This window comes from Nocardiopsis trehalosi NBRC 14201 (assembly GCF_001552555.1).
GTDB classification, from domain to species: Bacteria; Actinomycetota; Actinomycetes; order Streptosporangiales; family Streptosporangiaceae; genus Nocardiopsis_B; species Nocardiopsis_B trehalosi.
In genome coordinates this window covers 1-57,671 of record NZ_BCRK01000005.1, presented here as the reverse complement: position 1 = coordinate 57,671, position 57,671 = coordinate 1, and the positions used below count along the sequence as shown (strand labels likewise).

48 protein-coding genes (1 of these 48 running past the window's edge) are annotated in these 57,671 nt (G+C 75.2%); 23 read left to right on the top strand and 25 right to left on the bottom strand.

The genetic code is table 11. The features are described 5' to 3' along the window. The 3 genes from NT8_RS01925 to NT8_RS01915 form a co-directional block, all read right to left on the bottom strand. Positions 1–47 carry the 5' portion of a PTS sugar transporter subunit IIA gene (locus tag NT8_RS01925; RefSeq protein WP_067963464.1) on the bottom strand. Its footprint begins 409 nt before the window's first position, so 47 of the gene's 456 nt are visible here — the first part of the coding sequence; it begins with the start codon at positions 45–47; its stop codon lies off the left edge, out of view. A 49-nt stretch (positions 48–96) separates the two neighbouring features. After that, positions 97–339 carry a glucose PTS transporter subunit EIIB gene (locus NT8_RS01920; RefSeq protein ID WP_067963461.1) on the bottom strand — a complete coding sequence of 81 codons (243 nt, stop codon included), beginning with the start codon at positions 337–339 and terminating at the stop codon, positions 97–99. A 123-nt stretch (positions 340–462) separates the two neighbouring features. Then, entirely contained in the window at positions 463–1,485 is a 1,023-nt protein-coding gene (locus tag NT8_RS01915) for an SIS domain-containing protein (RefSeq protein WP_067963459.1), read from the bottom strand. Between the two features lie 204 nt (positions 1,486–1,689). Here NT8_RS01915 and NT8_RS01910 point away from each other — a divergent pair, with 204 nt between their 5' ends. Next, positions 1,690–2,430, top strand: coding sequence for a GntR family transcriptional regulator (locus tag NT8_RS01910; RefSeq protein ID WP_067963456.1), 741 nt, complete (start codon positions 1,690–1,692; stop codon positions 2,428–2,430). Positions 2,431–2,550: 120 nt separating this feature from the next. After that, positions 2,551–3,951, top strand: coding sequence for a PTS transporter subunit EIIC (locus NT8_RS01905; RefSeq protein ID WP_084468573.1), 1,401 nt, complete (start codon positions 2,551–2,553; stop codon positions 3,949–3,951). 284 nt (positions 3,952–4,235) lie between these two features. Here NT8_RS01905 and secA read toward each other — a convergent pair whose 3' ends face one another. Continuing rightward, positions 4,236–7,079, bottom strand: a complete 2,844-nt coding sequence (gene secA, locus NT8_RS01900; RefSeq protein ID WP_067963451.1) for a preprotein translocase subunit SecA — start codon at positions 7,077–7,079, stop codon at positions 4,236–4,238. A gap of 235 nt (positions 7,080–7,314) precedes the next feature. Between secA and NT8_RS01895 the strand changes: the two genes are divergently transcribed. Then, positions 7,315–7,695, top strand: a complete 381-nt coding sequence (locus NT8_RS01895; protein WP_067963448.1) for an MFS transporter — start codon at positions 7,315–7,317, stop codon at positions 7,693–7,695. A 75-nt stretch (positions 7,696–7,770) separates the two neighbouring features. On the opposite strand, the gene hpf is transcribed toward NT8_RS01895, so the two are convergent. The 5 genes from hpf to mtrA form a co-directional block, all read right to left on the bottom strand. Then, the gene (hpf, locus tag NT8_RS01890) at positions 7,771–8,457 is read right to left on the bottom strand and encodes a ribosome hibernation-promoting factor, HPF/YfiA family (protein ID WP_067963447.1); all 687 of its coding nucleotides are present in this window, start codon (positions 8,455–8,457) and stop codon (positions 7,771–7,773) included. 716 nt (positions 8,458–9,173) lie between these two features. Next, positions 9,174–9,839, bottom strand: coding sequence for a ComF family protein (locus tag NT8_RS01885; protein WP_067963442.1), 666 nt, complete (start codon positions 9,837–9,839; stop codon positions 9,174–9,176). A gap of 230 nt (positions 9,840–10,069) precedes the next feature. Further along, positions 10,070–11,980 (bottom strand): LpqB family beta-propeller domain-containing protein, encoded by a 1,911-nt coding sequence (locus NT8_RS01880; protein ID WP_067963439.1) that lies wholly within the window; start codon positions 11,978–11,980, stop codon positions 10,070–10,072. Next, entirely contained in the window at positions 11,977–13,713 is a 1,737-nt protein-coding gene (gene mtrB, locus NT8_RS01875) for an MtrAB system histidine kinase MtrB (RefSeq protein ID WP_067963436.1), read from the bottom strand. The genes NT8_RS01880 and mtrB overlap by 4 nt, the downstream gene beginning before the upstream one ends. 16 nt (positions 13,714–13,729) lie before the next feature. Beyond that, positions 13,730–14,407 (bottom strand): MtrAB system response regulator MtrA, encoded by a 678-nt coding sequence (gene mtrA, locus NT8_RS01870; RefSeq protein ID WP_067963433.1) that lies wholly within the window; start codon positions 14,405–14,407, stop codon positions 13,730–13,732. A 454-nt stretch (positions 14,408–14,861) separates the two neighbouring features. Here mtrA and NT8_RS01865 point away from each other — a divergent pair, with 454 nt between their 5' ends. The 7 genes from NT8_RS01865 to NT8_RS01835 all read left to right on the top strand — a co-directional run bounded on the left by NT8_RS01865 (position 14,862) and on the right by NT8_RS01835 (position 22,793). Beyond that, positions 14,862–16,217, top strand: a complete 1,356-nt coding sequence (locus tag NT8_RS01865; RefSeq protein ID WP_067963430.1) for a glycerophosphoryl diester phosphodiesterase membrane domain-containing protein — start codon at positions 14,862–14,864, stop codon at positions 16,215–16,217. Next, positions 16,214–16,858 carry a DUF4129 domain-containing protein gene (locus tag NT8_RS01860; RefSeq protein ID WP_067963427.1) on the top strand — a complete coding sequence of 215 codons (645 nt, stop codon included), beginning with the start codon at positions 16,214–16,216 and terminating at the stop codon, positions 16,856–16,858. The genes NT8_RS01865 and NT8_RS01860 overlap by 4 nt, the downstream gene beginning before the upstream one ends. Further along, positions 16,855–18,030 carry a DUF4350 domain-containing protein gene (locus NT8_RS01855; protein WP_067963424.1) on the top strand — a complete coding sequence of 392 codons (1,176 nt, stop codon included), beginning with the start codon at positions 16,855–16,857 and terminating at the stop codon, positions 18,028–18,030. Before NT8_RS01860 ends, NT8_RS01855 begins: the two co-directional genes overlap by 4 nt. A gap of 70 nt (positions 18,031–18,100) precedes the next feature. Beyond that, positions 18,101–19,084: an AAA family ATPase gene (locus tag NT8_RS01850; RefSeq protein WP_067963422.1), complete on the top strand. Its 984-nt coding sequence runs from the start codon at positions 18,101–18,103 to the stop codon at positions 19,082–19,084. A gap of 82 nt (positions 19,085–19,166) precedes the next feature. Then, a complete protein-coding gene (locus NT8_RS01845; protein ID WP_067963420.1) occupies positions 19,167–20,471 on the top strand; it encodes a DUF58 domain-containing protein in 1,305 nt (434 codons plus the stop codon). 437 nt (positions 20,472–20,908) lie between these two features. Then, on the top strand, positions 20,909–22,351 hold the full coding sequence (locus NT8_RS01840) for a DUF4244 domain-containing protein (protein WP_067963416.1): 1,443 nt from the start codon (positions 20,909–20,911) through the stop codon (positions 22,349–22,351). A gap of 40 nt (positions 22,352–22,391) precedes the next feature. Beyond that, positions 22,392–22,793, top strand: coding sequence for a hypothetical protein (locus NT8_RS01835; RefSeq protein ID WP_067963412.1), 402 nt, complete (start codon positions 22,392–22,394; stop codon positions 22,791–22,793). Positions 22,794–22,824: 31 nt separating this feature from the next. Here the strand turns inward: NT8_RS01835 and NT8_RS01830 are convergent, their stop codons facing one another. Next, positions 22,825–23,820, bottom strand: coding sequence for a stage II sporulation protein M (locus tag NT8_RS01830; protein WP_067963409.1), 996 nt, complete (start codon positions 23,818–23,820; stop codon positions 22,825–22,827). 113 nt (positions 23,821–23,933) lie between these two features. On the opposite strand from NT8_RS01830, the gene NT8_RS01825 reads away from it, so the two are divergent. Beyond that, positions 23,934–24,731 (top strand): RDD family protein, encoded by a 798-nt coding sequence (locus NT8_RS01825; RefSeq protein ID WP_067963406.1) that lies wholly within the window; start codon positions 23,934–23,936, stop codon positions 24,729–24,731. A 15-nt stretch (positions 24,732–24,746) separates the two neighbouring features. Here the strand turns inward: NT8_RS01825 and ahcY (NT8_RS01820) are convergent, their stop codons facing one another. Together ahcY (NT8_RS01820) and ahcY (NT8_RS01815) are read right to left on the bottom strand one after the other, a co-directional pair. After that, entirely contained in the window at positions 24,747–26,006 is a 1,260-nt protein-coding gene (gene ahcY / locus NT8_RS01820; RefSeq protein WP_067963402.1) for an adenosylhomocysteinase, read from the bottom strand. Between the two features lie 22 nt (positions 26,007–26,028). Beyond that, positions 26,029–27,465: an adenosylhomocysteinase gene (ahcY, locus tag NT8_RS01815; protein WP_067963400.1), complete on the bottom strand. Its 1,437-nt coding sequence runs from the start codon at positions 27,463–27,465 to the stop codon at positions 26,029–26,031. Between the two features lie 137 nt (positions 27,466–27,602). Between ahcY (NT8_RS01815) and NT8_RS29090 the strand changes: the two genes are divergently transcribed. Both NT8_RS29090 and NT8_RS29085 read left to right on the top strand, forming a co-directional pair. Then, positions 27,603–28,037, top strand: a complete 435-nt coding sequence (locus NT8_RS29090) for a MerR family transcriptional regulator (RefSeq protein WP_157515441.1) — start codon at positions 27,603–27,605, stop codon at positions 28,035–28,037. A gap of 34 nt (positions 28,038–28,071) precedes the next feature. Continuing rightward, positions 28,072–28,575: a GNAT family N-acetyltransferase gene (locus NT8_RS29085; protein ID WP_245645994.1), complete on the top strand. Its 504-nt coding sequence runs from the start codon at positions 28,072–28,074 to the stop codon at positions 28,573–28,575. A gap of 76 nt (positions 28,576–28,651) precedes the next feature. On the opposite strand, the gene NT8_RS01800 is transcribed toward NT8_RS29085, so the two are convergent. Continuing rightward, complete coding sequence (locus NT8_RS01800; protein WP_067963397.1) at positions 28,652–30,721, bottom strand: acyltransferase family protein; 2,070 nt, start codon at positions 30,719–30,721, stop codon at positions 28,652–28,654. 348 nt (positions 30,722–31,069) lie between these two features. Here NT8_RS01800 and NT8_RS01795 point away from each other — a divergent pair, with 348 nt between their 5' ends. Further along, complete coding sequence (locus NT8_RS01795; RefSeq protein ID WP_245645993.1) at positions 31,070–32,260, top strand: hypothetical protein; 1,191 nt, start codon at positions 31,070–31,072, stop codon at positions 32,258–32,260. A gap of 22 nt (positions 32,261–32,282) precedes the next feature. Here NT8_RS01795 and NT8_RS01790 read toward each other — a convergent pair whose 3' ends face one another. The 5 genes from NT8_RS01790 to NT8_RS01775 all read right to left on the bottom strand — a co-directional run bounded on the left by NT8_RS01790 (position 32,283) and on the right by NT8_RS01775 (position 36,881). After that, positions 32,283–33,578 carry a serine/threonine-protein kinase gene (locus NT8_RS01790; RefSeq protein WP_067963394.1) on the bottom strand — a complete coding sequence of 432 codons (1,296 nt, stop codon included), beginning with the start codon at positions 33,576–33,578 and terminating at the stop codon, positions 32,283–32,285. A gap of 65 nt (positions 33,579–33,643) precedes the next feature. Next, complete coding sequence (locus tag NT8_RS01785) at positions 33,644–34,720, bottom strand: SIS domain-containing protein (protein ID WP_067963392.1); 1,077 nt, start codon at positions 34,718–34,720, stop codon at positions 33,644–33,646. 32 nt (positions 34,721–34,752) lie between these two features. Next, positions 34,753–34,929 (bottom strand): Trm112 family protein, encoded by a 177-nt coding sequence (locus NT8_RS28270; RefSeq protein ID WP_084468569.1) that lies wholly within the window; start codon positions 34,927–34,929, stop codon positions 34,753–34,755. Positions 34,930–34,972: 43 nt separating this feature from the next. Further along, entirely contained in the window at positions 34,973–36,349 is a 1,377-nt protein-coding gene (locus NT8_RS01780) for a phosphomannomutase/phosphoglucomutase (RefSeq protein ID WP_067963389.1), read from the bottom strand. A gap of 130 nt (positions 36,350–36,479) precedes the next feature. Further along, positions 36,480–36,881 (bottom strand): DUF3499 domain-containing protein, encoded by a 402-nt coding sequence (locus NT8_RS01775; protein WP_067963502.1) that lies wholly within the window; start codon positions 36,879–36,881, stop codon positions 36,480–36,482. A gap of 155 nt (positions 36,882–37,036) precedes the next feature. Between NT8_RS01775 and NT8_RS01770 the strand changes: the two genes are divergently transcribed. Next, entirely contained in the window at positions 37,037–37,468 is a 432-nt protein-coding gene (locus NT8_RS01770; RefSeq protein WP_067963386.1) for a metallopeptidase family protein, read from the top strand. A 117-nt stretch (positions 37,469–37,585) separates the two neighbouring features. Here NT8_RS01770 and NT8_RS01765 read toward each other — a convergent pair whose 3' ends face one another. From NT8_RS01765 to NT8_RS01750, 4 genes are all read right to left on the bottom strand, one after another. Further along, on the bottom strand, positions 37,586–39,025 hold the full coding sequence (locus NT8_RS01765) for a DUF5719 family protein (RefSeq protein WP_067963384.1): 1,440 nt from the start codon (positions 39,023–39,025) through the stop codon (positions 37,586–37,588). Next, positions 39,022–42,246 carry a glycosyltransferase family 2 protein gene (locus NT8_RS01760; RefSeq protein ID WP_067963381.1) on the bottom strand — a complete coding sequence of 1,075 codons (3,225 nt, stop codon included), beginning with the start codon at positions 42,244–42,246 and terminating at the stop codon, positions 39,022–39,024. Before NT8_RS01760 ends, NT8_RS01765 begins: the two co-directional genes overlap by 4 nt. Positions 42,247–42,443: 197 nt before the next feature. Further along, positions 42,444–42,731 carry a WhiB family transcriptional regulator gene (locus NT8_RS01755; RefSeq protein ID WP_067963378.1) on the bottom strand — a complete coding sequence of 96 codons (288 nt, stop codon included), beginning with the start codon at positions 42,729–42,731 and terminating at the stop codon, positions 42,444–42,446. A gap of 227 nt (positions 42,732–42,958) precedes the next feature. Continuing rightward, positions 42,959–44,275: a hypothetical protein gene (locus tag NT8_RS01750; RefSeq protein ID WP_157515440.1), complete on the bottom strand. Its 1,317-nt coding sequence runs from the start codon at positions 44,273–44,275 to the stop codon at positions 42,959–42,961. A 273-nt stretch (positions 44,276–44,548) separates the two neighbouring features. On the opposite strand from NT8_RS01750, the gene cofD reads away from it, so the two are divergent. The 4 genes from cofD to NT8_RS01730 all read left to right on the top strand — a co-directional run bounded on the left by cofD (position 44,549) and on the right by NT8_RS01730 (position 49,326). Next, positions 44,549–45,523, top strand: coding sequence for a 2-phospho-L-lactate transferase (gene cofD / locus NT8_RS01745; RefSeq protein WP_067963371.1), 975 nt, complete (start codon positions 44,549–44,551; stop codon positions 45,521–45,523). Next, positions 45,520–46,809 carry a coenzyme F420-0:L-glutamate ligase gene (locus NT8_RS01740; protein ID WP_067963369.1) on the top strand — a complete coding sequence of 430 codons (1,290 nt, stop codon included), beginning with the start codon at positions 45,520–45,522 and terminating at the stop codon, positions 46,807–46,809. Before cofD ends, NT8_RS01740 begins: the two co-directional genes overlap by 4 nt. 59 nt (positions 46,810–46,868) lie before the next feature. Continuing rightward, entirely contained in the window at positions 46,869–48,455 is a 1,587-nt protein-coding gene (locus tag NT8_RS01735) for a Na+/H+ antiporter (RefSeq protein WP_067963366.1), read from the top strand. 115 nt (positions 48,456–48,570) lie between these two features. Beyond that, positions 48,571–49,326, top strand: coding sequence for a DUF1266 domain-containing protein (locus tag NT8_RS01730; protein WP_067963363.1), 756 nt, complete (start codon positions 48,571–48,573; stop codon positions 49,324–49,326). A gap of 134 nt (positions 49,327–49,460) precedes the next feature. Here the strand turns inward: NT8_RS01730 and NT8_RS01725 are convergent, their stop codons facing one another. The 3 genes from NT8_RS01725 to NT8_RS01715 all read right to left on the bottom strand — a co-directional run bounded on the left by NT8_RS01725 (position 49,461) and on the right by NT8_RS01715 (position 52,568). Beyond that, positions 49,461–50,366 (bottom strand): citryl-CoA lyase, encoded by a 906-nt coding sequence (locus NT8_RS01725; protein ID WP_084468568.1) that lies wholly within the window; start codon positions 50,364–50,366, stop codon positions 49,461–49,463. Beyond that, the gene (locus NT8_RS01720; protein ID WP_067963361.1) at positions 50,363–51,616 is read right to left on the bottom strand and encodes a CaiB/BaiF CoA transferase family protein; all 1,254 of its coding nucleotides are present in this window, start codon (positions 51,614–51,616) and stop codon (positions 50,363–50,365) included. Before NT8_RS01720 ends, NT8_RS01725 begins: the two co-directional genes overlap by 4 nt. Positions 51,617–51,785: 169 nt before the next feature. Beyond that, positions 51,786–52,568: an IclR family transcriptional regulator gene (locus NT8_RS01715; protein ID WP_067963358.1), complete on the bottom strand. Its 783-nt coding sequence runs from the start codon at positions 52,566–52,568 to the stop codon at positions 51,786–51,788. A gap of 331 nt (positions 52,569–52,899) precedes the next feature. Between NT8_RS01715 and NT8_RS01710 the strand changes: the two genes are divergently transcribed. The 4 genes from NT8_RS01710 (at position 52,900) to NT8_RS01695 (ending at position 57,552) form a co-directional block, all read left to right on the top strand. After that, positions 52,900–53,889 carry a Bug family tripartite tricarboxylate transporter substrate binding protein gene (locus tag NT8_RS01710; RefSeq protein ID WP_067963356.1) on the top strand — a complete coding sequence of 330 codons (990 nt, stop codon included), beginning with the start codon at positions 52,900–52,902 and terminating at the stop codon, positions 53,887–53,889. Next, entirely contained in the window at positions 53,886–54,506 is a 621-nt protein-coding gene (locus tag NT8_RS01705) for a tripartite tricarboxylate transporter TctB family protein (protein WP_067963353.1), read from the top strand. The genes NT8_RS01710 and NT8_RS01705 overlap by 4 nt, the downstream gene beginning before the upstream one ends. Continuing rightward, positions 54,507–56,057 (top strand): tripartite tricarboxylate transporter permease, encoded by a 1,551-nt coding sequence (locus NT8_RS01700; RefSeq protein ID WP_067963349.1) that lies wholly within the window; start codon positions 54,507–54,509, stop codon positions 56,055–56,057. A gap of 274 nt (positions 56,058–56,331) precedes the next feature. Beyond that, positions 56,332–57,552 carry a glycosyl hydrolase family 18 protein gene (locus NT8_RS01695; protein ID WP_084468567.1) on the top strand — a complete coding sequence of 407 codons (1,221 nt, stop codon included), beginning with the start codon at positions 56,332–56,334 and terminating at the stop codon, positions 57,550–57,552. The last annotated feature ends 119 nt before the right edge of the window (positions 57,553–57,671 follow it).

Sequence of the window (57,671 nt, the reverse complement as noted above, 5' to 3'; positions counted from 1 at the left end):
ACGGCGGTGCCGGGGACGGGCGAGAGCACGGGGAGCACGCGGCACATCCTTCCTGGGTGGGCGCGGCCCGGCGGGGGCCGCGCCCGTGGTCGGTGGTCAGTCGCGGTCGAGCAGGTCGTTGATGTCGTCGGTCAGCGCGTCGGCCTCGGGGCCGACGACGACCTGCACGATCGATCCGGAGACCAGGACGCCGTGGGCGCCCGCGGCCTTCAGCGCGGCCTCGTCCACCTTGCCGGGGTCGCCGACCTCGGTGCGCAGCCGGGTGATGCACGCCTCGATGTCCTCGATGTTGCCGGCGCCGCCGAGTCCGGCGACGATCGCGGCTGCCTTGTCGGCCATGTCTGCCTCCAGGTATCGGGCGCGGCGGCCGGGCGGCCCGCGCGGTGGCCGACCGGGCGGCCGCGCCCGGGGAATGCGAACGTGGGTGTCAAGGAGAGCTTAGGTGTCCTGGAGGCGACACCGTTAGGACGTCTGGGTGACCTTGCCCAGGCCGCGGGGCGCGTCGGGGTCGTAGCCCAGGCGCCGGGCGAGCTTCTCGGTGAGGATCTGGGCCGGCACGATGAGGTTGATCGGGGCCAGCCACTCGGGCACGTCGGGCGCCGGGACCGACAGGTCGCAGGCGTCGGCCAGGGCGTCGCCGCCGCCGATGGCGTAGACGGGGGCGCCGGCGGCGGCGACGCGCTCGGCGAGCGCGACCGTGCCGGGCAGGGTCGGCCCGTTGTTGGCGGCGACGAGGATGGCGGGGGTCCCGGAGTCGACCACGGCGATGGGGCCGTGCAGCAGGTCGGCGTAGGACAGGCCCATGGCGTGCAGGTAGCACGCCTCCTTGAGCTTGAGGGCGGCCTCCAGGGCGGTGGAGAACGCCATGCCGCGCCCGGACACCACCGCGCCCTGGACGCCCACGAGGCGGTCCACGATGGCGTCGAGCCGGTCGTCGGACTGGGCCAGAGCCGCCTCGATGGCGTCGGGCGCGCCCAGCAGCTCGCCGCGGTCGAGGCCGGCGCCGAGGCCGAGGGCGAGCACGGCGAGGGCGGCGAGCTGGGTGGTGTAGGTCTTGGTGGCGGGGACGGCGAGTTCGGTGCCGGCCCGGGTGACGAGGGCGACGTCGGCGGACTCGGCCAGCGGGGAGCCCTCGCCGTTGGTGACGGCGACGGTGCGGGCGCCGCAGTCGGCGGCCCACCGCATGGTGTCCACGATCTCCTCGGTCTTCCCGGACTGGGAGATGGCGACCGCGAGCACGTCGGACAGGTCGATCCGGGCGCCGTAGGTGGTGGCGATGGAGGGGGACGCCAGGGTGGCCAGGCGCCCGCTGTGCGCCTGGAGCAGGTAGCCGCCGTAGACCGCGGCGTTGTCGGAGGAGCCGCGGGCGATGAAGAGCACCTGGCGGGTCTCCCGGCCGAGGGCGGCGATGTCGTCGGTGAGCGGCAGGAGCGCGTCCAGGGTGGCGCGCAGGGCGGCCGGCTGCTCCGCGATCTCCGCGCGCATCACACTCGTGGTGGTCATGTGGTGGTCTCTTCCCCTCGGTCTGGTCGCCTCGCGCGAAGGCCCTGAACTGCACGGACAAGCACGAACGGGGTGATCCACGCGGTCGGGCGCCCGGTGTGTTGACACGCCGCGGCGTCCTGTGGTCTAGTCCGGCCTATACCAGTCATATCAGAATGTCCGACGACCGAACAGGCGCGCACCGACATGGCGATCGACCCGACGAGCCCCGTCCCGAAGTACGCGCAGCTCCGGGACCTCCTGCTCGACTGGATCGTCGAGGCCGGGCTGTCCGTGGACGCCCTCGTGCCCTCCGAACGCGAACTGGGCGTCCGCTACGGCCTCTCCCGGATGACCGTCCGGCAGACCATCGACCTCCTCGTGGCCGAGGGCAAGCTCTACCGCGTCCCCGGCAAGGGCACCTTCGTCGCCCGCCCCAAGATCGAGATGGCGCTGGCCCTCGCCTCGTTCACCGAGGACATGCGCGCCCGGGGCTTCACGCCCGGCTCCCGCGACCTGTCCCGGCGCATCGGCCCGGCCAGCGGCGGCACCGCGCGGATGATGGGCATCCCGCAGGGCACCCCGGTGCACCAGATCGAGCGGCTGCGCACCGCCGACGGCGAGCCCATGGCGGTCGAGCGGTCCAGCATCCCGGTCTCGATCGCGCCGCACCTCGACACCTTCTCCTTGTCCGGACGCTCCCTGTACTCGATCCTGGAGGAGGAGTTCGGGATCATCCTCGACTCCGGGGAGCAGACCATCGAGGCCGGCGTCTGCGACCCCGCCGACGCCAAGCTCCTCGGTCTGCCGCTGGGCAGCCCGGTGCTGTCGATGCAGCGCCGCAGCTTCGCCAAGGGCAGATGCGTCGAACTGGCGCGCTCGCTCTACCGCGCCGACCGCTACCAGCTCCACTCGCGCCTTGACCCGCGCCGCACGGCCGGCTCCTGACCGCCCCGTGCGTCCCAGGGGCGCCGGCCCGCACCACCATCCCCCGCAACCGCACCACCTGGGAGGCCCGCGGTGACCACCTCGTCCACGTCCACCGGCAAGAGATCCGGATCGGGCGCCATGTCCGGCGTCCTCGCCGTCCTGCAGCGCATCGGGCGCAGCCTGATGATGCCCATCGCGGTCCTGCCCGCGGCGGCGATCCTGCTCCGGCTCGGCCAGGGCGACATGCTCGGCTCCAACGGGGCCGAACCCGGCGGTCTGGCCGACGTCGCGGGCCTGGGCTGGATGGTGCCCGTCGCCGGCGTCATCGGCACGGCGGGCGACGCGCTGTTCCAGATGCTCCCGCTGCTGTTCGCGGTCGGCGTCGCCATCGGGTTCGCCCGCAAGGCCGACGGCTCCACGGCGCTGGCCGCGGTCGTCGGCTACGCCGTGTTCGACCGCGTCACCAAGTACCTGTTCTTCGACCGCGGCGGCGAACTCGGCACGGCCGTGACCACGTACAACGCCGCGGGCGAGGAGGTCGTCAACTGGGGCGCGAAGAACCCCGTGGACGTGCTCGGCGGCATCATCATCGGCATCGTGGCCGCGCTGCTGTGGCAGCGCTACTACCGGATCAAGCTGCCGACCTGGCTCGGCTTCTTCGGCGGCCGCAGGTTCGTGCCGATCGTCACCGCCCTCGCCGGGCTGGTGCTGGCGGTGGTGTTCGGGTTCGTGTGGCCTACTGTGGGCGGCTGGATCAACGGGCTCGGCGACTGGATCGTCGGCTCCGGCGCGGTCGGCGCCGGCGTGTACGGCGTGGTCAACCGGCTGCTGCTGCCGTTCGGCCTGCACCACGTCGTCAACTCGGTCGTCTGGTTCGTGTTCGGCAGCTACACCGACCCGGCCACCGGCGACGTGTTCAACGGTGAGATCAGCCGCTACCTGGCGGGCGACCCGACGGCGGGCGGCTTCCTGTCCGGGTTCTTCCCGGTGCTGATGTTCGGCCTGCCCGGCGCCGCCCTCGCCATGTGGCGCGCCGCGCACCCCAGCCAGCGGGCGGCGGTCGGCGGCATCATGATCTCGGCGGCGCTGACGGCGTTCGTCACCGGCATCACCGAGCCGATCGAGTTCGCGTTCATCTTCATCGCGCCGGTGCTGTTCGCGGTACATGTGGTGCTGACCGGCGTCTCGCACGCGCTGCTCAACGCGTTCGACGCGCACCTCGGCTTCGGGTTCTCCGCCGGGCTCATCGACCTGCTGATCAACGCGTTCAAGTCGAACACGACCGGGCTGCCGCTCATCATCGGCCTGGGGCTCGTCTACTTCGTCCTGTACTACGCGATCTTCACGTTCCTCATCAAGAAGCTCAACCTGCCCACGCCCGGCCGCGAACCGGTCGAGGAGAAGGCGTCGGTGGCCGTCGACGCCGACGCGGCGGCCGACGCCGCGGCCGACCCGGCGACCGGCACTGGTGGGGGCACGGCGCCCGCCGCCGACCGCCCCGACTCCCCCGGCAAGGGCACCCCGCCGCCGGCCTCCTGACCGTCCGGCGCGCCGCGGCCCCGCCCCCGAACCGTCGGGGGCGGGGCCGTCCGCGTGTACGGGGCGGCCGGCCGCAGCGGGGCCGCGCGCCGACCGGGGCCCGGTCGGCGCTCCCTATGGGCGGACACCGGCGCGCGGGGACCGCGCCGCCGTGCGGACGGCGGCGCACCCGGGGCGCGGGCACGCCCGGTCGGCCGAGGGGGTGTGCCCCGGAGGGGCCGGAGACGCGGACGGCCGCGGCCCGCCGGAGCGGGACCGCGGCCGCCGGAGCGGTGCGCCGGTGGCTAGACCTTGGCCTTGGGGTCGCCGTGGCACTTCTTGAACTTCTTGCCCGAGCCGCAGGGGCACGGGGCGTTGCGCGCCGCGCCCGCGTAGGGGTCGTCGGCGGCCTCGGTGTGCTTCTCGACGCCGCCGCCTTCGCTCGGCCCGGAGAACTGCAGCCGGTCGGGGGTGGTGTCGGCGCCCAGGCCCGCCACCACGACCTCCTCGGCCGGGGCCTCGGTGTCGGGCTCGGCGCCCTCGTCCTCGGCAACCTGGTCCTCGGCGGCCTGGTCCTCGGCGGGCACGGCGGCGACGGTGGCGGCCGTGGCCGCGGCACCGGCCGGGGTCAGGTTCTGCTCGGCCGGGCGGCGCACCTGGAACTCGCCGTTGAACAGGAAGGCGACCGACTCCTCCTTGATGCCTTCGAGCATCTCCTGGAACATGTCGAAGCCCTCGCGCTGATACTCGATCAGCGGGTTGCGCTGCGCCATGGCCCGCAGGCCGATGCCCTGCTGGAGGTAGTCCATCTCGTACAGGTGCTCGCGCCACTTGCGGTCCATGATCCGCAGGATGACCTGGCGCTCGATCTCGCGCATGGCGTCGGGGCCGAACTCGGCCTCGCGGCGCTCATAGGCGCCCTCGGCGTCCTCGCGCACGTGCTGGGAGAGGATCTCGGGGGTGAGCGAACCGAGGTCGCCGCCGATGTCGTCGATCAGCTGGTCGGCCGTGAACCCGATCGGGTACGCCTGCTTGAACGCCCGCCACAGCTTCTCGAGGTCCCAGTCGGTGGCGTCGCCCTCGGCCGTGGCCTGCCGGACGTAGCCGTCGAGGACGTCGTCGATCATGGCGGTGACCTGCTCGCGCAGGTCCTCGCCCTCAAGAACCTTGCGGCGCTCGGCGTAGATGACCTTGCGCTGCCGGTTGAGGACCTCGTCGTACTTCAAGACGTTCTTGCGGATCTCGAAGTTCTGCTGCTCGACCTGGCCCTGCGCCGACTGGATGGCCTTGCTGACCACCCCGGACTCGATGGGCTGGTCGTCGGGGATGTTCAGCCGGTCGTAGATCATCTCGACCCGGGCGCTGTTGAACAGCCGCATCAGGTCGTCCTCGAGGGAGAGGTAGAACCGCGACACGCCGGGGTCGCCCTGGCGGCCGGAGCGGCCGCGGAGCTGGTTGTCGATGCGGCGGGACTCGTGGCGCTCGGTGCCCAGCACGTACAGGCCGCCGGCCTCGACCACCTGCTCGTGCTCGCTCTCGACCTCCTTGCGGGCCTTTTCGAGCGCCTCGGGCCAGGCGGCCTCGTACTCCTCGGGGGTCTCCAGCGGGGTCAGGCCGCGGGCCTGCAGCTCCTCGTCGGCCATGACGTCGGGGTTGCCGCCGAGCATGATGTCGGTACCGCGGCCGGCCATGTTGGTGGCCACCGTGACCGCGCCCAGCTTGCCGGCGCGCGCGATGATCGCGGCCTCGCGGGCGTGGTTCTTCGCGTTCAGCACCTCGTGGTCGATGCCGCGCCGCTTGAGCATCTTCGACAGCAGCTCGGACTTCTCGACGCTGGTGGTGCCCACCAGGACCGGCTGGCCCTCGGCGTTGCGCTCGGCGATGTCGTCGACGACCGCCTCGAACTTGGCGTCCTCGCCCTTGTAGACGATGTCCTTGGCGTCGTCGCGCACCATCGGCTTGTTCGTGGGGATGGGGACCACGCCGATGCCGTAGGTCTGGTGGAACTCGGCGGCCTCGGTGGAGGCCGTACCGGTCATGCCCGCCAGCTTGTCGTACATGCGGAAGTAGTTCTGCAGGGTGACCTTGGCGAGCGTCTGGTTCTCGTCCTTGATCCGCACCTTCTCCTTGGCCTCGATGGCCTGGTGCATGCCCTCGTTGTAGCGGCGGCCCTTCAGCACGCGCCCGGTGAACTCGTCGACGATGAGGACCTCACCGTCCTTGACGATGTACTCCTTGTCGCGCCGGTACAGCTCCTTGGCCTTGAGCGAGTTGTTCAGGAAGCTGATCAGCGGGGTGTTGACGGCCTCGTAGAGGTTGTCGATGCCCAGCCAGTCCTCGACCTTGGCGACGCCGCTCTCGGTGATGCCGACCGTGCGGTTCTTCTCCTCGACCTCGTAGTCGACGTCGCGGCGCAGGCGCGGGGCGATCTTGGCGAACTCGGCGTACCAGCGGGAGTTCTGCTCGGCAGGGCCGCTGATGATCAGCGGCGTGCGGGCCTCGTCGATGAGGATGGAGTCGACCTCGTCGACGATGGCGAAGGTGTGGCCGCGCTGCACGGTGTCGGCCAGCGACTGCGCCATGTTGTCGCGCAGGTAGTCGAAGCCGAACTCGTTGTTGGTGCCGTGCGTGATGTCGGCGAGGTAGGCGGCCCGGCGCGCGGAGCGCGACATGTCGGGCGAGATGACGCCGACCTCCATGCCGAGGAACTGGTAGATGCGCCCCATGTTCTCGGCGTCGCGCTTGGCGAGGTAGTCGTTCACGGTGATGACGTGGACGCCCTTGCCCGCGAGGGCGTTGAGGTACACCGCGAGGGTGGCGGTGAGGGTCTTGCCCTCACCGGTCTTCATCTCGGCGATGTTGCCCAGGTGCAGCGCGGCGCCGCCCATGAGCTGGACGTCGAAGTGCCGCTGGCCGAGGGTGCGCTTGGCGGCCTCGCGCACCGTGGCGAAGGCCTCGGGCAGCAGGTCGTCCAGGGACTCGCCGTCCGTGTGGCGCTGGCGGTACTCGTCGGTGAGTGCGCGCAGCTCGGCGTCGGAGAGGTCGACGTAGTCGTCCTCGATCGAGTTGATCTGGTCCTTGAGCCGCTTGAGCCTGCGCAGGATCTTGCCTTCGCCTGCACGGAGGACCTTGTCGAGTATGCCTGGCACTTCCTATGCGCTCCTCGCAGTACTGGGCCCGCGTCCGGAGGCGGGACGGATGATCCTTGACCCCCAGCGTTCCATCCTAGGCGAGCCTATTGCCTCGGTGACCCGCCGCGCCTCCCCCGCGACCGGCCTGTGGACGGCGGCGCGCGCTGATTCAAGCCGATGCCCTCGGGTAATCCGGGAGGAGAGGCAGGAAATCGACCACCTGACAGACCACCTGACACAGGGGGAGCCGACCATGGCCGAGAAGGAACGCGGCGCCACCGAGCGCGCGGACAACAGCAACGAGGACCGCGACGAGTACATCCGCGGCTACCAGGGCGAGGGCGGCCGGTGGGCGCCCACCAACAGCCACCGCGGGCGCGCGGCGTCCTGGGTGGCCGTGGCGTTCCTGGTGGTGGGGTTCGCGCTGGGCGGGCTGTCGCTGGTGCTCGGCCCGTCGTGGTGGGTGCTCGGGGCGGGCGTGGTGCTCATGGCGATCGGCGCCGTCCTGTGCTTCACCACCGACATCTTCAGCGACGTGGTCCTGGACGACCCGCACCACGGCCAGGAGGAGCGGCACGACACCCCGCTGCACCGCATCAAGAACCGCGACGGCGGGCAGCGCCGCACGGCGTGACCGCCGGGCGAGCCCGGCCGCACATGACGGGTGCCGCGACCGGATCGGTCGCGGCACCCGTCATGTGCGGCCCGGTCAGTCGACCAGGCGGAGCACACCGTAGTCGAAGGCCTTGCGGCGGTAGACCACGCTGGGGGCGTCGCGCTCCTCGTCGTGGAACAGGTAGAAGTCGTGTCCGACCAGCTCCATCTCCATGAGCGCCTGGTCGATGGTCATGGGCTTGGCGGAGTGGAACTTCTCGCGGACGATCAGCGGGGCCTCGCCCTGGGTGGCGAGTTCGACCACGCCGTCGGCGAACTGGTCGTCGACGGCGGCGCCGTCGAACTCCTCGGCCGGGGCCGCGGCCGTGTCGCCGGGCGGAGCGGGGGGCGGCGCCACCGCGCCCAGGCCGGTGCCCGCGCCGTCGACCGCGAGGTCGGCGGTGGCGGCGGCCACCGACACGGGGGCGCGGGTGCCCTTGTGGACCTTGCGCCGGTCGGCGGCCTTGCGCAGCCGCGCCTCGATGCGGACGAGGGCGAGGTCGAGGGCGGCGTAGCGGTCGTCGGCGGACGCCTCGGAGCGGACCACGGGCCCGCTGGAGTGGATGGTCAGCTCGACGCGCTCGCACACGTCCGCGAGCCGCGGGTTGCGTTCCCGGGACACCTCCACATCGACGCTCATGCCCTTCTTCTCCCACTTGGCGAGCTTGGTCAGCTTGTTCTCGACGTGCTGCCGGAACTTGTCGCTGACCCCCGTGCGTCGACCCTTGACGATGATGTCCACAAGACCCCCTTCAACGCGTGGCCGCCGGGGCGGCGGCCGGCTGTATCGCTGCCGTGAATTGGCTGGTGCGCGGGTTGGGTTCGGACCGTGCCTCCCTTCCACCGCCGGGAGCGGCGGTGCGGTTTGGCAGTGCGTATACCCACGAGATCTTGGCTCACCCCTGCGGCGCGGGACGGCGCGGCGGACGGCGGCGCGGGACGGGGCGCGCGCGGAGGGGACGGGGCGCGGCCGGGGCGCACTGCGCGCTCCGGCCGGCTCGCCGTGGACATGTCACCCGCCCGGCCGACCTGGTCTTCGTCCCCACATCCGCCTGCTGAGGGTCTCGCCGCGCTTTGGTGCGACTACTGCCCTTCTCCCGTGACCGAGGGACATCCGGACCCTCTGCGGGGCAGGACTTACCTCTAAGCCGCACCGTGATCGGTCGACGAAAAGTCGCCTTACGTGGGCCGTTTCGCCTGCGGCTGGCATCGGCTTGCCGGACTCGCGCCCCCGCGAGGGGGGCGCCGCCTCCGGCGCAACCACGGACCCGGACGGGTGCCATGTCCTGAACGCTAACCCGAGATGCCGCCGATGTCAGGTGGGGCATCGGCCGGCATCGCGGGAAAAGCGCTCGGTCGCCCCCATAAATCGCCGAAGGAGGAAGAAACCGGACCGTGTGGTAAAGACTTCTTGACGGTCCGGCCGCCATCGGGGGCACCCCCGGCCTGGGATCGAGGTTACCCGCGATCGGCCACCACGGCGGCGCCGGCCACCGGCCACCCGGCCGCGCGCAGCGCCCGGGCGGCCTCGGCGAGCGTGGCGCCGCTAGTCACGACGTCGTCGACGACCACCACCGGGCCCGCCCGCGGCGGCGGGTCCGGCCGCGCCTCCAGCGCCCCGGCGAGGTTGGCCCGGCGCCCGGGCCGGTCGAGCCCGACCTGGTCGGCGACGTGGCGCCGGTGCCGCAGCACCGGGGCCACGCGTGCCGGGCGGCGGCCGCCGTGGTGGCGGGCCGCGGCGCGGGCGAGCAGCAGCACGGGGTCGTAGCCGCGCCGCCGGCGCGCCCCGGGGCGCGCCGGGACGGGGACCAGCACGGGGGCGCCGCGCCCGCCGTGGGCGGCGGCGACCGCCCGCGCCAGCCGGGCCCCGAGCGGGGCGGCGAGGGCCCGCGCCCGGCGCTCCTTGAACTCCAGGAGCACCGCCCGGTGAGGGTCGGCGTAGGGCCCGGCCGCCCACACCGGCGGGCACCCCGGCCGGCCCCGGCACCGGCGCGGGGGCGACCGCAGCGCGGCCGCGCACGGCGGGCAGAGCAGGGGCCCGGGGCGGGCGCAGCCGGCGCAGCGCTCGCCCAGGAGCAGACCGGTGAGGGCGGACAGGGCGGTGGACACGGTCGTCGCGGACACCCCGCCAGCCTGGCCCGCGGCCCCGCCGCCCCGCCACCGCGATCCCGCACCTGTGGAGAACCTCCGCCCGGCCATCGACGCGGGGCGGTTCCGGGCGTGCGGAGGCGCGCCCCGCGGCGGTGGCGGACGGGGCCGTGGTGCCGGGGGGAACCCCTACTTCCAGGCAACCCGCGCGAGGGGCGGTCGCGCCACGGGAACCGCGCGCCTGTGGACGGCGGCCCGGCGGCGGGTCAGCCCGGGTAGACGGGGTTGGTGCCGTCGCCGGCCCGCTGCCAGCTGATGCGGTCGTTGGTCATCCAGATCTGGTCGTCCTCGGAGGAGGAGAGCAGCGGGCGGCCGGGGGCGGCGCTGACGCCGACCATGTCGGCCCCCGACGGGGCGCCCGCACTGCTGGTCTCGGTGCTGCCGTCCAGCGACACCAGGAAGCCCTGGTCGGCGCCGCCCTCCTTGCGGCCCAGGACGACGAGCTGGTCGCCGCCGCGCCACGCGACGTCGGAGACGTCGCTCAGCTCGCGGGCCAGCGGCAGCAGCCCCGAGGCGGACACGCCGCCGTCGGAGAACACGACCCGGCCGACGTACAGCCGGCCGTCGGCGTCCTCCTCCTGCTCGGGGTCCTCGACCACCGCGGCCAGGCGCGTGCCGTCGCGCGACATGCGCAGCCCGGCGACCCGGCGCTCGGCCAGTTCGGGGGCCGCCACCTCGACGGGTTCGGCCCCGTTGCGGACCAGCCACAGGCGGGTCCCGACGCGCTCGGCGTCCTCCCGGTCACCGCCGGGCTCCGGGTCGCTGCCGCGCTCGGTGTCGTCGTCGGCGGACTCGGCGTCCTCGGCCTCCTCGGCGGCGGGGGCGTCCGCGCCGACGTCCTCGGCCACCCACAGGTTGCCGTAGGCGTCCCAGGACAGCGCCGCGTAGTCGCCCCCGCTGAGCACGGCGGTGTAGGCGCTGCCGTCCTCGGCGCGGGCCACGACGACCTCGCCGCCGCCCGCGCGGATTCCGGCGACCCGCTCCTCGTCGAGCGAGACGGCGTGCGCCTCCAGCGGGGTGTCGCCCACCCCGGGCGCGCCCTCGACCCGGGTCTCCTGCGGCCGGCTGTCCTGCCGGCCGGGGTCGAGCGACCACACCTGGGAGTCGCGGACGAAGTAGGCGCTCAGGTCGCCTGCGGCGCCGGAGGGGTTGACGGCGTCCCAGCCGCCCGCGGTCAGCAGGTCCTCGCCGCCGCCGGGCGCGTCGACCTCCTCGCCGTCGATGAGCAGGACCAGCTCCTCGACCTCGGGGAGCTGCCGCAGCGTCCACACCAGCTGGGCGGACATGCCGTAGCGCGCCTCGGCCCCGCCGGGCACCCCGCTGAGGTCGACGGTGACCCGCCCGGACTCGACCGCGACGTCGGCGCGCGCGTCGGCGCCGAAGGCGGTGTCGACGGCCGGGGCCAGCCAGTCGGTCGGCCCGGAGGTGAGCATGGTGACGAGCCGGTCGGCGAGGTCGTCGCCCGACACGGGCAGGAAGACCGGGTCGGGGACCAGGCTGCCGCGGTCGCGGTTGAAGAAGTACAGGTTGAGCGGCCGGTAGGCGAGGTCGACGTCGCGGCGGCTGAGGATGAGCTGGTCGGGCAGCTCGCTGATGCGCCACTCGCCGTCGGCGGCGCGCACCAGCTCGAAAGAGATGTCGATCATCTCGCCGGGGTCGGACGGCAGGTACTGGCCGTCGGCGTCGATGGTGGCCACCCGGGTGCTGCGCATGCGCACGGTGGCGGTGGTGCCGTCGTCGCCGGGTTCGGCGTCGACGGCGACCGCGTCGAGGTTCTCGTAGACCAGGACGCGCCCGTCGGGCTCCCAGTCGGCCTGCCGGTCCGGCACCAGGTACTCGCGGGCGGTGCCGTGGTCGTCCTCGAAGCTGCCCATGCCCTTGAGGAAGCCGCGGACCAGGCCCTCCTCGCCCACACCGGGCTGCGGCCCGGCGGGCAGCATGCGCACGTAGCTGCCGTTGGGGTCGCCGGTGTCGCCGCTGCCCGACCCCTGTGTGACGGCGCCGCCGCTGGGCACGGTCGCGCACGCCGACAGCGTCGCGGCGAGCAGCGCGGCGACGGGCGCGGCCGCGCGGGCCCGCGTCCGGCGCGTGCGGTCCCCGGTGCGTCCCCCGGTCACGGTGCCTCCCCGGTAGTGGTCGCGGTGCCGCCGCTGCGGGCGGGGTCGAGCACGGCGGCGAACCCGGGCCGGGGCCGCCCGATGGCCATCTCCGGCGGGGCGAGCGGCAGCGGCGACCCGCGCAGCTCCCGGCCCGCCGAGCGGGGCAGCGACAGCCGGAACTGGGAGCCCTTGCCGGGCATCCCCCACGCCTGGAGCCAGCCGCCGTGCAGCAGCGCGTCCTCCTTGGCGATGGACAGGCCCAGGCCGGTGCCGCCGGTGGTGCGGGCCCGGGCGGGGTCGGCCCGCCAGAACCGGTCGAAGCAGAGGTGCTCCTCGCCCTCCTTGAGGCCGACGCCGAAGTCGCGGACGGCGACGGCGACCGCGTCGCGGTCGCCCGCCGCGGTGACGATGACGTCCTTGCCCTCGCTGTGCTCGATGGCGTTGACGACGAGGTTGCGCAGGATGCGGTTGATGCGGCGGGCGTCGAACTCGGCCAGGCAGGGGTCGGCGGGCAGCCGGAGCACCACCTTGATGCCGCGCCGCTCGGCGATCTGCTCGGCGTCGCCGACCGCCCGCATGACGGCGTCGCGGATGTCGCCGGACTCCAGCGCGAGGGTGGCGGCGCCGGCGTCGTGCCGGCTGATCTCCAGCAGGTCGGCGAGCAGCTCCTCGAACCGCTCCAGCTGGCTCTGCAGCAGCTCCACCGACCGGCCCATGGTGGGGTCCAGCTCGTCGCGGTCCTCGTAGAGCAGGTCGCCGGCCATGCGGATGGTGGTGAGCGGGGTGCGCAGCTCGTGGGAGACGTCGGAGACGAACTGGCGCTGCACCTTGGACAGCTCCTCCAGTTCGTGGATCTTCTCCTGGAGGTTGCCGGCCATGTCGTTGAAGGACATGGCGAGCCGGGCGAGGTCGTCCTCGCCGCGCACCTTCATCCGCTCGGTGAGGTCGCCGGCCGCCAGCCGCTCCGCCGACCCGGCGGCGAGCCGGACGGGGTTGACGACCTGGCGGGTGACGACGTAGGCGGTGCCGGCCAGCAGCAGGATCAGCGCGGACCCGACGAAGAAGACCGTGTTCTGCACCAGGTCGAGCATCTGCTGCTCGTGGTCCAGGGGGAACAGGTAGTACAGCTCGTAGGCGTGCGACATGCGGGCGCCCACCGCCAGCCCGGGTTCGCGGGTGTCGCCGCGGATGATCTCGGTGTAGGTGACGTACTGCTGCTCCAGCTCCAGGCTCTGCCCCACGTCGTCGCGGAGCCGCCGGGGCACGCTGGCCTCGTCGACGGTGGCGTAGCCGCTGAGCCCGCCGACGTCGGGCAGGATGACCACCTCGTAGAGGCCGGTGGTGCCGCTGCTGTTGCTCAGCTCCTCGGTGATCTGGGCGAGGCGGGCGTCGGGGTCGGTCGACTGCTCGCTGTCCTGGAGGGCGTTGATCGCGGCGGTCAGGCCGGCCTTGTGGTCGTTGAGCGCGGCGGTGCGCTTGGCCTCCAGCAGACCGGTGAGGACCTGCTGGACCAGGAAGAACCCGAGCACGGTGGTGACGAGCGCGGAGATGAGCAGGGTGGAGGCGACCACGCGCAGCTGGAGCGACCGGCGCCAGCGCGTGTGGACGCCGCGCACCAGGCCGCGGGCGGCGCGCTGGGCCGCGAGGTAGCCGGCCAGCAGCAGGCCGACCGCCCGCTGCCAACGCGTCGAGGCGGCGCCCTCGCCCTCGGGAGGGTGCGCCGCCTGCGCCGCCGTGCCGACTCCGGTCACCGCCGCCTCCGCGCGATCAGGCGGTGCCGGCCTTGTACCCGACACCCCGCACGGTCACGACGACCTCGGGGTGCTCGGGGTCCTTCTCGATCTTGGCCCGGAGCCGCTGCACGTGCACGTTGACCAGGCGGGTGTCGGCGGCGTGCCGGTAGCCCCAGACCTGCTCCAGCAGCACCTCGCGGGTGAAGACCTGGCGCGGCTTGCGGGCCAGGGCGACCAGCAGGTCGAACTCCAGCGGGGTCAGGCTGATGGGCTCGCCGTCGCGGCGCACGGAGTGCCCGGCGACGTCGATGGTGATGTCGCCGATCTGCAGCACCTCGGGGGCGGGCTCCTCGGTGCGGCGCAGCCGCACGCGGACGCGGGCCACCAGCTCCTTGGGCTTGAACGGCTTGACGATGTAGTCGTCGGCGCCGGACTCCAGGCCGAGGACGACGTCGACGGTGTCGCTCTTGGCGGTGAGCATGACGATCGGCACCCCGGACTCCGCGCGGATCTGCCGGCAGACGTCGATGCCGTCGGCTCCGGGCAGCATGAGGTCCAGCAGGACGAGGTCGGGTTTGGTCTCGCGGAACGCCTCGAGGGCTTTGTCACCGTCGTGGACGAACGAGGGCTCGAAGCCCTCGCCCCGCAGGACGATGCCCAACATCTCGGCGAGAGCGAGGTCGTCGTCGACGACCAGTACGCGTCCCTTCATGGGTGTATCCGGCGCCGCGCGCATCCCGTACGGGCTGCGGCGCCGCGCCTGCTCCTTTCCGGACACTCAAGCGGCGAAACTACGGACTCTGCTGCCGGGGCCCCGAGAGCGGGGCCGCCCCTCCCCTTACCTTGCCATCTTTCGGCTCGGGGGGTTCCTCGTTCGCCCGGCCGCCCCGAGGGGCGTCCCACCCGGCCCCGCACGGGGCGGGACCGCTTCGGTAGGGCCGGACCCGGGAGCCTCGGCCCCCGGTCCGCCGTCCCGTCCAGGACCGGCCGCCCTCCTCGCGCGCACGCCCCCGAACCGCGGATAACCGAAAGCATACAAAAGGAATGAACGCTACTGGTTGCCTGATAGATGGCCAAATGAGGCGCGAGACGGGATCGCCTGCCAGTAGGTTGATCTGGAGCAGCATGGGTACGGAGACGGCCCAGCCCCCCCGGACGGAGGACCGATGACGCAGGACGACGACGGAGCCCGCGGCCGCCCGGAGACCCCGCCCGGCCCCGGTTCCGCGTCGCCGGCCCCCGCGCCCTGGGCCGCGCCCGGCGGCGCCCCCGGCGGACCGGCGGCCGACTGGGCGGCCCCGGGCGGCGGCACGCCGTCCGCGCCCGGCCACGGCGGAGGGTACCCGCCGCCCCCGCCCGGCGGAAACCCGCCCGGCGGTCCGCAGGGCGGGTACGCGCACCCCGGCCACGCGCCCGGGGGGTACCCGCCGCCCGGCGGCCCGCACGGCCCGTACGGCGGCCCCCCGCCGCACGGCCACCGCCCCGGTGCCCCGTGGGGCGCGCCCCGGCCGGGCATCGTCGCGCTGCGCCCGCTCACCCTCGGCGACATCTTCAACGGGGCGTTCGGCTACGTCCGCGGCAACCCCAAGGCCGCGCTCGGGCTGACCGCGATCATCACCGCCGTGGTCAGCCTGCTGCCCGCCCTGAGCGCCGGGACCATGATCGGCGACCTCACCTCGTGGGAGGAGCGGCTGCTCGCCGACCCCGAGGCCGTCGCCGACTTCCCGCTCTCCCCGGCCACCCTCGCCGCCCAGTTCGGCGGCATGCTCGTCGGCTTCGTCGGCTCGGCCGTCCTGACCGGCCTGCTCGCCACGGTCGTCGGCCTGGCCGTGCTCGGGCGCAAGGTGTCCATCGGCGAGGCGTGGCGCGCGGTCGTCCCCCGGCTGGGCGCCGTGTTCGGCGTCGCCGCGCTGCTGCTGCTCGCCGGCGTCGGCTCCTTCTCGATACTCGGCCTGGTGATCGTGCTCGTCGCGGTGATCGGCACCGCGGGCTCCGTGGGGCTCGCCGTCCTCACCGGGTTCGCGGGCGGCATCGCCTGGGCCGCGGGCAGCGTCTGGGTGTACGTCCGGCTGAGCATGGCCATGCCGGTGACCGTCCTGGAGCGCATCGGCGCCGGCGCGGCCCTGGCCCGGTCCTGGCGGCTCACCCGCGGCAGCTGGTGGCGGGTGTTCGGCATCCTGCTGCTCGCCTCGGTGCTGGGCGGGGTGGTGTCGAGCATGCTGTCCGGCCCGTTCTCGCTGCTCGGCGGCTTCTCCGAGCTGCTCATCGACAACGCCGCGGTGGCGGCCACGGTCTACGGCGCCGCGGTCTTCCTCGGCTCGGTCGTCGGCGGCCTGGTCACCACACCGTTCGTCACCGGCGTCACCACGCTGCTCTACGTCGACCTGCGGATGCGCCGCGAGGGCCTGGACCTGCGGCTCGGCGCCGCCGCGCAGTCCGGCTCCGACCCGGGCCCCGAGATCTACCTGCCCGAGCCCGTCGGCCCGGCCGCGCCCACCGGTCCGTACGGGACGGCCGGGTGAGCCGCGCCGCAGCGGCCGTACCCCCGCTCGCCGGACTCCTGGACGCCGACGAGGGCGCGCGCCTGGCCCTGGAGGAGCTGTCCGACCCGGTCTACCGCGGCGCGCAGCCCGACCTGCTGGACGTCGTCTACCAGCGCGTCATGGAGTTCATCGCCGACCTCGCCGACGCGGCCGCGGGGGCCGTCCCCGGCGGCTGGTGGGTGCTCGGCCCCCTGCTCGCGGTGCTGGCCGCCCTCGCGGTGGCCCTCGTCGTCCGGCTGCGGCCGTCGCGGCACACGGCCCTGCGGCACGCGGCCGTCGACTCCGGCGCGCCGCTGACGGCGGCCGACCACCGCGCCGCCGCCGACCGGCACGCCGCGGCCGGGGAGTTCGCGGCGGCCGTCCGCGAGCGGCTCCGCGCCGTCAGCCGCGACCTGGAGGACCGCGCCGTGATCCCGCCCCGCCCCGGGCGCACCGCCACCGAACTCGCCGCCGAGGCCGGCGCGGCGCTGCCCGAGCGGCGCGACGACCTCGGCCGGGCGGCCCGCGTCTTCAACGACATCGCCTACGGCGAGCGCCCGGCCACCGCGGACGACGACCTGCTGCTGCGCGGCGTCGACGCGCGGCTGGCCGCCGCCCGGACGGCGGTGCCCGCCCCGTGACCGCCCCCGCTGCGGCGCCGGCGTCCGCCGCGTCCGCCCCCTCCTCGCCCGGCCCGCGCGCCCTGTGGCGCCGTGCCCGCGGACCGGTCGCACTGGTGCTGGCCCTGACCGCGCTCGCCGTCGTGGTGTCGATCGGCACCGAGCGGCCGCCCGAGGGCGTCCTCGAACCCGAGGGCCCCAACCCCGAGGGCGCCCGCGCGCTGGTCGCGATCGCCGAGGACCGGGGCGCCGACGTCACCGTGGCCCGCGACGCCGCCACCGCCGCCGACGCCCTCACCGGCGACGCCGTCCTGGTGGTCGCGCTGCCGCACCGCCTCACGCGCGCCGAACTCGACCGGCTCGCCGAGGCCCCCGGCGACCGGCTGCTGGTGCGGCCCACCGGCCCCGCTCTGGAGGCGCTGGCCCCCGGCGTGCGCATGACCGGCCGCGTCGACGACGGCGCCCTCGACCCCCGCTGCGACCTGCCCGAGGCCGCGGCGGCGGGCACCGCCGCCACCGGCGGTGAGCTGTACACCGGGCCGGACGGCACGACCGCCTGCTACCCCGCCGACGGCGGCGCCGCGCTCGTGCGCGTGCCGGTCGGCGGCGGCGCCACCGCCACCGTCCTCGGCACCCGGGACCCTCTGACCAACACCGGGCTGGCGGCGCCCGGCAACGCGGCGCTGGCGCTGAACCTGGTCGGCACCGGCGACGTGGTGTGGCTGCTGCCCGACGTGCCCGCCGAGGGCGGCCGGGCCACGATCTGGGAACTGCTGCCCGCCGGGCTGCGCGCCGCCCCGGCCCCGCTGGCCGCCGCGCTGCTGCTGCTCGCGTTCTGGCAGGGCCGCCGCCTGGGCCCGCTGGTCACCGAGCGGCTGCCGGTGGTCGTGCGCGCCGCCGAGACCACCGAGGGGCGGGCCGCGCTGTACGCCGCCCGCCGCGCCCGCGACCGCGCCGCCGCGGCCCTGCGCGAGGGGTTCTCGGCCCGGGTGCGGCCCGCGCTGGGCCTGGGCCCCGACGCCCCGCCCGACACCGTCGCGGCGGCGGTGGCCGACCGCACCGGGGCCGACCCGGCGCGGGTGCGGGCGCTGCTGTCCGGCCCGCCGGACGGCCCCGACCCGGCCACGGCCGACGACGCGGGCCTGGTGCGGCTCGCCGACGACCTCGACCGCCTCGACGGGCTCCTGCGGTGACGCGCCGCACGCACCTCCCCCTCCCGTCCGTCCCCGTCCACCGCAGAACCCGAAGAGAGGTACCGCCGACGTGACCGCCATCCCCGACCCGGGCCCGCAGCGGGCCGAGCAGGCCCGCGCCGCCCTGACCGCGCTGCGCGACGAGGTCGCCAAGGCCGTCGTGGGCCAGCACGAGACCGTCACCGGGCTGGTGGTGGCGCTGCTGTGCCGCGGCCACGTCCTGATGGAGGGCGTGCCCGGCGTGGCCAAGACGCTGCTCGTGCGGTCGGTCGCCGCGGCCCTCGAACTCGACTCCCGGCGGGTGCAGTTCACCCCCGACCTGATGCCGGGCGACGTCACCGGCTCCCAGGTCTACGACGCGCGGACGGCGCGGTTCGAGTTCCGCGAGGGGCCGGTGTTCACCCAGCTGCTGCTCGCCGACGAGATCAACCGGACCCCTCCGAAGACCCAGGCCGCGCTGCTGGAGGCCATGGAGGAGCGGCAGGTGACCGTCGACGGCCGGCCGATGGCGCTGCCCGACCCGTTCGTGGTGGCCGCCACCCAGAACCCGGTCGAGTACGAGGGCACCTACCCGCTGCCCGAGGCGCAGCTCGACCGGTTCCTGCTCAAGCTCGTGGTGCCGCTGCCGGGGCGCGAGGACGAGGTGGGCATGCTCGCCCGGCACGCCGCCGGGTTCGACCCGGGCGACCTCGCGGCCGCCGGGGTGCGGCCGGTGGCCGGCCCGGACGACCTGCGCGCGGCCCGCGCCGCCGTCGGCGCGACCCGGGTGGCGCCCGAGGTGCTGGCCTACATCGTGGACCTGTGCCGGGCGACCCGGCAGTCCCCGTCGCTGCTGCTGGGGGCGTCGCCGCGCGGCGCGACGGCGCTGCTGCGCACCAGCCGGGCGTGGGCGTGGCTGTCGGGCCGCGACTACGTCGCGCCCGACGACGTGAAGGCGCTGGCCAAGGCGACCCTGCGGCACCGCGTCGCGCTGCGCCCCGAGGCGGAGCTGGAGGGCGCCACGTCCGACGGCGTCCTCGACGGGGTGCTGGCGTCCGTTCCGGTGCCGCGCTAACGCGCGGGCGGCCGGCCCCGGGGGGTGCGGCCGGGTGGGACCCCCGTACAGCGGGGCCGAGTGGAGAGACGGGTGGCGACTCATGGCGGTGACCGGGCGCGCGGTGCTGGCGGCGTTCGCGCTGGTGCCGGTGGTGGTCGTGGTCGGTGCGGCCGGGCCGTGGCCGGTCGCGGCGCTGATCGCCGCGCTGGTGGTGCTGATCGCGGTCGACCTGGCGCTGGCGCCCAGCGCCCGCGCGGTGGCGTTCGAGCGCTCCGGGGACACCTCGATCCGCCTGGGTGAGACCGCGACGGTGGAGCTGGTGGTGGCCAACCCGGCGCGGCGCGTGCTGCGCGCCCGGGTGCGCGACGCGTGGCCGCCGAGCGCGGGCGCCCGGCCGCGCGTCCGCGACCTGCGCGTCCCGCCCGGTGAGCGGCGGCGGATCGGCACCGAGCTGACCCCGCAGCGCCGGGGCGACCACGTCGCGGCGGGGGTGACCGTGCGCAGCACCGGCCCGCTGGGGCTGGCCGCCCGCCAGTGCACGCACACCGTGCCGTGGGCGGTGCGGGCGCTGCCGCCGTTCCACAGCCGCCGCCACCTGCCCGGCAAGCTGTCGCGGCTGCGCGAGCTGGACGGCCGGCACAGCGCGCTGGTACGCGGGCAGGGCAGTGAGTTCGACTCGCTGCGCGAGTACGTGCCGGGCGACGACGTGCGCTCCATCGACTGGCGGGCCACCGCGCGCCGGGAGAACGTGGTGGTGCGCACCTGGCGGCCCGAGCGCGACCGGCGCATCCTGATCGTCCTCGACACCGGCCGCACGTCGGCGGGCCGGGTGGGCGACGTGCCGCGCCTGGACCACGCCATGGACGCGGCGCTGCTGCTCGCCGCGCTCGCCGCCAAGGCGGGCGACCGGGTCGACCTGCTCGCCTACGACCGGCGGGTGCGCGCCCAGGTGCGCGGCCACGGCCGGGGCAGCCGGGTGCCCGCGTTCGTCCAGGCCATGGCGCCGCTGGAGGCCGAACTGGTGGAGTCCGACCCGGCCGGGCTCGTCGCCGCGATCCTGGGCGAGCGGGGCGGCCGCACCCGGCGGCTCGTGGTTCTGCTCACCGACCTCGACCCCGCCGCGCTGGAGGAGGGCCTGCTGCCGGTGCTGCCCGCGCTGACGTCCCGCCACCTGCTGCTGGTCGCCGCCGTCGGCGACCCCCGGGTGGCCGAGATGGCGGCGGGGCGCGGCACCGCCCGCGCCGTCTACGCCGCCGCTGCGGCCGAGCGCACCCTCGCCGGCCGGCGGCGGGTGACCGCGGAGCTGCGCCGCCACGGGGTCGAGGTGGTGGACGCCGGGCCGGAGCACATCGCGCCCGCGCTCGCCGACGCCTACATCGCCCTCAAGGCGCAGGGCCGCCTCTAAGGGGCGCCAAGGGGCACTGAGGACACTGGGGGAACCGGGCGACGCCGGGGGGCGCCGGGGGCACTGAGGGGATCGCGCGGCGCTGATCAACGGGTCCGGCGACCGTCCGGCGGCCGCGCCCGGTTGAACTCTCGGCGAGCATCCGCCGAGCCCGCGGGAACGGCCGGCGGCCCGGCCGGTTGCCGCCGCGTTTCCCGCCGGTGAACCGGCCGCGGGCCGCCGCCACCCGCCCGCCGCCCCGATTCCACGCCCGCCACCGCCCCGACCTGGCCTTTCACCGGCACGGCCGCCGCCCGCACGGCGCCGCTCCCCCGCGACCCGGCCGGTCCCCCGCCCGCCGCCGGACCGGCCGCACGGCCCCGGACCCCCGCTGACCGGCGCCTTAACCTCGGAACCGACTCGGTCCCTGCGACGGGCCCCGTGCCCCGGGAGTAGCGGTGTTCTGCGGCAGGCGTGCGCGCCACGGCGACGACGGCGCATCGGTCACGGAGTACGCGGCGGTGGTCCTGCTCGTCGCCTCCGTCGCCGGTGCGCTGCTGGTGTCGGCCGCCGTCCCCGCGCGGGTCTCCGGCTTCATCGAGTACGCGCTGTGCCGGGTGCTCGGCGGCGACTGCCCGGCCCCCGGCCCGCAGGCCGACGCCCCCCGCGACGAGGACTTTCTGCCGCCCCGGTGCGAGGTCTTCCAGACGCAGGACCGCGCCGGGTACTCGCTCTACGTCGGCATCTTCAAGTTCGGCGACGAGTACGCGTTCATGGAGCAGCAGATGGCCGACGGCACCTACCGGCTGACGCTGCTGCCGCACAACGCCGAACTGGGCGTCGAGGGCAAGCTGTTCGAGATCCGCGGCGAGGGCGGCGACCACGTGCAACTGGGCGCCGAGGCCAAGATCGGCGCCTACCTGCGCGCCGGGGTCGGCGACACCTGGGTGTTCGGCGACCGGGAGCAGGCCGCCGGGTTCAAGGACGCCATCATCGAGAACCAGCAGGCCCTGGAGAGCATGGGCCGCAACCCCGGCGCCGGGCTGTACTACTGGCTGAACCCGCCGCCGGAGATCCCGGACCCGGTGATCACCACCGCCACGCTGCGGCTGGAGGCCGGGGCGACCGCCGAGGCGGGCGCCGGGGTGAAGACCTCGGACAGCGAGCGGTACCTGGACATCGGCACCGGGTTCACCGGCCGGTTCCGGGTCGGCGCCCAAGTGGCCCACCGCGAGGACCGCCGCGACCCCGACAACCCCCTCACCGGCACCACCTACCAGTTCGACGGCACCCTCGCCGGCGGCGGCCAGGCCCTGGGCGGCGGCGCCGAGGCGCAGGGCACCTGGACCGGCGCGATGCGCGTGATGCGCGACGCGAAGGGCGAACCGGTGGAGATCATGTACTCCACCGCCGTCGAGGAGGCGCTGGTCAGCAAGGACCGCCTGGGCGGCCGCGGGGCGGCCGGCAAGGGCGGGGTCAAGCAGAAGGACGGCGGCAGCACCCTCCAGGAGACCCGCACGACCCTGGTGCTGGACACCCCCGAGGAGCGGGCGATCGCCGACGCGTACCTGCGCGAGGTGGGCACCACCGGGCTGCCCGCGCTCGCCTTCAGCCAGGTGTTCGACGACGGCTCCGCCGTGCTCGCCGCGCCGCCGCCGGGCGCGGGGGCGTTCGAGCGGCTGCTCTACGAGCAGGCGACGGTCGCCACCACCACCCAGGAGCGCACCACCGACAGCGACGCGTTCGGCGGCCGCGTCGCCCTGGGCCTCGGCCTGGGCATGAAGCTGCACACCGAGTCGTCGGAGGCCGACACCGTCGAGGCGGAGTACCTCGGCGCGCCGGAGCCCGGCGGCACCCGGACCTTCGAGGAGTTCCCGCAGTGCGTGTCGACCAGGGAGTGACCCGCCCGGTACCGGGTGGCGCGGCGGCCGGGGGCCGGCCGTGAGGCGCGCGGCGTGGGCGGTCGCGGTGGCCGCGGGCGGGTGCGCCGCGGTCCTGGCCGGGTACGCGCTCGTCGGCATGGCGACCGCGGCGACGGCGCCCGACCCCGCGCTGACCCGGCCGGCCGGGGTCGGCGTCGACCAGGTGCTCAACGTGCTGGCGGGGCTGGTCCTGGTGGCCGCCGCGGTGGGGCTGGGGGCGGTGGTCGCCCGCGTCCGGGGCGGGCTGGGCCCGGCCGCGTCGGCGGCGGCGGGCGCCGTCGGCCCGCTGGCGGCGGTCGCGGGCGTGCTGGCGCTGTTCCTGGGGCCGAGCGGGGGCGGGGCGGGGATCGCCGCCGCGCACGCCGGGGCGGCGGTCGCCGGCACCGTTGCGGGCCTGTGGGCGGCCCGCCGGCGCGGCTGAGCGGCCCGCGGCGTCCGGCGCCGAGCACCGGTCAGCCCGCGACGGGCGCCGTCTGCGGGCGGGCGGCGATGTCGCCGGTCTCGCCGTCGAGGACGGCCCGGCGGCCCAGCGTCCACACGTAGCCGAGGAACAGGGCCTCGGCGACGACGCCGATGCCGATGCGCAGCCAGGTGGTGTGCACCCACCCCGTCACGAAGCCCTCGATGAGCCCGGATATGAAGAGCACGAGGACCAGCCCCAGCGCCACCGCGATGGCGGGGCGGGCCTCCTCGCCGAGGGCGCGCGCCCGGGGCCGGGGGCCCGGGGCGATCAGCGTCCAGCCGAGCTTGAGCCCCACCCCGGCGGCCACGAAGACGGCGGTCAGCTCCAGCAGCCCGTGCGGCAGGATCAGCCCGAAGAACACGTCGCCCTTGCCGTGGGCGAACATCATGCCGCCGGCCGCCCCGAGGTTGGCGCCGTTGAGCACCAGCACGTAGACCGTTGGCAGGCAGAGGAACACGCCGAAGATCAGCGCCTGCGCCGCCGCCCACGCGTTGTTCGTCCACACCTGCGCCGCGAAGGACGCGCCGGGGTGCTCGACGTAGTAGTTGGCGAAGTCGTTCTCGACGTAGGCGCGGATCTCGTCGGGGGTGCCCAGGGCGGCCTGCACGGCGGGGTCGACGGCGATCCACCAGCCCAGCGCCGTCGACAGCGCGACCGTGCCCGCGGTGGCGCCGATCCACCACCAGCGCAGCCGGTAGACCACGGCGGGGAAGGTGCGGGTGAAGAAGGTCAGCACGTCGCGCCAGGCGGGCTCGTGCGCCCCGGTGACGGCCGCACGGGCCCGCGCCACCAGCCCGGACAGCCGACCCACCAGAGCGGGGTCCTGGCCGCTGGAGCGCACCACCGACAGTTGGGTGGACACCCGCTGGTACAGGTCGACGAGTTCGTCGGTCTCGGGGCCGGTGAGCCGGCGGCGCCGGCGCACCAGCACCTCCAGGCGCTCCCAGTCGGGGCGGTGCGCTGCGGCGTACACGTCGAGTTCCACGCCTGGACTCTACCGACCCGGCGCCGACCGCGCTCGGCCGCCGGTGCGCACGCCCTCCCGATGCTGACAGACTGGTGGGCAGGCGGATGCGACCGGATCGAGGAGGCGGGGCCGTGGCGTACCCGGGTGGTGTGGAGGCGTTCGGGCAGTCCTCGCTCGTGACGGGTGACGCCGTGGTGCTCGACCTGCGCCCGGCGGGCTTCGCCACGCGCATGGCCGCCCTGGCGATCGACATGCTCGTGCAGGGCGCGGCCGTGCTGGCCATGGTGGTCGCGGCGGCGGTGATCGGCACCGGGCTCGACCCGGCCGCCACAGCGGCGGCCGCCCTCGGCCTGTACGTGCTGATCATGGTGGGCTACCCCACCGCGTTCGAGACCCTGTCGCGCGGCCGGTCGCTGGGCAAGCTGGCGCTGGGGCTGCGGGTGGTGGGCGTCGACGGCTCGCCGGAGCGGTTCCGGCAGGCGCTCGCGCGGGCGCTCACGGGCGCCGTGGAGATCTGGGCGATGCCGGTCGTGGCGCTGGTCACCGCGCTGGTCGACCGCGACGGCCGCCGGGTGGGCGACTTCGTCGCCGGCACCCTGGTGGTGCAGGAGCGCGCCGGGGGCCGGCGCGACGAGGTGATCGAGATGCCGCCCCGCCTCGCGGAGTGGGCGCGCGGCACCGAGCTGTCCGGGCTGTCCCCCGAGACCGCCGCCATGGCGCGGCGGTACCTGCTGCGCCGCGACGAGCTCACCGACCAGGCCCGCTACGAGATGGGGGTGCGGGTCGCCGACCTCGTCGCCCGGTCCATCGCCCCGCCGCCGCCCCCGGGGGTGGCGCCGCCGGAGTACCTGGCGGCGGTCCTCGCCGAGCGGCGGCGCCGCGAGGAGGAGCGGATGGCGCGGCGGCACGGCGGGGCGCCCACCCGCTGACCCCGCGCGGCCGGGTCAGGCCCGCCAGGACGACAGGTACTCCTCCTGGCCCGGGGTGAGCCGGTCGATGGCCACCCCGAGCGCGCCCAGCTCCAGCCGGGCGACCTCGGTGTCGATGGCCTCGGGGACGTCCAGCACGCCGGGGGCGAGCGCGTCCCGGTGCTCGGCCAGCCACGCGACGGTGAGCGCCTGCACGGCGAACGACATGTCCATCACCGCTGCGGGGTGGCCCTCGGCCGCGCCGAGGTTGACCAGCCGCCCCTCGGCGAGCAGCACGACGCGCCGGCCGTCGGCGAGCACGTACTCGTCGGCGTTGGGCCGCACGTCGCGCCGGACCTCCACGGCCAGCGCCTCCAGGGCGGGCAGGTCGATCTCGACGTCGAAGTGGCCGGAGTTGGCCAGCACGGCGCCGTCCTTGAGCGAGGCGATGTGCTCGGCGCGGACGACGTCGCGGTTGCCGGTGACGGTGACCAGGACGTCGCCCGCCGGGGCGGCCTCGTCCATGGGCAGCACGGTGTAGCCCTGCATGACCGCGTCGAGCGCCTTGACCGGGTCGACCTCGGTGACCACGACGCGGGCGCCCATGCCGCGCGCCCGCTCGGCCAGGCCGCGCCCGCAGTAGCCGAACCCGGCGACGACGAGGGTGCGCCCGGCCAGCATGGTGTTGGTGGCGCGCAGGATGCCGTCGATCGTGGACTGGCCGGTGCCGTACCGGTTGTCGAACATCCGCTTGGTGGCGGTGTCGTTGACCGCGACCATGGGCAGCCGCAGGGCGCCCTCGGCGGCCATGCGGCGCAGCCGGATGACCCCGGTGGTGGTCTGCTCGCAGCCGCCGAAGGCGTCGGCGAGCAGGTCGGGGCGGTCGTGGGCGATGTTCACCAGGTCGCAGCCGTCGTCGAGGAGGAGGTGCGGCCGGGTGGACAGCACCGTGACGAGGTTGCGGTCGTAGGTGTCGGGGTCCATGCCCGCGCGGGCGAACACCGCCACCCCGTCCTCGGCGACCAGGGCCGCCGCGGTGTCGTCCTGGGTGGACACCGGGTTGGAGGCGGCCAGGGCCACCTCGGCGCCGCCCGCGCGCAGGGTGCGCAGGATGTTCGCGGTCTCGGCGGTGACGTGCATGCACGCTGCCACCCGCAGGCCGTCGAGCGGGCGCTCGGCGGCGAACCGGGAGCGGACCGCGCGCAGCGCGGGCATGGCGTGCTCGGCCCACGCCACGCGGCGGACCCCGGCCGGGGCGAGGCCGAGGTCCGCGACGTCGTGCTCGGGTACGGGCATGCGGAGGGGGTCTCCCCCGGGCCTAGTACCGGTAGTGGTCGGGCTTGTACGGCCCGGCCACGTCGACACCGATGTAGGCGGCCTGCTCCTTGGTGAGCTCGGTGAGCTTGACACCGAGGGCGTCGAGGTGCAGGCGGGCGACCTTCTCGTCCAGCAGCTTGGGCAGGACGTAGACGTCGGTGGGGTACTCGTCGGTCTTGGTGAACAGCTCGATCTGCGCGATGACCTGGTTGGTGAAGCTGTTGGACATCACGAAGCTCGGGTGGCCGGTGGCGTTGCCCAGGTTGAGCAGCCGGCCCTCGGACAGCACCAGGATGGTGTGGCCGTCGGGGAACCGCCATTCGTGGACCTGCGGCTTGATCTCGGTCCGGACGATGCCGGGGATCTTGGCCAGGCCGGCCATGTCGATCTCGTTGTCGAAGTGGCCGACGTTGCCCACGATGGCCTGGTGCTTCATCCGCGCCATGTGGTCGGCGGTGATGATGTTGAAGTTGCCGGTGGTGGTGATGAAGATGTCCGCGGTCTCGACCACGTCCTCCAGCACCGTCACCTGGTAGCCGTCCATGGCCGCCTGGAGGGCGTTGATGGGGTCGACCTCGGTGACGATGACGCGGGCGCCCTGGCCGCTCAGCGCCTCGGCGGAGCCCTTGCCGACGTCGCCGTAGCCGCAGACCACGGCGACCTTGCCGCCGATGAGGACGTCGGTGCCGCGCATGATGCCGTCCGGCAGCGAGTGGCGGATGCCGTACTTGTTGTCGAACTTGCTCTTGGTGACCGAGTCGTTGACGTTGATCGCCGGGAAGAGCAGCTTGCCGTCGCGGTGCATCTCGTAGAGGCGGTGCACCCCGGTGGTGGTCTCCTCGGTGACGCCCTTGATCCGGGCGGCGACCTCGGTCCACTTGCGCGGGTGGGCGGCGACGCTGTCGCGGAGGAGCTTGAGGACGATCGCGAACTCCTCGCTGTCGGCGGTGGAGGGGTCGGGGACCGCTCCCGCCTGCTCGTACTCGGCGCCCTTGTGGACGAGCATGGTGGCGTCGCCGCCGTCGTCCAGGATCATGTTGGGGCCCTCGCCGCCGGGCCAGGTGAGCGCCTGCTCGGTGCACCACCAGTACTCCTCCAGGGTCTCGCCCTTCCAGGCGAAGACCGGGACGCCCTGGGGGTCGTCGGCGGTGCCGTTCGGGCCGACCACGACCGCGGCGGCCGCGTGGTCCTGGGTGGAGAAGATGTTGCAGCTCACCCACCGCACCTCGGCGCCCAGGGCGGTGAGGGTCTCGATGAGGACGGCGGTCTGCACGGTCATGTGCAGCGAGCCCATGATCTTCGCGCCCTTGAGGGGCTGCGCGGCGCCGTACTCGGCGCGGGTGGCCATGAGGCCCGGCATCTCGTGCTCGGCGAGCCGGATCTCCTTGCGACCGAACTCGGCCAGGGACAGGTCGGCGACCTTGAAGTCGAAGGACATGCGCGATTTCTCCTCGTGGTGGGACCGGACCGAGTCTACGGCCGGGTGCGGCGCGGGGGCACCGCCGATGAGGCGAGATTGACATCCGCGTGTCAGATTCGGGCGATCGGCGCTCCGGCTGGGTTAGGGTCGCGTGCATGGCCGATGCCGCTGACCCCGCCTCCCCCGCCCCCGCCGACCCGTCCGCGTCCGGCGCGGGCGCGCGGCTGCCGATCTCGGCCGCCGCCGAGCGGCTGGGCACCAGCCCGCGGATGCTGCGCTACCGCGAGAGCCTGGGGCTGCTGCCGGCCACCAAGGAGCGGCCCACCGGGCGCGGCCACCGGCACCGGCGGTTCTCCGAGGCGGACCTGCGCACCGTCGCCGCGGGCCTGGAGCTGGAGCGCGCCTACGACATCGCGCCGGGCGCGCTGGCGTTCGCGCTGCGGATGCTCGCCGAACCCGCGACGCTGGCGCGGGTGCGCGCCTACGGCGAGCGCCTCGGCCGGCTGGCCCCGCCGCCCGCCCGCGCGATGGATTTCGAGAAGCAGAAGGCGCTGCGCCTCCTCCAGCAGCGCTCCCGCGACGCCCGCTGACCCGGGCGGCGGGCCGCGGGGCCACAATGGGCGGGTGACCACCGCGCCCTCCGCCCTCTCCTGGGACATCGCCCCCGCCGCCGTCGACTCCGCCGAAGCCGCGGCGGTGCTGCGCGCCTACACCACCGAGATGGCCGACCGCTACTACGGCCGGCCCGCCACCGCCGCCGAGGTCGACGCCGCCCTCGCCGAGGACCCGAGCGACGACCTGGTGCCGCCGCACGGCGTGTTCCTGCTCGCCCGCTCCGGGGGCCGGGTGGCGGGCTGCGTGGGGGTGCGCCGGCTCGACGCCGCGACCGCCGAGGTCAAGCGGCTGTTCGTGCACCCCGGCGCGCGCGGCGCGGGCGGCGGGGCGCGGCTGCTGGCCGGCGCCGAGGCGGCCGCGCGCGGCCTGGGGGCGCGCGCCGTGCGCCTGGACACCCGCCACGACCTGGTGGAGGCCCGCGCCCTGTACGCGCGCGAGGGGTACGCCGAGATCGCGCCCTACAACGCGGGCCCCTACGCCGAGCACTGGTTCGAGAAGCGCCTCACCGGCTGACGGCGGAGCCCGGCCGCCCCCTCCCGGACCGGCCGGGCACCCGCCACCGGCTCCTCTCGGACGGCACAGGCCGCCCTCACCAGCCGGCGGCGGCGCGCATGCGGTCCTCCAGGGCCGGGGCGAGGGTGTTCATGTAGGTGGTGGTGAAGTGGCTGCCGTCCCAGTAGACGAGGACGTTGCCGACGACCGCCGGGCACTGGGCCTCCGGGCAGACCAGGTCGGTGAGGTCGACGAACCCCACGTTGGGCGGCACCCCGGTGAGGTCCGCCAGCGGGGAGTGCTCGGCCAGGGACTCCGCCCGCGGGCCCGAGCACGCGGCCGCCCCCCGCTCCGCCACGCATTCGGCGGTGTCGAAGCCGAGGCGCGGGGTGTCGCGGATCGCCACCACGTCGATGCCCATGGCGTCCAGCTCCCGCCACCGCTCCAGGTAGCCGTCGACGACCACCTCGCCGCCGAAGCCGGCGACGTCGTCGATGCTGGTGCTGGTCGCGGTGGTGACCACCGCGTCCGGCCGCAGCTCGGCCAGCTCGGCGAGGACCCCCTCGTTCCAGTCCGCGCACGCGGTGTAGGGGGCGCCCTTGTAGGTCTGCGGCAGGTCGGTGAACAGGCAGGCGCCCTTGATGATGTTGACGAGCCGCCAGTCGTTCTCCTCGGCGATGCGCGCCAGCGCGGGCTGCCAGTGCGCCGCGTGCGACCCGCCCACCAGCGCGATGGTGCGCTCGGGGGTGTCCGACCCGAACGCGCAGGTCAGCACGGTGGAGTCGGTGATCCCCTGGTTGCAGCCGTTGGCGTAGGTCTCCGGCACGTCCTGCGCGGCGTCGGCCGGCGCCGGGTACACCGGCAGCTCGCGCGGCGCGCGCCCGCTCCCGCCGTCGGCGAGCACGGCCGCGCCCGGGTAGTTCCCCGGGTCGGACACGAACGCCTCCCGCTCGCGCTGCTGCTCGGCCAGGTAGACCGACCACGCCGTCGCGCCCCCCAGCACCGGCAGCAGGAACACCAGCCCCGCGGCGAGCGACCAGGTGCGCGTGGCGCGCTCGCGGGTGAACCGGTCGACCCCCGCGTCGGTCAGCCGGGTCGTGGCCGCCGCCAGCACCAGGGACAGGCCCAGGACGGCGCACCCGCCGGTGAGGCTCGGCACGGTCCGGTCGGTGACCGACAGGTAGCACACGAGGATCGGCCAGTGCCACAGGTAGAGCGCGTAGGAGATGTCCCCGATGTAGTGCAGCGGGCGCCAGGACAGCAGCCGGTCGGCGCCCACCCGCGAGTCCGTGGTGCCCGCCACGATCACCAGCGCGGCGGCGAGGGTGGGCCACAGCGCCACGTAGCCGGGGAACAGCGTCGACACCTGGAGCAGCAGCCCGCACGACACCAGCGCCGCCAGCCCGGCCCAGCCGAGCACCACCCGCAGCCGCCGGGGCAGGCGCAGGTGCGGGAGCAGGAGCGCGAGCGCGCCGCCCAGTGCCAGCTCCCACAGCCGCGCCCCGGTGTCGAAGTACGCCCACTGCTGGCGGGTGGCGGTCGTCACCACCGAGTAGGCCAGGGAGACCGCGAAAACCGAGCCCAGCGCGCCCAGCGCCACCCGCCGCACCGGCCACCCGCGCCGCTTCGCCGTCCACGCGACGGCCGCCATCAGCACCGCCCACAGCAGGTAGAACTGGCCCTGGATCGACAGCGACCAGAAGTGCTGGACCGGGCTGGCGGCGGTGTGCTGGGCCAGGTAGTCGACGGAGTCCAGGGCCAGCCGCCAGTTCTCCGCGTAGAGCGCGGCCGCGACCACCTCGCCGATGGTGTTCCGCCAGCGGTCCTCCGGCAGGAACAGGTACGCGGCGACGAGCACCCCGGCCAGCACCACCGACGCCGCAGGCAGCAGCCGGCGCGCCAGCCGGGTGAGGAACGCGGCTGCGTCCACCCGGCCGGTCCGCTCGACCGCGCGCACCAGCGACCCGGTGATGAGGAAGCCGGTCAGCATCAGGAACACGTCGACGCCGCCGGAGACCCGGCCCAGCCAGATGTGGTAGACGGCCACGAGCAGCACGGCGACCGCCCGCAGCCCCTGGATCTCGGGGCGGCGCGGCGTGGGCCGGCGGGCCGGCGCGGGGGCGCCGTCGGGCGGGGCCGGGCGGGTTCCGGCGGGGGAGGACTGCACGGTGCGGCCACCTCACTAGTGCGCGCCGTCCGTTCCGCGCCGCGCCTGGGCGGCGGCGGGGGTGAACACCGGGGTCCGCCGCGGGACCACCGGGACGGCGGGGATGTCGGGCAGGGGGCGGCGTCCGCTGCGCGGGCCGGCGTGCGGGCCGCCCGGGGGCCGTGCCGCCCGGCCGGTGGCGGCGGGCGCGGTCGCCGCCGGGCCATGCTGCCGTACCGGTGTTACGGGCGGGGATACCGCAGTTGAACCCCGGGCCACGGCCCGGCCGCCCGCCCGCTTTCCGGCGTTCCGCGATGGAACGCGGCGTTCAGGGTTTTATCCGCCCTCCGGCTGGCTACGGTGCTAGACGTGGAGATCCGACACGGACGCGCCCTCGCCACCGACCACCTGCCCGCCCCCGTGCGACGGCGGCTCGCCGACCTCGACCGGCTGCACGAGGTGTGGTCGGCCCGCCGCCGGCACCAGCCGGGCGATACCGTCGCCGAGGGCCGCGACGCCCTGCTGCGGCGGCACGTCCGGGAGCTGCGCGCCGCCGCGGCGGCCCCCGCCGACCCCGCCCGCGAGCGCGCCGAGGCGGACGCCCTCATCGCGACCGCCGCCGTGTGGCGGGCCGGCGAGCGGCTCACCGCCGACTACCTGGGGGGCCTGGCCCGCTCCCTGCCCGACCTCGACCCGCCGGTGCCCGGGGCGCCGGACACGGGCGCGGTGCTGGCGGCGGCCGCCGCCGTCGAGGCCCATCCCGTGGTGCGCGCGGCCCACCTGCTGCTCACCGGCGCCGAGGAGCTGCGCCGCGCCGAGCGCGCCGCCCCCGCCGCCGACCGCCCGGCGGGCCCCGAACCGCTCCTGCGCCCGCTGCCGTGGGCACTGGCCACCCTGTCGCTGATGCGGTCGGGCTACCCGCCGCTCGCCCTCGACCACCGGCTGGCCGGCCCGCAGCGCACCGGGCCCGCCGCCGACCCGTTCGTCCGCGCGGTGGGCCTGATCACCGACATGGCCGCCGCGGCCATGCGCGCCGGGCTGAGCCGGCCGGCCAAGTCCACCGGGCCCGCGCCGCCGCGCCCGACGTCGCTGGCGGTGGCGCTGCACCGGCGGCTGCTCGACCACCTCCGCGACCGGTCGGACTCGCTGCGGATGGTGTTCCGCGAGATCGAACCCGAGGCGCGCATCGCGGTCGCCGCGGGCACCGCCGACTCCGCCGCCACCCGCGAGCAGTGCGACGCCGCGGCGCAGCGGGTCCTGGTAACGCCCGGACCCGGCTGCTGGTGGGCGTCGATCGACGTCGACCTCGACGGCGGCATGCTGCGGCTGCTGGTGTCCGTCCACGACGTGGGCGCCCCGCCGTCGGGGGTCCTCGCGGTGACCGCCGACGCCTGGCTGACCACCGACGACGGCGCGGCCGACGTACTCGACCCGGCGTGCACCGACTGCGTCACGCTGCTGCCCACCGACTGCGCGGGCGAGCGCTGGCCCCAGGTCGAGGCGTTCGCCGACGACGCCGTGGCCCGCGCCGTCGGGCACCTCACGGCGGCGCTGCGCTGACCGCCCGGTGCCCGTCGGCGGGTCAGCCCAGGGAGACCAGCACCAGGACGAGCACCAGGATGATGATGACGATGAGCACCGCGGGCACGACCCAGCCCTGCGACAGCAGCGGGTCGGACGGCGGAGCGGGGGCCTGCGGCGCGGGCGGCGCCGGGCGCTGCTGCGGGGCGGGCACGCCGCGCCCCTGGTACATCGAGTTGGGGCCCATGGTGGCCGGGCCGGTGACCGGCGGCCGGCGGCCGTGCATGCCGGGGTGCCCGCCGGTGAGGTTGTGGCCGGGCATCTGCGGGCCCATGTGCGGGGGCGGCGGCCGGTACCCGCCCTGCTGCGGGCCGGTGACCGGGCGCTGCGCACCCGAGCCGGGCCCGTAGGGGAACGGGGTCTGCGGGCCGCTGGGGGTCATCGGGGCACGCGCCGGGGGCGGGGTCTGCGGGCCGCTCGGCGGGCGGACCTCGGCGGCGCGCTCGCCCTGGCGCACCACCTCGTCGGTGGACGGCGAGGTGGCGGAGGTGTCGTGGCCGAGCAGCCGCATCAGCAGCGTCTGGGCGTTGGGCCGGCGGGCGGGGTCCTTGTCCAGGCAGGTCTCGACCACCGGGCGCAGGCTGTCGGGGACGCCGTCGAGCGACGGCGGCGCGCTGACCACGCGGTGCACCACGGCGGGCACGCTGTCGGTGCCGAACGGGGCGTTGCCGGTGGAGGCGAACGCCATGACGCAGCCCCAGGCGAAGATGTCGACCTTGTCGGTGATGTTCTGGCCCTCGATCTGCTCCGGCGCCATGTAGGAGGGCGTGCCGACGATCGAGTTGGTCATGGTGGCGGTGCCGTCGACCACGCGCGCGATGCCGAAGTCGATCACCCGCGGGCCGTCGGGGCCGAGGAGGACGTTGCCCGGCTTGAAGTCGCGGTGGACGATGCCCGCCTGGTGGATGGCCACGAGCGCCGTCGCGGTGGAGACGGCGAGCCGCTGGAGCGCCGCGCCCTTGTGCGGGCCGTTGGTGGCGACGGCCTCCTGGAGGGAGGGGCCCGGCACGTACTCGCTGACGACGTAGGGCGGGTCGTCGTCGAGGTTGGCCTCGTGGATGGCCGACGTGCAGAACGACGCGACCTTCTGCGCCGCCCGCACCTCCTTCTCGAAGCGCTTGCGCAGGTCGTCGTCCTGCGACCACTGGTCGTTGAGGACCTTGATCGCGTACTCCTCGCCCTCGCCGTCGCGGGCGAGGTACACCACCCCCTGTCCGCCCTTCCCCAGGCGTCCGACCACGCTGTAGTCGCCGAAAGCGGTGGGATCGCTCGGCGACAGCGACTCGGGACCGGGCATCAGTCTCCTCCAGAGCGGTCGTGGTTGGCGTCAGCGCACGACCAAGGGTAGGGGTTAGCGGGTCATCAGCGGATCGCGCCATACGCCACGGCAAGGTACACAGTGGCGTAATCGGTTAGAGCGATCAAACCGGCCAGGCGTTCCCACGCGTGGCCGTCCGGTGCCGCGGGCTCGCTCACATCCACGCCGCGGGCGCGCGCGGCGGCGGCCGCGTCGGCCAGGTCGGCGGCGGCCTCGGGGGGTTCCGCGGGGTCGCGCAGGAGGACCAGGCGCAGCCGCGTCCCGCCGTCCTCGTCGGGGTCGTCGAAGATCGAGCGGGGCCCGGCGCCGCCGAACGGTCCGTCGGTGGCGGCGAGTTGGTCGAACAGCGCGTCCGGCGGCCGTCCGCACACGGCAGGATAACGGGCCACCGCCATGGCCTGGGAGGCGAAGTAGCGCGCCGCCGCGGCGGCGACCGGGGTGGCGCCCCAGATGACGGGCAGCGTCCCGGCGAGGTCGACGGCCAGCGACTTCGCGGGGTTCTCCCAGGTCTCGGCGTCGGGGCGGCACGCCGCGGCGACCGCCTCCAGCCGGGCGGCGGCGGCCTCGTGGCCGTCGTCGGCGAGGTCGCCCAGGCCGACCGCCGACGCCGCGGTGAGCAGGGCGGCCGCCGGGCCCCACGGGAGGTCGGCGGGGTCGGCCGGTTCGGGCAGCCCGATGTGCGGGGCGCGCGCCTGCTCGGCGAGCGGCGCCAGCGGGCCGCCGACCGGGCCGATGGCGAGGAACCGGCAGCCGCGCCGCACCGCGTCGGCGGCGACGCGGGCGGTGCGTTCGGCCGCCTGGCCGGATGTGGACGCGACGGCGACCACCAGATCGTGCCCGGCGACCCAGCCGGGCAGCCGGTAGTCGCGCACCGTGACGACCGGTACCGGGCATCCGGAGCCGAGGACCGCGGCGGCCATGTCGCCGGCGTGGGCGGCGGTGCCGGTGCCGACGACCACGAGGGAGCGGGGCCGGCCGTCGTCGGCCATGTGCCGCACACCGGACTCGGCGGCCAGCGACCGCCCGGTGCGCAGCCGCGCGGCGGCCGAGGCGCGGCCGCGCACGAGGCCGCCGCCCGCCGCCGGGTCGTCCAGCCTGCGCTCGTCGAACAGCGGCGCCATGGGGTGCTCCCTCCCGCGGCCGGGGCCGGGTGTCAGCCGACCTTGCGGGCCTCGTCGACGAGGAGGACGGGGATGCCGTCGCGGATGGGGTAGGCCAGGCCGCTCTCGTCGCAGACGAGTTCCTGGGCCTCGGCGTCGAGACGCAGGGGGGCCTTGCTCTGCGGGCAGGCCAGGATCTCCAGCAGCCAGTCGTCGATCTTCGGGTTCATGTCGGCCTCTCGCGTTCGGGGTGGTCGGGTACGGGCGGGGTGGTCAGGCGCGGACGATCGCGAGGACCTCGTCGCGCAGCCGGGCCATGGCGTCCTGGTCGGGCGCCTCGACGTTGAGCCGCAGCAGCGGCTCGGTGTTGGAGGCGCGCAGGTTGAACCAGGCGCCGCCGGGGAGCGTGACGGTCAGCCCGTCGAGGTGGTCGGTGGTGACGCCCTCGCGGTCGGCGAAGGCGGCCTCGACGGCGGCGGTGCGCCCGGCCTGGTCGGCGACCTCGGAGTTGATCTCGCCCGAGGCCGCGTAGCGGCTGTACTCGGCGGTGATCTCGGACAGCGGGCGGGAGTCGGCGCCCAGGACGCGCAGCACGTGCATGGCCGCGAGCATGCCGGTGTCGGCCCGCCAGAAGTCGCGGAAGTAGTAGTGCGCCGAGTGCTCGCCGCCGAAGATGGCGCCGGTCTCGGCCATGGTGGCCTTGATGAAGGAGTGGCCCACCCGGGTGCGCACGGGGTTGCCGCCGTGCTCGCGGACGATGTCGGGCACCGCCAGCGAGGTGATGAGGTTGTGGATGACGGTGGCGCCGGGCTCCTTGGCGAGCTCCTGCACCGCCACCAGCGCGGTGATGGCCGACGGCGGGACGGGGTCGCCGTTCTCGTCCACGACGAAGCAGCGGTCGGCGTCGCCGTCGAACGCCAGGCCGATGTCGGCGCCGATCTCGCGCACCCGCGCCTGGAGGTCGACGATGTTGTCGGGGTCGAGCGGGTTGGCCGGGTGGTTGGGGAAGGTGCCGTCCAGCTCGAAGTAGAGCGGGTCGATGCGCAGCGGCAGCGGGTCGAGGTGCTGGTCGCCGAGGACGGCCGGGACGGTGTAGCCGCCCATGCCGTTGCCGGCGTCGACCACCACGGTCAGCGGGCGGCTCCCGGACAGGTCGACCAGCGAGCGCAGGTGCGCGGCGTACTCGGTCAGCAGGTCGCGCTCGGTGATGGTGCCGGCCGGGCCGTCGTGGGCGGGCACACCCTCCTCGGCGTACCGCCGGACGTCGGCCAGGCCGGTCTCGGCGCTGATGGGCGCGGCGCCGGCCCGGCACATCTTGATGCCGTTGTACTGGGCCGGGTTGTGGCTGGCGGTGAACATGGCGCCGGGCACGTCGAGCAGGCCCGAGGCGAAGTAGAGCATGTCGGTGGAGCCGAGCCCGGCCAGGACGACGTCCAGGCCCTGCCCGGTGGCGCCTTCGGCGAACGCGGCGGCCAGCTCCGGCGAGGAGGGCCGCATGTCGTAGGCGACGACGATCCGCCGTGCGCCGTCCGCGCCGCCGACGACGCGGGCGAACCCGGCGCCGATGGCCCGGGCGGTGCCGGCGTCGAGGGTGTCCGGGACGACGCCCCGGACGTCGTACGCCTTGAAGATCTGACCGAGGTCACCCACGAGCTGCTCCGGTTCGATTCGTCGACGGTTCCCGGGCGGCTCCGGCGCGTCCGCCGCGCCCGAGCGCGGTCGGCACCGCCACGGCGCCCGCGAAGTACCAAACTACAAGACGGGCGAGGTGGGCCGCGGGTCAGGCGTCGCGCGACGGGCGCGCGGGCGGCTGGGTGTCGGGGCGCTGCGGCTCGGACTTGACGACGCGCAGGTGGCCGCGGCGGTGGGTCTCGACGCCCTGGCCGACGGGGTGGTGCTTGGCGGCGGGCGGCCGGGCGGCCTCGCGGACCGCGTTGGCCAGCGCCTCCAGGTCGTCGCTGCCGGGCCCGCCCGTGGTGTTGTCGGCGGGCAGCCGGACGACCTCCCAGCCGCGGGGCGCGGTGAGGCGCTCGGCGTGCATGGCGCAGAGGTCGTAGCAGTGGGGCTCGACGTAGGCGGCGAGCGGACCGAGCACCGCCGTGGAGTCGGCGTAGACATAGGTGAGCGTGAAGACTGCTGGCTGCCTGCACGCGGTACGCGAGCAGCGTCGGACAACGCTCACGGGCATTGACTTTAGGCCCTTCCCCGGCCCGGCGCCAGCATCGACCCGATGTGTCCGGACGCGTGTCACCGGACGCGGCGGCACCCGGGCGATCCCGCACCCGTGCCGGGGCTGCACGAAACCCGCGGATGGCATAGTCTCGAACCGTGCGACGAGTGCACCTTCACCGGGCTCAAGCCGAACGCCAACGAGTACGACGCCGAGACCGCCGGGGCCGCGGGCTCCGCGGCCCCTTGGCGCCGCCCGAGATCCCGATCGCCCGCACCAGGGCGCAGGTCTTCGACGACCTCGTCCTCGACGCCGTCGAACGCCTCGAACGCGTGTGGGCACGCGAACTCGCCAACGTGGAGTTCCTGGTCGAGGACGTCCCGCAGGTCCCCCCGGGTGTCACCGCCGACGACGGCATCCCGTTCTCGCGCCTGGAGTCCGCGCGGGCCGGGCAGGCGCGCATCATCGTCTACCGCCGTCCGGTCGAGATCCGCACCAAGGACCCCGAGGAGATGGCCCTCCTGGTCTACGACACCGTGGTCGAGGAGGTCGCCAACCTGCTGGGGTTGGAACCCGAGACCGTCGACCCCGAGACCTGATCCCGGCGGGCGCCCCGTCCGGGCCGCCCGGCCGGCGCCGCGTGCGCGCGGCCGGGGGCGTGTCCGCCGCGCCCGGATCGCCCTTTCCCTCCTCTTCCGCACCGCTCCCGTGGTCCCTCAGGGCACCACGGCCGTCAGGCTGTCGTCGGCGTGCGGCAGCAGCACCTCGGCCGGGGCGGGCGGCGCCGGCCGGGCGGCGGTGCCGCGGTCGCCGCCGGAGCCCCGGGTGAGCACCTGCCCGGCGTAGAGCGGCGACGACCCGGGGTCGGTCTCGACCACCAGCGTGTACCCGCTGTCCGGGGCGTCGACCTCGGGCACGACCACCCGTCCGGGTTCGACCTCCACCACCACCGGCTCCCCCGCCGCGCCCTCGGCGCCGACCGGGGTGACCACCGCCGACGCGGGGCCGTCGAGCGCGGTGAGGGCCAGCTGGGCGCCGGCGCCGTCGGGTACGCCGGGCAGGACGGCGCGGGTGTCGAGCGGGCCGGCCAGCGGGGGCACCGCGCTCGCGTACGCGGTGTCGTCGCCGTCGGCGCGCTCCATGACGACCCCGGCCACCACCGGCCGGTCGGCCTCGACCACCACGGTGCCGGGCTCCTCGCCGAGGGCGGCGGTGATGCCGCGGCTGCTCGCCGCGGCGGGGGGCACGCTCAGGTCGGACAGGTCCTCGTGCTCGGCCTCCCCCTCGGGGGTGATCACCCGCAGCGACGCGGTGACGGGGTCGTCGCCGGGGGCGGCGACGATGAGCCGGCGGGTGCCGCCGCCGTCCGGGACGGCCGGGATGACGTGGCGTTCGGCGGGGGCGGCCGTGGGCGGCACCCAGTCGGCCCCCTCGTCCGTGCGCTCGGCGAACAGCGAGGACGCCACCCGGCCGGCGTTGGTGCGCACGTGCACGGCGACCGAGCCGGTGCCGTCCACCAGGGCGCCCAGGTCGATCTCGGCCTCGCCGTGGGGGTCGACCGCGACGCCGCGGGTGTCGGCGGAGGACGCGGGGCCGTCGGTGGCGTACAGGTCGACGTTGACGGTCGCGGGGGTGGCGTCGACGTTGGCGATCAGCAGCCGCAGGCCCTCCAGCTCGTCGCCGCCGGGCACGGTGAACCAGGTGCTGATGCCGGGTTCGGCGCAGCGGACGGCGGTGGTGTGCGGGCCGTCGTCGCCGACGGTGGTCTGCGCGGCCTCCAGGCCGGACGCCAGGGCGCCCTCGGCGCGCACCACGGTGTGCCGCTCGGCGTCGCCGGTGTCGAGGGTCCACTGCCGCCCGGTCTGCTCGGCGGTGCCCAGCTCGGTCGCACCGGCGGTGTTCTCGGTGACGGTGAGCGCGCCCTCGGACGCGGACCCGGCGGGGGTGAACCCGGCCAGCGTCGAGTCGCGGTCGCCGCCCTGGGGCGGGGGGCACACGCGCAGCGCGGACTCCACCGGGGCCGCCTCGGGCGGGGTGGTGTCGGCGCCGGGGTCGGTGCCGACGCCGCGGGTGACGTGGGCGACCCCGAACAGCGCGGTGAGCGCCACGAGGACCAGGCCCAGCAGGGCGAACCGGTTCTCGACGATGAGCCTCACGACGTGTTCCCCTTCCTGCGGGAGCCGCGGCCGCGGCGGCCCCGGCGGACGCCGCGCGGGCCGGTGCGGACCGCGCGCTCGCCGGTGGAGCGCAGCCGGGAGCGCAGCGAGCGGGGGCGCGGCGCGGGCCGGGACTCCTGCTCGCGGATCTCCTCCTCGGTGCGCACCCCGGGCAGCGCCATGACGACGGTGACCGCGAGCAGCAGCGCCTGGGCGGTCAGCCACGCCCGGTGGGCGGTGTCGGCGCGGGCCAGCTCGACCCGGCCGCCGGAGGCGGGCAGGGCGAAGCCCTGCAGGCCCGCCGCGGTGGGTTCGGCGGCCAGCTCGGTGCCGTCCAGGGTGGCGGTCCAGCCGGCGTCGGCGGGCTCGGCGAGGACGAGGGTGCGGCCCTCGGCCCCGGCGGGCACCTCGGCGGCGGTGCCGCCGGGGCCGGTGGTGAGGACGGCGGCGGGGCCGTCGCCGACCACCCGCAGCCGCCCGGTGGCCTCGTCGGTCCGCCACAGCGCGAACGCGTCGGTGAGCAGCACCCGGGACAGGCCGGGGACCCCGTCGAAGGTGTCGACCATGGTGACGTCGGCGTCGGTGCCGACCTCGGGGCGCGGCAGCAGCACGTAGCCGATGCCCCGGGCGGCGAGGTCGCCGGCCTCGTCGCCGCCGCGGCCGCCCGCGAGCCCGGCGACCAGCCGGTCGAGGTCGTCGGCGACCGGGCCGCCCGCGGGCACCTGCTCCTCGCCGATGCGGGGTTCGGCGCCGCGCAGCACGCTGTAGCGGACGGCGCCGTCGGCGGGCGTCACCACCAGGGTGCGGGCGCCGGTGCCGTCGTCGCCGACGGCCTCCAGGAACCCCGGGACCGTGGATCCGGCGTCGCCCGACAGCGGGCCGTCGACGCCGTTCCACATCCACACGGCCGCCGCCGACAGCGGGGTGGTGAGCGCCAGGGCGGCCGCGCCGGCCGCGGACCAGCGGCGGGCCCCGCCGAGCCGCCACATCTGCCCGAAGGACTGGGCGGTGGTGGCCGCCGACAGCAGCATGGCGGTGGCGGCGAAGGCGAGCGCCACGCCGGGCCAGGCGGGGGCGGGCGGCCCGCCGTAGTAGGGCTCGACCACGATCCGGCTGACGACGATCGCGACGAGGATGCCGAACAGGGCGATGCACCAGCCCACGGCGACGAGCATGCGGCGGCGCAGCAGGAGCAGCGCGCCCAGGGCGGCGAGGAGGAACCCGCCGGTCACCCAGACCGGGGGCCCGCCGGGGCCGCCGGGCGAGAGCATCAGCAGTTCGTACGCCGCCGGGGCGGGGGCCGACAGCTCGGGCCGGTGCAGCCCGGCCTCCAGCAGCCACATCGAGGGGTGCCGCAGCAGGTCCAGCGACCACGGCAGCAGCAGGAGCAGCGGGACGCCCAGGGCGATGGCGACGCTGATGTGCAGGCGCCGCCCCACGTGGCCGAACGCCACCACCACGAGCAGCCCGGTGACCAGGGCCAGCGGCCACACCAGGGGGACGAACGCGGTGCCGATGGCGAGGAAGAGGGCCAGCGCCCAGGCGGCGCGGCGCGACCCGCGCGGCGGCAGCGTGATGATCCTGGTGGCGAGGATGCCCAGGACGGGCAGCAGCGCGTGCACCAGGGCGGTGCCGAGGCGGCCCTGGGCGACGGCGCCGGTGGCCATGGGCAGCAGCGCGTAGGAGCCGGCCATCCACACCTGGGCGGCCTTGGCGTGCAGCACCCGGCGGGCCAGCAGGTAGGCGGTGAACCCGGCGAGGGGGACGCAGCCGAGGAGGATGACGGTGACCGCCAGCCACGGCTTGCCGAACGCCAGGGTCGACAGCAGCGCGAGCAGGCCGACGTAGGGCGGCGCGGGCGAGGCGGCGCCGGCGCCCACGGGGGGCCGGCCCGACAGGTAGAGGTCCCACAGGTCCGCCGCGCCGCCCCACACCGGGGCGAGGGCGCCGCCGCCCAGCCCCTCGCCGAACAGCAGGGAGCGCTCGGCCACCACGGTGACCGCGGTCAGCGCGGCGACGAGCAGCACCCCGGGGTGGGTGAGGGCGCGGCGCAGCAGGGTCTGGTCGTCGCGCAGCGGGTCGTCGTCCTCGGCACGCGGCGGCGCGAGGACCGCCTGGTGGCGGCCGGGGGTGTCGAGGACGCGCGTGGAGCCGGTCAGCACGTTGGCGGTCATGTCGGTGAACTGGCGCAGGGCGACGCCGCGCGCCAGGAACGGCCGGATGGCGCTGTAGGTGCGCCGCCGGTTGCGGCGGCGCCGGAACCGGGCGCGGATCAGCCGCAGCGGCATCACGTAGACGGAGGTGATGGCGACGGCCTCGTCCAGCGCGTTGGCGGGCTGCTTGGCCACGACGTACATCAGCACGCGCAGCAGCGAGGCGATCGAGTTGCGCGCGAACGCGGCGGCCATACCGCCGAACGGCAGGTTGGCCAGCAGCACGAACATGGCGTTGCGGCGGTCGAGCCGGCGCGGGTGGTCGGCGGCGGCCGCGATGCGGCGCCGCCGCCGGGCCGCGGCCTCGGCGTGGTAGGCGACGGCGTCGGTGACGACGAGGACGCGGTGGCCCGCTCCGCCCACCCGCCAGCAGAAGTCGATGTCGTCGCGGAAGATCGGCAGCAGCGGGTCGAAGCCGCCGAGCCGGTCCCACACGTCGCGGCGGACGAGCATCCCGGCGCTGGAGACGGCGAGGACCTGGCGGGTGCCGTCGTGCTGGCCGTGGTCGAACTCGCGGGGTTCGAGCCCGGTCTCGCGGCGGCCGGCGCCGTCGATGGTGACGCCGACCTCGATGAGCAGCCGCCGGTCGAACCAGTCGCGCAGCTTGGGGCCGAGGACGGCGGCGCGCGGGTCGTCGTTGGCGGCGAGGAGGAGGTGCTGGAGGGCGTCGCGGTCGGGGGTGCAGTCGTCGTGGACCAGCCAGATCCACTCGGTGGCGTCGGGGGCGGCGCCGGGGAACGGCGCGCGGGCGCGGGGCAGGTCGAGCGCGGCGCGCACGGCGTCGCCGTAGCCGGTGCGGCGGGGCAGCGAGGCGATCGCGTCGGGCGCGATGAACTCGCCGAGGATGCGCCCGCTGCGGTCGCGGCTGCCGGTGTCGACGCCGACCACGCGCTGCACCGGGCGCGACTGCTCGCGGACCGCCTCCAGCGTCTCGGGCAGCCATCGGGCACCGTCGTGGGTGACGATCACCGCCGTGACGATGTGGCGAGCGGGGTCCAGGGGTAGCACGGCTGGGGTTCGCTCTCGGGGGTTCGGGGTGTGGGCCCAGGCGGCCGGAGTGGGGGGTCGGCCGCCATCGGCAGATCACCCTACGCCACCCGGCGGGGGCGGTGCGCTGGGAGCCGCCGGGGCGGACGGGGCCGGACACGCGTGCGCGCCCCCGGGTGTGGACCCGGGGGCGCGCACGTGGTGTGTCGTACGCCCGGCTACAGCATGTCGGTCAGGAAATCGAAATCCTGGCCGACGGCCTTCTTCAGCCGGCGGCGCTCGCGCTCGGAGAGTCCCCCCCAGATGCCGAAGCGTTCATCGTGCTCCAGCGCGTATTCCAGGCACTCCGCCCGTACCTCGCATGACAGGCAGACCTTCTTCGCCTCCCGTGTGGAGCCGCCCTTCTCGGGGAAGAACGCCTCGGGATCGGTCTGCGCACACAGGGCACGCTCCTGCCAGCCCAGATCTTCGTCTGCGCCGTGCGCCAGCGGGATGACCTCGCTCATGCGCACCTCCTATTGCCCCCCTAGATGACCTCCCCATTCGACCCCCGGGGAGGTGGAATCTCACCAGTGAAATTACACGCGCGCGGCTCGCGATACGTCAAGCGCGCTGCGTGGTAATCCCCTGAATATCATGTAACAAACGGCCAACGGCCGTCCACCTGAGGTCGTTCAGGGGATTACCACGCATTTATCCGGAGTATCCAAAGGGCGCCGGGGGGCTCCCGGGGTCAGCGGCGGTCGTCGTTGCCGTACCAGCCCTGCTGGCCCGCCGACGGGTCGGTTCCGGCCTGTCCGCCCTGGTCAGAGCCGTAGGACTCGCCGTAGCCGGAGCCGTACTGACCGCCGTACTGCGGGCCGGTCTGCGGCCGGTTGGGGTCGGCGGCGCGCTGGTCGTCGGAGTAGTAGGACCCGCCGGGCGTGTCCTGGCGGTGGTCGCCGCCCTGCTCGCCCTCGGTGCCGGCCGGGGTCCCGTAGGCCGACGGGTCGTACTGCCGGCCGTACGACGGCTGCCCGCCGGTGGTGGTGTAGCCGTGCTGCTGGCCCTGCTGCTGGGCGTAGGGGTCCCAGCCCTGCTGCTGCGCCTGCCGGCCCGGGTCGGTGTAGCCGGCCTGGCCCTGCTGGCCCTGCTGCCAGTCGTACTGCTGCTGGTCCTGCTGGGGCTGCTGCGCCTGCTGCTGCCAGTCGTAGCCCTGCTGCCCGCCGGTGGCGGTGTAGCCCTGCTGGTAGCCCTCCTGGCCGGTGCCGGCGGCGTAGCCCTCCTGGCCCTGCGGCCAGCCCTGCTGCTGGGTGTAGCCCTGCTGGGACTGGTCGGCCGGGTAGCCCTGCTGGGTCTGGTCGGCGGCGTAGCCCTGCTGCGCCTGCTGGCCGGGGTCGGTGTAGCCCGCCTGGCCCTGCTGCGCCGGGTCGGTGTAGCCGGCCTGCGCCTGCTGGGCCGACCAGTCCTGCTGCGGGTAGGCCGGCTGCCCGCCGGTGGGGGCGTAGCCCTGCTGCGCCTGCGGCGCGAAGGACTGCTGCGCCCCGGTCTGCGGGGCGAAGGACTGCTGGGCGCCGGTCTGCGGGGCGAAGCCCTGCTGGCCGAACTGCGGGGCGGAGCGCGGGACGCGCACGGGGTCGTTGAGGACGCGCAGCAGGAACAGCCCCGCGAAGACGACGACGGCCAGCTGCCCGGCCACGACGAACAGGTTGCTGAAGCCGGTGGCCATCTCGCCCAGCTCGCCGGACCAGACGAAGCCCATGATGAGGGTCACGACGGCGAGCAGCGCCGCGAGGCCGGTCAGCACCATCGCGATGATCACGATCTGCAGGTTGACCGACGACTTGCGCGGCGCGGTGACGACCAGGGCGACCGCGGCCAGGATCAGCCCGATGATGACCGGGCTGAAGAAGTGCTCCGACCCGTCGCTGTAGAAGTTGCCGGCGACGGAGCCGCCGACACCGCCGGTGCCGAACACGTTGATGAGGCCGCCGAGCATGTGCGCGCCAACGGCGCCGAGCAGCGCCCAGGCGGCGGGTACCCGCAAGCGGTCAAGTGCTTCGTTGTTCAAGAGAGGTTCCCCTCCGCTGCTTCGCCGTCGCGTCGGTGGAAGCTTGGCATATCGTCGGTCGGTCGGGTGAATCGCGCGCGGGCCGCGCGGCGCGGCCGGGGGGAGCCGGGCGGTAGGGGTCGCCCGGTGGGGCGCCGCCGCTGCGGGCGCGGTGTGCCGTGCGGGATCCGGGCGGGCGCCGCCGGTACCGCCGGCCGGACGACCGCTCCGCCGCCCCGCGGATGCGCGGGGCGCGCGGCACATATACGCGGACAGCCTGCCAGACTTGAGCCCATGCGGATAGTCGTACCGGCGGGCGGTATCGGTGGCGCCCGTTTCCTGCGCGGCCTCCAGGCGGCGCTCGGAAGCGGAGCGGACCACCAGGAGAACGAACCGACCATAACGGTCATCGGCAACACCGGTGACGACATCACCCTGTTCGGCCTGCGGATCTGTCCGGATCTGGACACCGTCATGTACACGCTGGGCGGCGGGATCAACGAGGACCAGGGGTGGGGCCGGGCCGACGAGACCTTCACCGTCAAGGAGGAGCTGGCCGCCTACGGCATGCGCCCCACCTGGTTCGGGCTGGGCGACCGCGACGTCGCGACGCACATCGTGCGCGCCCAGATGATGGCCGCCGGCTACCCCCTGTCGGCGGTCACCGAGGCGCTGTGCGAGCGGTGGCGCCCCGGCGTCCGGCTGCTGCCCATGACCGACGACCGGGTCGAGACCCACGTGGTGGTGGACGACGACGCGGGCGGTACCCGCGCCATCCACTTCCAGGAGTGGTGGGTGCGGCACCGCGCCGCGCTGCCCGCCCGCGCCATCGTGGGCGTGGGCGCCGAGGACGCCGCCCCGGCGCCCGGTGTGCTCGACGCGATCGCGGCGGCCGACGTCGTGCTGCTGCCGCCGTCCAACCCGGTGGTCAGCGTCGGGTCCATCCTCAACGTGCCCGGCATCCGCGACGCGCTGACCGCGGCGACCGTGGTCGGGGTCTCCCCCATCATCGGCGGGGCGCCGGTGCGCGGCATGGCCGACGCCTGCCTGGCCGCCATCGGGGTCGAGACCACCGCGCGGGCGGTCGCCGAGCACTACGGGCCCGACCTGCTCGACGGGTGGCTGGTCGACGACGCCGACGCCGGCACCGAGGTCGCGGGCGTCGAGGTGCGCTCCCGACCCCTGTACATGAGCGACCCGGAGGCCACGGCGGCGCTCGCCCGCGCGGCCCTGGATCTGGCACTGGAGCTGAAGGGACGGCGCGGATGACCGCGGAACCGGCGGAACTGACCGTGCGCGGGGTGACCGGCCTGCCGGAGGTGCGGCCGGGCGACGACCTCGCCGCGCTGATCGCCGGCGCCGCCCGCCTCGCCGACGGCGACGTGCTCGTGGTCACGTCCAAGATCGTCAGCAAGGCCGAGGGGCGGATCGTCGTCGGCGACCGCGAGGCCGCCGTCGACGCCGAGACCGCCCGGGTGGTGGCCCGCCGGGGCAGCACCCGCATCGTGCAGACCCGCAGCGGGCTGGTCATGGCGGCGGCCGGGGTCGACTCCTCCAACGTCGAGCCCGGCCGGGTGCTGCTGCTGCCCGAGGACCCCGACGCGTCGGCGCGCCGGCTGCGCGCGGCGCTGCGGGAGCGCACGGGCGTGCGGGTGGCGGTCGTGGTGAGCGACACGTTCGGCCGCCCCTGGCGCACGGGGCAGGTGGACGTCGCCATCGGCGCCGCGGGCCTCGACCCGCTGCACGACCTGCGCGGCACCACCGACACCCACGGCAACGTGCTCGACGTGACCGTGGCCGCGGTGGCCGACGAGATCGCGTCGGCGGGCGAGCTGGTCAAGGGCAAGGCGTCGGGCGTGCCGGTGGCGGTGGTCCGCGGCCTGGGGCGCCTGGTCACCGACGGCGACGGGCCCGGGGCGGCCGCGCTGGTGCGCCCCGCCGACCAGGACCTGTTCCGCTACGGTTCGCGCGACGTCGTCCCGGCCCGGCGGACCGTGCGCGAGTTCACCGCCGACCCGGTCGACCCCGAGGCGGTGCGCCGCGCGGTCGCGGTGGCGGTCACCGCGCCCGCCCCGCACCACACCACGCCGTGGCGGTTCGTCCTGGTGGAGTCCGCCGACGTCCGCACCGAGCTGCTCGACGCCATGCGCGACGCGTGGGTGGCCGACCTGCGCCGCGACGGCTTCTCCGAGTCCTCCATCGCCAAGCGGGTCCGCCGCGGCGACGTGCTGCGCAACGCCCCGTACCTGGTCGTGCCGTGCCTGGTGGCCGACGGCGCGCACCCCTACCCGGACGAGCGGCGGGCCGACGCCGAGCGCTCCATGTTCCTCGTCGCCATGGGCGCCGGGGTGCAGAACCTGCTGGTCGGGCTGGCCATGGAGGGCCTGGGGTCGGCGTGGGTGTCGTCCACCATGTTCTGCCCCGATGTGGTGCGCCGCGTCCTGAAGCTGCCGGACGACTGGCGGCCCATGGGGTCGGTGGCGGTGGGGCACGCCGCGGCGCCGCCGCGCGACCGGCCGCCGCGCCCGGCCGAGGCGTTCATCGAGGTGCGCTGACCGCGCGCCCGGTCCGGCCGGTCCGGGCCGGGCGCGTCCGACGGTGCTGAGGGGGGCCGATGTCGGACGACGAGTACATCCTCGCGGGGCTGCTGATCGTGCTGGTGGTGCTGGCGGGCCGGACGCTCGCGGGGCGGCTGCGCGTCCCGGACGCGGTCGTGCTGGTCGCGCTGGGGTTCGCGGTCAGCTTCCTGCCGGGGATGCGGGAGATCCACGTGTCTCCGCACGTGGTGCTGCTGGTGTTCCTGCCGCCGCTCATCTACAACGCGGCGTTCTTCTCCTCGCCCCGGGACATGCGCGCCGAGGCGCGGCCCATCATCGCGCTCGCCGTGGGGATGACGCTGGTCAGCGCGTTCGCCATCGCCGCGGTCACCTACGTGATCCTGCCCGACACGGCGTGGCCGGCGGCGATCGCGCTGGGGGCGGCGGTGGCGCCCACGGACGCGGTGGCGGCGTCGGCGGTGCTCAAGCGGGTGGGGGCGCCGCGCCGGGTACTCACCGTCCTGGAGGGCGAGAGCCTGATCAACGACGGGGTCGCGTTGACCCTGTTCAGCCTGGCCGTCACGGCGATGGTCACGCCGCTGACCCCGGCGGCCGGGGCGCTGGAGCTGGTGAAGGTCGTCGCGGGGGGCATCGCCTACGGGGCGGTGGTGGCGCTGGCCATCACCTGGTCGCGGCGGCGGCTGCGCGACGGCAACACCCAGCTCGTGGTGTCGCTGGTGACCCCGTTCGTCGCCTACATCCCCGCGGAGATGCTCGGGTTCTCCGGGGTGCTGGCCGCGGTCGTCGCCGGGTTCTACCTGGGGACGCGGGGTGAGGGCATCCTGCCGCCCCGGGTGCGGGTCACCGGGCGCACGGTGTGGCAGGGGCTGGTGATGCTGCTGGAGTCGGTGCTGTTCGTGCTGCTCGGGCTGCAGCTGCACGAGGTGTTCGAGGGCGTGGCCGGGGTGCCGACCGGGCACCTGGTGTTCGGCGCGGTGGCGGTGATCGCGACGGCGGTGCTGGTGCGGCTGGTGTGGCAGATCTGGGTGACCCCGGTGATGCGCTACCTGCCGGGGCGCCTGGGCATGGACCCGGGGTCGGTGCGCGACCGGGTCATCATCGGGTGGAGCGGGATGCGCGGGGCGATCTCGCTGGCCATCGCGCTGTCGCTGCCGCTGTCCATCGGCGAGGAGGAGTTCACCGACCGCAGCGTGCTCCTCTTCCTGGCCGCGGCGGTCGTGCTGGCCACCCTGGTGGGGCAGGGCACCACGCTGCCGCTGGTGCTGCGCCGACTGGGCGTGCCCAAGGAGGAGGGGCACCGGGCGGAGGTCGCCTCGGCGGAGGTCGCCATGGGGCGGTCCGCGCTGACCCGGATCGACGAGCTGCTGTCGGACGGGCTGGTGGACGAGCAGACCGCCGAGACCTACCGGCAGATGCACAAGCTGCGGGTCCGGCAGTCGCGGGCGCTGCTGGAGAGCGAGCCGGAGCAGCGCCCGGCGGCGCGGCGGCGGGTGCGCGGGGCGGCCTTCCTGCGCCACGAGATCTCCCGGGCGCAGCGGGAGGCGCTGAACCGGATGTACCGCAACGGCGACATCGGCCACGAGGTGTTCCAGGCGCTCCAGCGCGAACTCGACGTCCGGGAGCCGCACCGGCCGCAGCCGTGACGGCGATTACGCCGTTCGTCAGCATTGGACTGGTCAGATAGATTTCGTCCCGCATCTGACCATTTCCGCCGCCGGGCGGCCGCCGCGCCGGGGGCGCGTCTTCCACGGGGACACCATGGCCGACCTCCCGGAGCTCATCGCGGACCCCTACGGCCCGTTCCACGGGCCGCTGGCCCACGCCTTCGCCTGCGCCGTGCACATCGCGGTCGACAGCGGAGCCCCGTGGAACGCGGTGGACCGCGGCTGCGCGTGCTGCGACGCGAAGCGGAAGCGGAAGACCCTCCAGGAGGACTGGGGGATCGCGTCGAGCGACGACTGGCGCAAGCAGCAGGAGGCCCTGCTGGACGAGGACGGCAGCAACGGGGTGGCGGCCATGCTGCTGAGCCTGCGGACGGGGCTCGCCCGGCAGTACGGCCGGGCGGTCGACGCCCGCACGTGGCGCGAGGCCATCAAGGCGTGGAGCGCGCAGGCCGGACACGACGTCGCGGTCTACCAGCGGCTGCTCGGCGAGGCCGGGATGATCCTCGACTACGAGAAGCGCTTCATCGCCGACGGCCTGCTGCCGCCCGGCACGTTCGTGACGAGCATCAACGCGTGGGACTCCGGGCGCGGCGCCAACATGGCGCGGTGGGGGGTGCACTGCCGGTACACCGACCTGCCGACGTCGCAGTGGTACGCGGTCCGCGCGAGCGAGGTGGCCCGCCGCAACCACGCGTCGTGGACGGACTTCTCGGCGGGCTACATCCTCGGCCGCTGCCTCCACTTCGACCAGGGCGAGTTCGGCTGGCGCTACACCGACGCCCTGGCCGTCCACCGCGTGATGACCACCCACCCCCAGAGCCCGTGGCTCAACATGCCCTTCCACATCTGACCCGCCCCAAAGGGATCACATCCGCCCGGCCCGCACCCCGGCCCTGACGCCCGCTTCGATGATCTCGACGTCATCGGGCGATGGGAGCGGTCCCCGACCCCGATGACGTCGAGATCGACGGGGGAAGGGTCGGGTCAGGAGGGGTAGGGGCGGGGGGCGGGGCCGGTGTAGGTGGCGCGGAGGGGGCGGGGGATCGGGCCCTTGATGCGGGCGCCGCTCTGGCGCTCCTCCCAGGCGTGGGCGAGGATGCCGACCGAGCGCGACAACACGAACAGGCCCCGGCCCAGCTCGGGGGCGAAGCCCAGTTCGCCGTAGACCACGGCGGTCGCGCCGTCGATGTTCATGGGCACCGGGCGCTCCCGGCCCTCCGCGAGCGCCGCCTCCAGAGCGAGGCCCGCCGCCAGGTGGGCGCCGGGCACCGCGCCCGCCGCTGCGGCCCGCTCCACGAGCCCGAGCAGCGGGTCGCGGCGCGGGTCGCGCGGGTGGAACCGGTGGCCGAAGCCCGGCACGTACCGCTTCTCGGCCCGGTACCGGGCGACGATGTAGCGCGCCGCCTCGGCCGGGTCCTCCCTCTCGGCGGCGCGCCGCACCAGGTCGGCCAGGACCTCCATGCACTGCTGGCCCGCGCCCCCGTGGACGTCGCCCAGCAGGTTGACGCCGGTGGCGACCGCGTTGTTCAGCCCGGTCCCGCAGGTGGCGGCCATGCGGGCGGCGGCGATCGACGGCGCCTGCGGGCCGTGGTCGACCGACGCCACCAGCGCCGCCTCCAGCAGCGCCGACTCCTCGGGGCCGGGCACCTCGCCGCGCAGCATCAGCCACACGGTGTCCACGAAGGACGCCTCGCCGATGAGGTCCGCGACCGCGTAGCCGCGCAGGTCGATCTCGCCCGGCGCGATGCGGGTGATGCCGGTCCGCCACCAGCCCTCGACGTCGGCGACGGGGATCGCCGGCCCCTGCGGGGCGCCGGTGCGCGGCCCGGCCGGGTCGGTGCTCGCCGCGTCCGCCGGGTTGGACCCGCCGGGGATGCCGTGTCCGCTCATACCACTCCGTCCTCGTGCAGGGAGTCGATGTCGTCGCCGGTGAAGCCGAGTTCCGCGAGGATCTCGCGGGTGTGCTCGCCCAGCAGCGGCGGGGGCGTGCCGGGGCCGGCGGCGCGGCCGTCGACCCGGACGCCGCTGCCGAGCACGCGCAGCGGCCGGTCGCGGCCGCCGGGGAAGCCGAGGTCGTGCACCAGTCCGCGCTCCGCGATCTGGTCCAGCTCCAGCACGTCGGGGACGCCGAGCACCCGCGCCGCCGGGACCCCGGCGGCCGACAGGCGCTCCTCCCACTCCAGGGCGGAGCGGGCGGCCAGTCCGGCCTCCAGCTCCGCGCGCAGCGCCGCCCGGTGCGCCTTGCGGTCCTCGCGGTCGGCGAAGCGGGGGTCGTCGACCAGTTCGGGGCGGCCGACCTCGCGGCACAGCACGGCGAACTGCTCCTGCTTGTTCGCCGCGATGTTGAGGTCCCCCGCCCCGGTGCTGAACGTGCCCGAGGGGGCGGCGGTGGCGTTCTCGTTGCCCATGGGCGTCGGGGCGGTCCCGGCGATGAGGTGGTTGGAGACCGCCCACCCCATGGCGGTGACCGCGGTCTCCAGCATGGACACGTCCACCTGGCCGCCCTCGCCGGTGCGCTCGCGGCGGACCAGCGCGGCGCAGACGGCGAACGCGGCGGCCAGGCCGCCGAGCGTGTCGGCGATCGGGTACCCGGCGCGCAGCGGGGCGGTCTCGGGGGTGCCGGTGGTGGCCATCATGCCGGACAGGCCCTGGATGATCTGGTCGTAGGCGGGCCGATCGCGCAGCGGACCGGTCTGGCCGAACCCGGAGACCGCGCAGTAGACCAGGCGCGGGTTCAGTTCGCGCAGCCGGTCGGGGCCGAAGCCGAGCCGGGCCAGGACGCCGGGCCGGAAGTTCTCCAGCAGCACGTCGGCGCCGGAGACGAGCCGGGCCAGGACCTCGCGGCCCCGCTCGGCCTTGAGATCGAGGGTGAGGGAGCGCTTGGCGGCGTTCTGGGCGAGGAAGCTGGCGCCGAGCAGGTCGGCGTTGAGGCCGGGGTCGGCGCCCAGGCGGCGGGCGAGGTCGCCGGAGCCCGGCATCTCGACCTTGACGACGTCGGCCCCCATCAGCGCGAGCTGGTAGCCGGCGAACGGCCCGGCGAGCACGTTGGTGAGGTCGAGCACGCGGACGCCGTCGAGCAGCCCGGCGGGCCCGGCCGGGCCGGGGGCGGCGGGCGGCTCCGGGTCGGTGGACGCGGTCATCGGTTCCCTTCCTCGGGCGGGGTGGTCGCGGTGCGCGCCGCCCCCGCAGCGGGCGGCGCGGACCCGGGGGCGGCGGGCGCGGTGGGAGTCCCGCTGCGGCCGCCGGGCCGGAAGGCGCCGGTGGCGCCGGTGCGGCGCGGACGGCCCGCGCGGCGGGCGGGCGGGGCGGTCATCGGGGGTCCCCCGCCGGGCCGAAGGCCGGGGTGAGGCCGATGTCGGTGATGCGCCGGCCCGCGCGGACGGCGGCGGCGGTGAACTCGGTGACGGCCTCGGGGGTGAAGCGGGCGGTGGGGCCGCCCAGGGCGATGGCGGCCTGCACCCGGCCGTCGGGGTCGAGCACGGGCGCGGCGACACCCGACGCGCCGACCTCCCGCTCGCCGTGGCTGACGGCGTGGCCGTCGCGGGCGGCGCGGGCCACGGCCTCGCGCAGCCCCTCGGCACGGCGGGCGCCGTCCGGCGAGGCGGCGGCGACCCGGCGGAGCAGGGCGTCGTCGGCGCCGACGAGCAGCACCCGGGCGGCGGCGCCGGCCCACAGCGGCAGCTCGGCGCCGACCGTGATGATGTGCCGCAGGGCGTGCGGCCCCTCCTCCTGGGCGACGCAGACGCGGGAGGCGTCGGTGCGCACGTAGAGGTTGGCGGTCTCGGCGGTCTCGGCGACGAGTTCGCGCATGACCTGGCGGACCGCCTCGGGCACCTCCCAGGCGGCGCGGGCGAGGGCGGCCCAGCGCAGCAGGCCGGGGCCGACGCCGATCCGCCCGTCGGGGCAGGTCCACAGCAGGCCGCGCCGCTCCAGGGTGCCGACGAGGCGGAGCACCGTGGTCTTGGCCAGCCCGCTGCCGTCGGTGAGTTCGCGGATGGTGCGGCGCTGGTGCCGTTCGTCGAACTGGGCCAGCACGTCGAGGGCGCGCACCACGCTGCGCACCCCGGTGTCGGCGTCGCCGTCGGTGACCACCGGTCCACCTCCTCAGGTCCGTTGTGCAGACCTTTCCTACCACCTGGTGGACCGGATCGGAAGCGCTCCACCGCCGCCCGAGGGCCGTCCGGCGGTCGACGCCGAGGTCCGGGGGTGGATGCGGTGATCGACGAACGAAAGGTTCATCATGATCAAAAGGACCAAAACATTTACGTCAGGGCAACGTATGCGTCATGCTCACGAAATCTGGGCGGATGCGACCTGCGTCACTGGGGGGTGCGGCGGCCCGCACACCCGCGCTCGGTCGGCCGATCGACCGGCGGACCGCAGGGTCCGCACAGTGGACCGCGATGAGGGAAAGAGCGACCTGATGAGCAAGCAGCGGATTCTGCGCGCCGTGGGCGCGGCGGCCGCGGCCGTCGTCGTCGGCGCGGCGGTGGTCAACGCCGCGCAGACCGGCGAGGACACCTCCGAGGCCCGCAACCGCCTGACCGTTATCGTGCCCGCCGCGCCGGGCGGCGGCTGGGACCTGGTGGCCCGCGAGTCGCAGAACGCCTACCGCGAGGGCGACATCGTCGCCAACACGCAGGTGGTCAACGTCCCCGGAGCGGGCGGCACGATCGGCCTGGCGCAGACGGTGCGGCTGGAGGGCAGCGCGAACACCCTGATGGTGACGGGCACCGTGATGATCGGCGGCATCGTCGTCAACAACTCCTCGCACTCGCTGGAGGACGTCACCCCGATCGCCCGGCTGGCCGACGACTACGAGGTGGTCGTCGTCCCCGCCGACTCCCCCTACCAGGACATGGGCGACCTCACCGAGGCGTGGCGGGAGGACCCCGGCGCCCTGGCCATCGGCGGCGGTTCGCTCGGCGGCACCGACCACCTGCTCGCCGGCATGATCGCCCGCGACATCGGCTCCGACCCCCAGGACGTCAACTACATCCCGTTCGCGGGCGGCGGCGAGGCCCTGACCTCCCTGCTGTCCGGCAGCGTGGACGTGGGCATCAGCGGCTACAACGAGTTCAGCGACCAGATCGCCGCGGGCAACGTGCGGGCGCTGGCGGTCTCCGCCGAGGAGCGCGTGCCCGGCATCGACGTGCCCACGCTGGCCGAGCAGGACATCGACGCGGTGCTGCCCAACTGGCGCGGCGTCATGGCGCCCCCCGGCATCACCGAGGAGGAGCGCGCCCACCTCACCGAGATCGTGACCGAGATGCACGACACCCCGGAGTGGGCGGACACCCTGGAGCGCAACCGCTGGGACGACACCTTCCAGACGGGCGAGGAGTTCGACACCTTCCTCACCTCCGAGATCGAGCGGATCACCGCCGTCACCGAAGAACTGGGACTCTCATGAGCACCGACACCACCCCCGGCGCACCGCCGGCCTCCCCCGATGCGCGCCCCTCCTGGTGGCGGGGGCGCAGCGAACTGCTGGTCGCCGCCCTGGTGCTCGCCATCGCCGCGTTCCTCGCGGTGCAGACCGCCACCATGCCGGTGCCGCCCGGCACCGAGTCGCCCGGACCGCGGTTCTTCCCCGCGCTCGTCACGATCTTCATGTTCGGCACGGGCCTGGCCCTGGTCGTGGAGGTCGTGCGGAAGCCCGCGCGCCCGGCCGCCAATACCGGCGCCCCCGCCGGGACCGCCCCGGCCGACCCCCCGGCGGGCGCCGAGGCGGCCGCCGAGGCCGGGCTCGCCGCAGCCGCGGGCGACGACCGCACCGGCGAGCGGCTCGACTGGCGGACCATCGGCATCGTGCTGGCGTCCCTGGTCGCGTTCGCCCTGCTGCTCCAGCCCGCGGGCTGGATCATCTCGGCGGCCCTGCTGTTCTTCGGGGTCTCCTACGCCATGGGCAACCGGCGCTACGTGTTCGACGCGGCGGTCTCCCTGGTGTTCTCCTCCTTCATCCAGCTCGCTTTCGTCGCCGGCCTCGGGCTGAACCTGCCGGCCGGCATCCTCGGAGGCATCCTCTAAATGGACGCGCTCGATCACCTCATGACGGGGTTCGGCCACGCGCTGACCCCCGAGAACCTGCTGTGGGCGCTGCTCGGCGTCGTGCTCGGCACGGCCGTGGGCGTGCTGCCCGGCCTGGGTTCGTCGATGGCCGTGGCCCTGCTGCTGCCGGTCACCTTCCAGCTCGACCCGACGGGCGCGTTCATCATGTTCGCGGGCGTCTACTACGGCGGCCTGTTCGGCGACTCCACCGCCGCGATCCTGATGAACACGCCGGGGCAGAGCTCGGCGATCGCCACCACGTTCGAGGGCCACAAGATGGCGCTGCGCGGGCGCGCCCCGCAGGCGCTGGCCACGTCCGCGATCGGCGCGTTCGTCGGCGCGATCCTGTCGACGGCGCTGGTGGCGTTCTTCTCGCCGTGGATCATCGCCCTGGCGCTGCGGTTCGGCCCGGCCGAGTACTTCGCGCTGGCCGTGTTCGCGTTCATCGCCACCTCCGCGGTGGTGTCGCACTCCCTGGTACGCGGCCTGGTGGCGCTGGGCATCGGCCTGACGATCTCGCTCGTCGGCATCGACACCCTCAGCGGGGCGGAGCGGTTCACGCTCGGCGTGCCGCAGCTGTTCGAGGGCTTCAGCATCATCACGGTGACCGTCGCCCTGCTGGCGGTCGGCGAGGTGCTGCACGTGGCCGGCCGGGTGCACACCGACAACGCCCCCGCGTCGCCGCCGCGGCGCACCGGCACCCCGTGGCTGAAGGGCGCCGACCTGCGCCGGACGGTCCCGGCGTGGCTGCGCGGCACCGTGTTCGGCGTGCCGTTCGGCGTCATCCCCTCGGGCGGATCGGAGATCCCGACCTTCCTCGCCTACGGCGCCGAGCGCAAGCTGGCGGCGCGGCGGGCCCGCAAGGGCGGCCGCCCCGACGAGTTCGGCGAGGGCGCGATCGAGGGCGTGGCGGCCCCCGAGGCGGCGGGCAGCGCCACCGCGGGCACCGCGATGGGCGCCCTGCTGGGGCTGGGCCTGCCGACGTCGGCGACGGCGGCGATCATGCTGGCGGCGTTCCAGCAGTACGGCATGCAGCCGGGTCCGCTGCTGTTCGAGCGCAACGGCGACCTGGTGTGGGCGCTGCTGGCCAGCCTGTTCATCGGCAGCGTCATGCTGCTCATCCTCAACCTGCCGTTCGCGCCGCTGTGGGCGAAGCTGCTGCTGATCCCCAAGCCGTACCTGTACGCGGGCATCACGGTGTTCTCGTCGCTGGGCGTGTACGCGGCCAGCTCCTCCATCACCGACCTGTGGCTGATGCTGCTGCTGGCGCTGGCGGGGCTGATGATGCGCCGCTACGACATCCCCCTGGCACCGGTGCTGATCGCGGTCATCCTGGGCCCGGTGGCCGAGGCGGAGCTGCGGCGCGCACTCCAGGTCGGGCAGGGCGACGTGACCGTGCTGGTGGACAGCGGGATCACGGTCGGCATCTACGCCCTCCTGCTGGTCATCGGCGCCGTGGTCGCCATCGGCCGGGTGCGGTCCCGGCGCGCGGCCAAGGCCGCCGAGCGCGCGACGGCGGTCACCGGCTGATCCCCCGGGCGGACGCCGCCGCCGGCCCGGTCCCCGCTGCGGGGGCCGGGCCGGCGGCGTTCCGGGCCCGGTCGTCGACGGCGCGCGACCACCCCGCTGCGGCGCGTCTACTGCAAACTTTCCTTCCCGTTCCATTGACGCCACGCCGACGTTCTTTTAGGTTTCTTAACAATTCGAGACGGCCTGATCCGGACCACAAGGACACCGGCAGCGCGCGGCCGGGCGTCCGCCCCGTACTCCCCCGACGGAACCCCGGACCCTAGGAGCACCCCCCGTGCACGCTCCCGCCCGACGCAGACTCCCGCACGCGCTGGCCGCCCTCCTGCTGCTCGCGGCCGGGCTGCTGGCCGCCGCGGCCCCCGCCGCCGCCGAACCCCGGGCCGACGCCCCCGCCGCTGCCGCCCCCGGCGACCAGTGGCTCACCGGCTACTGGCACAACTTCGACAACGGGTCGACCACGCTGCCCATCAGCGAGGTCCCGACCGCCTACAACCTCATCGCCGTCGCCTTCGCCGACAACCTCGCCGGCACGCCGGGCGGCATCACCTTCAACCTGGCCGGCGCCGAACTCGGCGGCTACACCGAGCAGGAGTTCAAGGACGACATCGCCGCCGCGCAGGCCCAGGGGCGCAAGGTCGTCATCTCGGTCGGCGGCGAGCGCGGCCACGTCAACGTCACCAACGCCACCGAGGCCGCGAACTTCGCGAACACCACCTACGCGCTCATGCGGGAGTACGGGTTCGACGGGGTCGACATCGACCTCGAACACGGCATGAACGCCCAGTACATGGAGCAGGCCCTGCGCTCGCTGCGCTCCCAGGCCGGGGCGGACCTCATCATCACGATGGCCCCGCAGACCATCGACTTCCAGGCGCCCACCTACGCCTACCACCAGCTCGCCCGCGGCATCGCCGACATCCTCACCATCGTCAACATGCAGTACTACAACTCCGGGTCGATGATGGGCTGCGACCAGCAGGTCTACAGCCAGGGCACGGTGGACTTCCTGACCGCCCAGGCGTGCATCCAGCTGGAGCTGAACCTCCGCCCCGACCAGGTGGGGCTCGGCCTGCCGGCGGTGCCCTCGGCCGCCGGCGGCGGGCACCAGTCGACCGCCAACGTCATCCGGGCGCTGGACTGCCTGGAGTCCGGGGTGAACTGCGGGGCGTTCCGGCCCGCCGAGCCCTACGGGCCCATCGGCGGCGTGATGACCTGGTCCATCAACTGGGACGCCACCAACGGCTACCGGTTCGCCGCCGACATCGGCGCCCGCCTGGCGACCGGCAGCCCCGACCCGGGCGACCCCGACCCCGGCGACCCCGACCCGGGCAACCCGGGCGACTGCACCGACCCGGCGTGGAGCGCCACGGCCGTCTACACCGGCGGGGCCCGGGTCTCCTACAACGGCGCCGTCTACGAGGCCCGGCACTGGACGCAGGGCGACACCCCCGTCCACAGCGCCTGGGGCCCCTGGCGCGAGATCGGCCCCTGCTGACCCGCTGACCCTCCGGCCCCGGGCCGCCGACCCGCTGACCGCCGACCCCCTCCGCCCCTCCCCTCCGCGTCCCCCACGGAGGGGCGGCGTGCCGCCCCCGCCGCTCCGCGCGGCGGGGG

What these genes read in the sequence shown, in the direction of transcription:
- NT8_RS01720 (WP_067963361.1), bottom strand. Translation starts at nt 51,616, where the DNA reads ATGACCGCGTCCACCGACCCGGAGCCGCCCGCCGCCCCCGGCCCGGCC.
- NT8_RS01725 (WP_084468568.1), bottom strand. Translation starts at nt 50,366, where the DNA reads ATGAGCGGACACGGCATCCCCGGCGGGTCCAACCCGGCGGACGCGGCG.
- NT8_RS01755 (WP_067963378.1), bottom strand. Translation starts at nt 42,731, where the DNA reads ATGAGCGAGGTCATCCCGCTGGCGCACGGCGCAGACGAAGATCTGGGC.
- NT8_RS01785 (WP_067963392.1), bottom strand. Translation starts at nt 34,720, where the DNA reads ATGGCGCCGCTGTTCGACGAGCGCAGGCTGGACGACCCGGCGGCGGGC.
- NT8_RS01920 (WP_067963461.1), bottom strand. Translation starts at nt 339, where the DNA reads ATGGCCGACAAGGCAGCCGCGATCGTCGCCGGACTCGGCGGCGCCGGC.
- NT8_RS29090 (WP_157515441.1), top strand. Translation starts at nt 27,603, where the DNA reads ATGGCCGATGCCGCTGACCCCGCCTCCCCCGCCCCCGCCGACCCGTCC.
- NT8_RS01790 (WP_067963394.1), bottom strand. Translation starts at nt 33,578, where the DNA reads ATGCCCGGTCCCGAGTCGCTGTCGCCGAGCGATCCCACCGCTTTCGGC.
- NT8_RS01865 (WP_067963430.1), top strand. Translation starts at nt 14,862, where the DNA reads ATGACGCAGGACGACGACGGAGCCCGCGGCCGCCCGGAGACCCCGCCC.
- NT8_RS01915 (WP_067963459.1), bottom strand. Translation starts at nt 1,485, where the DNA reads ATGCGCGCGGAGATCGCGGAGCAGCCGGCCGCCCTGCGCGCCACCCTG.
- NT8_RS01845 (WP_067963420.1), top strand. Translation starts at nt 19,167, where the DNA reads ATGGCGGTGACCGGGCGCGCGGTGCTGGCGGCGTTCGCGCTGGTGCCG.
- NT8_RS01700 (WP_067963349.1), top strand. Translation starts at nt 54,507, where the DNA reads ATGGACGCGCTCGATCACCTCATGACGGGGTTCGGCCACGCGCTGACC.
- NT8_RS01710 (WP_067963356.1), top strand. Translation starts at nt 52,900, where the DNA reads ATGAGCAAGCAGCGGATTCTGCGCGCCGTGGGCGCGGCGGCCGCGGCC.
- NT8_RS01740 (WP_067963369.1), top strand. Translation starts at nt 45,520, where the DNA reads ATGACCGCGGAACCGGCGGAACTGACCGTGCGCGGGGTGACCGGCCTG.
- NT8_RS01705 (WP_067963353.1), top strand. Translation starts at nt 53,886, where the DNA reads ATGAGCACCGACACCACCCCCGGCGCACCGCCGGCCTCCCCCGATGCG.
- ahcY (WP_067963402.1), bottom strand. Translation starts at nt 26,006, where the DNA reads ATGCCCGTACCCGAGCACGACGTCGCGGACCTCGGCCTCGCCCCGGCC.
- NT8_RS01730 (WP_067963363.1), top strand. Translation starts at nt 48,571, where the DNA reads ATGGCCGACCTCCCGGAGCTCATCGCGGACCCCTACGGCCCGTTCCAC.
- NT8_RS28270 (WP_084468569.1), bottom strand. Translation starts at nt 34,929, where the DNA reads ATGAACCCGAAGATCGACGACTGGCTGCTGGAGATCCTGGCCTGCCCG.
- cofD (WP_067963371.1), top strand. Translation starts at nt 44,549, where the DNA reads ATGCGGATAGTCGTACCGGCGGGCGGTATCGGTGGCGCCCGTTTCCTG.
- NT8_RS01735 (WP_067963366.1), top strand. Translation starts at nt 46,869, where the DNA reads ATGTCGGACGACGAGTACATCCTCGCGGGGCTGCTGATCGTGCTGGTG.
- mtrA (WP_067963433.1), bottom strand. Translation starts at nt 14,407, where the DNA reads ATGAAGGGACGCGTACTGGTCGTCGACGACGACCTCGCTCTCGCCGAG.
- NT8_RS01905 (WP_084468573.1), top strand. Translation starts at nt 2,551, where the DNA reads ATGTCCGGCGTCCTCGCCGTCCTGCAGCGCATCGGGCGCAGCCTGATG.
- NT8_RS01910 (WP_067963456.1), top strand. Translation starts at nt 1,690, where the DNA reads ATGGCGATCGACCCGACGAGCCCCGTCCCGAAGTACGCGCAGCTCCGG.
- NT8_RS01895 (WP_067963448.1), top strand. Translation starts at nt 7,315, where the DNA reads ATGGCCGAGAAGGAACGCGGCGCCACCGAGCGCGCGGACAACAGCAAC.
- ahcY (WP_067963400.1), bottom strand. Translation starts at nt 27,465, where the DNA reads ATGTCCTTCGACTTCAAGGTCGCCGACCTGTCCCTGGCCGAGTTCGGT.